Below are 44,182 nucleotides of genomic sequence, written 5' to 3'. Positions count from 1 at the left end.
TTTCCGATTCCGTAAACGAGCTAAAAGTCAAACGTTTTGTTTTAAATTACTAATAATTGTCATTTCTAACGGTTCTGCTCAATGAATGCCAACGTGTTTGTATATGGTTTGTTGCGTGTTTTAAGCAACTAATTTAGTAAATAATTACCAACCAAGAAAGTCCGCGAGGACTTTCGTAAGTAGACAATAAGCTAGCAATGAATTATATACGGTGTTGCCCACAGTTTTTTATTCGTAATGTTCTTTATATGCTTTCTTAAATGATAGTAAAGCTTTTGGGAAGCTACTTTGTATTTTTTTTCTAGCTTTTCCAAAATCAGGGTTTAGAAGGATTTTCTTATCCTCATTTTTCGGGTCTTTTATATATCTATGTTCTAGCTTATTTCTTTGTTCATATAAATTATTTAATAAACTACCTGCTACGTGAGCAGAATATTCACTTGTATTAATTTGTATGTACATTGAACGTTCAACTCCGTGGTCGTTGTGTTTAATTGGGTTTATATTTAAAACGTTTTGAATATAATGTAAAACTAGTTGGTCTGTATATTTTAATGCAGTAACTAACCAAGAAAGTACAGAGCGATTGCTTTTCATTTCAGAAAGTCGTGGGAATACATTGATACAGGCTTCTGCTTCTTCACTAGCTGATTTATATACACCTTGTGATAATACGGATTTGAAATCAAAATCTATTTCCTTTTTTATGACGTCTTCGAAAAAACGAATGAAATAATCATCTGAAGATTTTTCTTCAATAATTTTTTCTTGAATCATTTCTACCATAATCATACGTTGAGCATAATTATAATCTTCATTAGCCATATTCATTTGAGATAATTCCTCAAGTTCTTTAAGATAACTCATTATAGGAACCAGTTTTTTAAAGTATCAATTGGTATTTTCAATTGGCTTCTATTTATTGAATTGAGAATTGAGTTTTTTACATAAACATTTTTCTCTTCTTTTATCAATTCCGCAACTGATTGGAAAAATCTAGTATTTGTTTTAATAGTTTCTAATAAAATTTTAAAATAACCTAATCTAACAAGTGGACTATCAGTTTTTGGTATGGATTGTAATAAGCGTTGCTGTTCATCTAGGTTTAAATATGATGCTTCTTTAAAAATTGATAAAATTTGATATTGTATCCATTCATAGTCGTCAAATTCATTAAAGACTATAAAAATATCATCGTAATTATGCGATAAGTTCTCATACAACTGTAAATTCCAAACGAAATTATTGGTTTTCCAATTGAAAGCTCTAATTCCAAAAAGCCAAATATCAATCATTGACTCATTTGGTTTGTATTCTATTTCGTCTAGTAGTATTTTAACTATAATTCTCCATTTTTGGGAAAAAGTCAAAAACTCCCTCATTTCGGATGTTTCAATCAACCAAAAATCTTTCTTTACATTCTTACTATAGAATTGTTTAAGTTTTTCCTCAAAATCTTCCAATGCATTTATATAAAGAGGAATATATTCTGCAGGATTTATTTCTCCAAATTCATTATCTTTTTCTCCAAATTGAGTGCTATTTTGTTCTAATATTTCTTGACTAATTTCTGCTTTTTCTTCATTTTCTATACTAATACCATAATCATCTAAAAACTTTTCTTTTCCTGAATTGTGTTCGTCAATTGGTTCAATTAATGTTTTTTCTGAATTTAAGCATAATGATTTGGATTTTAGATGACGGTCAATTGCAACTAAGCATTGAATTAATTCTTTTCTTGATTTACCATAAATACGAATATCATCCATAAAACGATAATAGTGAAGCCCATTTTTAATTGCAAGTCTATCTAAGCTATCTAATACGATATTAGCTATTAGAAAAGAACCTGCAGGTCCTTGAGGAATACCAACTCCAAAAGTTGCTGAGTCTCTAGTTCCAGACCAAATATTTAAACATTTAGAAAAAATCTCTAATATTTTTTCATCAATATTTCTGTTTTTTAATTCTAGTAAAATTGTTGAATGGGGAATTGTATCAAAAAACCCAGTTATATCTGTTTCTAGAATATGAGTTACTTTACCTGTTTCTACTGTTTCATTTATGCTATTAATAAATCTATTATAAGGTTCTACATAAAATTCAAAAAAATAGAAATTATCAGGTTCCTCATCCAATAGGTTAACACCTTTTGATACATTTTCATTTAGTACACTACCAAATACACAATTATTAGTCTCTGCTAAACTTGAATATTCTAATTCTGCAATGTGGTTTGAAATTGCTTGATAAACAAGAGCATCTTCGATATTTAAAACAGTTTTTGTTCTTTGAGTTCCACTTTTCTTCGGTTCGAAATATTTAAAAGGTCTTTTCGGTTGATATTTATCCGATAATAGAAGTTGGCTTAATGAGGATAACATTCTATCAGTGTTATTATTGAAAACACCAATTCCAAAGTAGTCTTTTGCATCAGCACCGACACTTGAAATAACCCTTTCCCACGATAATTTTAATGAAGATTCACTAAAACAATTTTCATATGTACTTTTTTTCATTTTTTGTTCAATTGTTCTTTTAAATTGTGGGCAACGTGTTATATAAAAACAAATATAACAGTTTATATATTATAATTTCGGGATAACAAAACTTCTGTATTGTTTTTATGGGATTTTGTTATTGACTGAATTATAGTATCTAAAGGACTACTAATTTGCATTAAATCTTTATGAGCAACGTGTGTGTAAATCATAGTCGTCTCTGGCTTAGCATGACCTAATAACAGTTGTATATGACGTAAATCTACTCCGTTTTCCATTAAATGCGTAGCATAACTATGGCGTAATACATGTGGTGTCACTTGCTTTTTAATACCAGCGGAACTACAACTTTTCTTTAAAAACTGACGTACGCTAGTTGCAGAGTATGGCCCTCCGTCACGCCCTTCAATGATAAAAATATTTGGCTTGTAGGTGTTTAAATAATTAAATATTAAAGGTTTTAAAACTTCGCTCATTACAACACTGCGGTCTTTTCGGCCTTTACCTTGATTTACTCGCAATAAATTCCTGTCAAAATCCAAAGAACTGATTTTTAAATCTAATAATTCTCCAATTCTTAAGCCACAAGAATATAAAAGTCCAATAATAGCTCTATGCTTTAGATTTTTAGTCACTTGAATAAGATCAAGAATTTCCTCCTTAGATAACACTATTGGCAGTTTTTTACTCTTTTTTGGACGTTTTAAGTCATCGGGTTCCATTGAAGGCAAATTACAATAATCAATAAAATATTTTAAAGCACTAACACATTGCCTATGACTACTAATACTAAAATTCTCACCTGCCAATACAATTTCAAAAAAATAATCGATATCCTTTTTCTTAATGTCTTGTATATCTTTTGGCTTATAGAAATTCATTAACCGTAATACAAAATAGCCGTAAGAACGAACCGTACTTTCACTTAGCCGCTTGCCTTTAAGAAAACCAGCATAATCCTTTAATAACTCTTTATACGTTGGCGGAAGAGCCTTAAACATTTCTATCATGTTCAGACTTGGTTTAATTTTTATTAAAGGTTGATACGTATTTCGAATAGGTTTTTTAAACTGACTGTAATCAACAAAATAGCTTTTGCTTCTAAAATAATTGAATAACGTATGTATGGTATTTTTCGAATATAGAACATAATACGTCTTGTGAGTCTGTGACCACGCAACTCCTTCAACCGCCTTAATAATTGCTTTTGTTATTTCTTTATCATCAAAACCAATGGCTATTTGATTGTCATTATTATGATGCAATTTAGATAATGTAATCTTCATGATATTAGTCGTTTACGGTGTTGTTGTGAAGATGTAAATTACGCTAAAATCATGATTTATTTGGGTTATAAACAAAGAAGCTACAAATTGTAGCTATATGTTAAACAAAAAAAAGAGGGCAGAAGCCCTCTCGTTATTGTTATAATCAAAAATTGTTACTCAGCACTTTCTTCCATAGTATGATACACATTCTGAACGTCATCATCTTCTTCCAACTTTTCTAAAAGCTTTTCAACATCTTCCGCTTGTTCTGCTGTTATCTTTTTTGTGACTTGTGGAATACGTTCAAAACCAGAGGAAATAATTTCAATATTGTTTTCCTCTAAGTAAGCCTGAATTTTACCAAAACTCTCAAATGGCGCATAGACCATAACACTAGTATGTTCAACACCGTTTTCATCTTCATCCGTGTCTTCAAAAATTTCGTCAACCCCAGAATCAATCAACTCTAATTCTAACTCTTCTAATTCTAAATCATCTCCTTTAATTTTAAAATTACAGGTATGATCAAACATAAAAACGACAGATCCAGAAGTCCCTAAACTCCCATCCGTTTTATTAAAATAAGAACGCACATTAGCCACCGTACGCGTGTTGTTATCTGTGGCAGTTTCTATAAGAACAGCAATACCGTGTTGCGCATAACCTTCAAAAAGAACTTCTTTAAAATCACCTAAACTCTTGTCTGAAGCTCGCTTTATGGCACGTTCTACATTGTCTTTAGGCATATTTACAGCCTTGGCATTTTGTATAACAGCTCTTAAACGCGAATTACTATCAGGATCTGAACCACCTTCTTTTACGGCCATTACAATATCTTTACCAATACGTGTAAAGGCTTTGCTCATGGCAGACCAACGTTTCATTTTCCTTGCTTTTCTAAACTCAAAAGCTCTTCCCATCTTAAATATATTTTTAGTTCCTGTAAAGCAGAAAACTGTTAACAATTATGTTTTAATGTCGAATTAATAAAATAACACTGTAATTATAAGTAGTGAAATTTTTATCATAGCAAATCTAAGAAATTATTGAAATTGTTCGAATAGGAATGAAGCTAAATGTAAAAAAATATAAGATTCATGATTAAAACGGTCTAAAACATGACATATGACGCCTAATTAGAATAATGTCTATTAAAAACTTCATTTTATATAATAAAGTTAGATCAAAGGTATTTAACCACTGTAAAATTTTTAAATTCAACCATCAACCATCAACCATCAACCATCAACCATCAACCATCAACCATCAACCATCAACCATCAACCATCAACCATCAACAACTATTCCTCAACCTCTACAATAGCCTCAATCGCTTCTGCTAATTTAAAATCTTTAAGCGTAACGCCATCTTCATCATGCGTGGATAAAGTGATTTTTAAAACATTATATGTATTAGACCAGTTAGGATGGTGATTTTGTGCTTCACACTCAAAAGCAATTCGGCTCATTGCACTAAAACAATCTTTAAAATTGTCGAACTCAAACTCTGCATGAATCGCATTGTCGTAATAATCCCAATCTGGTAAATGCAATAACTTCTTTTCTATGGTAGTTTCATCTAATTTCATAATATCGATTTTATAAGTTTAAATGTAATAAATTGATAAACCGTTTCAAGTAATTTTAATGAGATTATTTTAACTTTTCACACTTCACACTTCACACTTCACACTTCACACTTCACACTTCACACTTCACACTTCACACTTCACACTTCACACTTTACACTTCACACTTCACACTTTACACTGAACACTTCACACTGACCACTCAATACTGACCACTGAACACTAACCACTCACTTCCCAAGTTCCTCTAATATTTCCTGACTCGTAATCTGAAGATGTTTAGGCAATTTATTAAACTTCGGAAGCACGGCTAAATACCGATCTTCATTTGTAGTATAAACCTGCTTTAAGACTACTTTTTTGTCTGTTAGAGTACCAATAATGTCTTTGGTGTATTCATCATGATGCACTAAATCTGTACTTCCTAAATGAAAAACGCCATATTTATTTCTGTTAATGATATAATGAATTTGTTGTGTTAGCTTTTTATCGAGCATCACATTCATAATTAAATTCGGAAATACTTCAACAGATTCATTTTCTAAAATCACTTGTCTTAATTCCTCTATTCTTGGTGAAGTCGCTCCAAATATCATAGGAATCCTAATAACAGCAACTTGTTTTTCAGGAAGACGTAAGATTAAATTTTCAATTTTTATTTTAAAATGCCCATAAATGCTATGACTTAGTGTTTTATCTAATTCATAACTCGGGAATTTACTGTAAGCGTCAAATACATTTGCAGAGGATAGAAAAATAATTTTAGAACCAGAGCTTAGGGCGTATTCAGCAATGTGTTGGTGTGCAATGGTCTGCGCATTAAAATTTCCACGAAGCGCAGAAATAATAATGGTAGGTTTAGTTGCCTCTAAAACCTCATAAACATCGTCTTCTTCCAAATTATAATGAAAGAATTGTTTATTTGCTTCAAACGCTTTTGTCGGTGTTCTATACGTTCCGAAGGTCTTAAAATAAGGTCCTAACTCCTTATAAATGGCATTACCAATGTAACCGCTAACTCCAAGTATTAAAATGCGATGCTTTTGAGGATCTAAATGTTTCTTCGTCATTAATCAATCTACACGCTTAGAAATTTAGCCTTTATAAAAAGGGGCTTTTACAACAGTAGCTGGAATGGCTTTTTTACGCACCTGAATAAATATTTTACTATCTACTTTAGAAAATACTGTCGGTACATAACCCATACCAATACCAATCCCTAAACTAGGACTCATAGTACCAGAAGTAACATTACCAATCGTTTTTCCGCTGCTATCTACAATATCATAACCATGACGCGGAATACCACGTTCATCTAATTTAAAGGCGACTAATTTATTTTCCGGGGTATGTTCTTTTTCGGCTTTTAAAGCTTCGCTATTAGTAAAGTCTTTGTTGAATTTACAAACCCAACCTAAACCAGCTTCAATTGGCGAGGTGGTATCGTCAATATCATTACCATATAAACAGTAACCCATTTCTAAACGTAACGTATCTCTTGCTGCTAAACCTATGGGCTTAATTCCAAAATCAGCTCCTGCTTCAAAAACGTTGTCCCAAACTTGTTTTACTTCGGTGTTTTTACAGTAAATCTCAAATCCGCCACTGCCAGTATAACCTGTAGCCGAAATGATCACATTTTCAACACCTGCAAAATCACCAACTACAAAATTGTAGAATTTTATGGCAGATAAATCATGACTCGTTATAGATTGCATCGCTTCAACAGCCTTTGGCCCTTGAATGGCTAATAACGAATAATCTTCGCTTAAATCGCGCATCTCAGCACCAACATCATTTTTAGACGATATCCAGTTCCAATCCTTTTCAATATTACTCGCATTAACAACTAATAAATACGTTTCTTCTTTTAATTTGTAAATGATTAAATCATCTACAACGCCACCATCATCATTTGGTAAACAGCTGTATTGTGCTTTTCCTATTTCTAATTTAGAAGCATCGTTACTCGATACTTTTTGAATCAATTCTAAAGCATGTGGACCTTCAATTAAAAACTCACCCATATGAGAGACATCAAAAACTCCAACCGAAGTCCTAACTGTTTCGTGTTCTATGTTTACACCTTCGTATTGAACCGGCATATTATAGCCAGCAAAAGGAACCATTTTAGCACCAAGTGCTTCGTGAGTAGAGGATAAAGCAGTATCTTTCATCGTGAATTGTTTTAATTTTTAGATGTGCAAAACTACATAATTTTTACGAAGAATTTCATAATTTGATACTAAGGAAATTGCCAATCTTTTAAAGAAATCAGTCTCAATATTTAAGGCCTAAATTATATCCTGAATTTTAAAAATCCATAATCCAATCGTCAATAGCTTTATCATCAGCACCGTGTAATACCGAAATATCACCTGTAGATTCAAAAACAACAGCCTTAACTTCTGATAGTTGAATTACATTCGCTTCACGTAATTTGGCCTTTACATCAGATTCAGTCACTTTACATTTCGTTAAATTATCTTTAAGTAGTTCACCATTTTTCATTAATAAGGTAGGTTTGTTGTCGACTAAATTTCTTATGGGTTCCCAACGTCTTGCCGCTGCAACTATCATCTGTAAACTGTAGATAAGCACTAAACCAATAATACCATATTGAAGCGAAACAGATTTTGAAACAATAACCGTTGCTAATATGGAACCAATTGAAACCGTCATGGCAAAATCGAAACTAGACATCTTAGAAAAACTGCGTTTGCCACTAATCCGTGTTAAAATCACTAATGCGATGTAAATACCAATAGCGGTTAATACTATCGCAAAAAGTCCGTTTGAAGAAAATTTAAACCAGTCATTCATATCCTTAATATTTTAAAATTATATAATCTTCAAGATGCTATGAATTATAACAATATTTTAACTCAAACAATTATTAGATTACTCTAATTGCATTTTTACCAAATGGGTTAATTCTTTTAGGAATCGCAGTAGTCACTTTGAAGCCAAAATTGGATATTAGTAGAAATTAATTCTAAATACAACAATTATGAAAGCGACCTATAGAAATACGATTGAAGCCTGTCAGAAATGTATAGTGGATTGTAGAATTTGCCTAACCGAAATGGCAGGAAAAGAAAGCATGAACGATTGCCCAAAATGTTGCATAGAATGTGCAGATGCTTGTGATGCTTTACTTAAAATGATGACCTCAGATAGTGCGTACGTTAAGCAATATGCTTTATTATGTGCCGAAATTTGCGAGTACTGTGCAGATCATTGTGAAGAACACAAACACGAACACTGTAAAGAATGTGCTAAATCGTGTAGAGCATGTGCTGAAGCTTGTAGAAAAATAGCAGCATAATCATAGAATCAAAAATTAAAATTACAAAATGGCCATATTAGGAAACATTATAAAAGGAGTGATTGAATTGAAGGATACGTTTATGTCTGAAGTTATTCATGAAGAAGCTCAAGAACAAGTACTTAAGGAACTACTCGAATCAGCCAAGAGTACCCAATTCGGAAAGTTTTATGATTTTGAAACCATACTTGAAGCAGCAAATTTGCATCATAGCTTCTCTAAGCATGTGCCGTATTTTGATTACAATAAAATAAACGAAAAGTGGTGGCACAAATATCACGAAGGAGAAAGTAACGTCACATGGCCAGGAAAGCCATCTTATTTTGCGTTGAGTTCTGGTACCACAGGGAAAACAAGTAAACGCATTCCGGTAACAGATGACATGATTGATGCCATAAGAAATGCTGGAATCAAACAAGTGTTTGCCTTAAAGAATTTTGATTTACCTGCGGATTTTTTCGAAAAGGAAATTATGATGCTCGGTAGCTCTACTGATTTGGAAGAAAATAACGATCACCTCGAAGGTGAAATTAGTGGTATTAGTGCGAGTAATATTCCGGCATGGTTTAGAGGTTATTACAAACCAGGTGAAGAAATATCGCAAATTGAAGATTGGGACGAACGTGTGCAGCGTATTGCAGAACGTGCTAAAGATTGGGATATTGGCGCGTTAAGTGGTATTCCATCGTGGATAGAGTTGATGCTTCAAAAAGTGATAGACTATCACAATCTCAATAACATTCATGAAATTTGGCCCAACCTGCAAGTCTACACCTCTGGAGGAGTTGCTTTTGGTCCGTATGAGAAAAGTTTTAACGCTTTATTAGGAAAGCCAATCACAGTTATCGATACCTATTTAGCGTCCGAAGGTTACATCGCAACCCAAGTACGACCTGAAACCGATGCTATGCAATTGAATACCGATAATGGCATTTATTTTGAATTTGTACCCTTTAAACCCGATTATATCAACGAAGATGGTTCGTTAACAGATGAAGCACCAGCTTTAACTTTAGATCAAGTGGAGTTGAATCAAGATTACGTATTAATTATTAGTACCGTTAGTGGAGCGTGGAGATATCTTATTGGTGATACCATTGAATTCACTAACATTGAACGTGCTGAAATTAAAATTACAGGACGTACAAAATTCTTTTTAAATACCGTAGGTTCGCAATTATCCGTGAATAAAATGGATGCAGCCATGCGCGAATTAGAAGAGCAATTCGATACTACAATTCCTGAGTACACTATTTGCGCTAAACGTGGAGACGATGATGAGTTCTATCACTATTGGTATTTAGGTTCAGACGTAGAAGGTGTTGATAATTCTACTATCGCAAAGGCCTTAGACAAAAGCTTAAAAACAGCTAATAAAAATTATAAAGTGGCTAGAAGTAAGGCGCTTAAAGGTGTAAAAGTAAAAGTAATTTCACCAAATCGTTTTTATGACTGGAACGAAAGAAACAAAAAGAAAGGTGGCCAAGTAAAAATGGAACGTGTTATGGGTGACGAAAAATTTAAGGATTGGGAAGCTTTTGTGACTGAATCTTAAGTGTTTAGCTAAGCACACGCTATTATTCATTTACGTAAGAAAATAAAATTTTAAATTGGTAATTTTGTATCTTTGATAAAAAGCTGATTAAAATGAATTTAGAAGCTCGAAAAATAGAATTTGTACAGGAATTTTTAAAACTTCAAAGTGAAGAGGCTGTTTCACGTCTTGAAAAAATTTTAAGAAAAGAAAAACAGTCAGATAAAGAGCGAAACATTGAGCCGATGACTCAAGATGAATTGGATAACAGAATTGATAAGTCTGAATCTGATTTCATAAACAATCGATTTAAAACCAGTCCTGAGCTTTTAGCTAAATATGAGTAATGGCTTTTAAATTTATTTGGTCTGAATTTGCTGAAATTCAGCTTGATGAAATTTATAAGTTTTATGAAAATAAAGCAGGTTCTAATATTGCTAAAAAACATCTAAAAGGTATAATCAACGAAACAAATAAGTTGATCCATGCAACACAAATAGGACAAGAAGAAGCGTTGCTAAAATATAGAAAAATTCTTTATCGCTATTTAATATATAAAAACTACAAAGTGATTTATTCGTTGGATTTAGAAAACGGACTTATTAAAATAGCTGACGTTTTTGATACACGTCAAAATCCACCAAAAATTCAACGATCAAAATAAAACTTACATCCAATACTTTTCACTCCAAACCATCACGATGTTCTACCAATTCCATAATCTCTTCAGGCGATAAATAATACTTCTTAATCCGATCTTTATACGATTGGGTGATATCCGCATTATTCAGAATAAAATCTTTGGTTTTTAAAATGTAATCTTCCATACCATGTGCAACAGCAAATGAATCTGCGGCACGTTCGGCTTCAACAATATGATTCTGCGAAAACAAATACTTTAGTCCAAACCAAATAAGGTTGAGCTTGCTTCGATTTTGATAATCCATAATATGACCTAATTCATGACCAATCCACCCAATAAAAATAGCATCTGGAATATGACGTGTTAAAAATTCCTTATCTGCAATTTTAAATTTTTCACTAATAAGAATCACGTAATTTCGATTTTTCCTACTCTTAAAGAAACTGCCAAATGTAGGTCTAGCCTGCATAGTCGATTTCTTAATATTTTTCTTAAACCGAAATTCTATTTTGGTGTCCTTCAACTGCGGATAATACGCTAAAGCTTTAGTTACGTTCGTTTTTATATCGGCGGGTATCTTGTGCTGTGCACTCATAGTGTGGTTTAGGCTTAAAATAATGATGATTATGAAATGTTTCATATGCTAGAAAATTAAGGCTTAAAACTGACGTCGTTTATATGATATCATCAAAATATTAACCCATTTGAATTCCTAATAACTAACATCTTGAAATAAGCATTAATTTTTAAATTACTACAAACGGAAGCAATTACAAGCTACTATATGTAGTATTTTTACAGCTAAGATTTTAACTTAAGATTTAGGAGGAAAATATTTGTCTTTTCAACGTACCCAAGAAAAATTAAAAATACTAGCAGATGCTGCAAAGTATGACGTATCGTGTTCGTCTAGTGGAAGTAAACGCGCTAACACCAATAAAGGATTAGGAGATGCTACAGGCATGGGAATTTGTCATTCCTATACGGAAGATGGGCGCTGTGTATCTTTATTAAAAATTCTATTAACTAACCATTGCATTTTTGATTGTGCCTATTGCGTTACCCGAAAAAGTAATGATGTAAAACGTGCGGCTTTTAAAGTGCAAGAAGTGGTAGATTTAACCATTAATTTTTACCGCAGAAATTATATTGAAGGGCTTTTTCTAAGTTCTGGTATTTTTAAAAGTGCCGATTATACCATGGAACGTTTGGTTGCTGTCGCGAAGAAATTACGATTGGAAGAAAATTTTAACGGCTATATTCATCTAAAATCTATTCCTGGAGCGTCGGATGAATTGATGCGTGAAGCCGGACTCTACGCAGATCGGTTAAGTGTGAATATTGAAATCCCGACTGAAGCCGGACTTAAAAAATTAGCACCAGATAAAAAGCGTGAAGATTTTATAAAGCCGATGGTGAAGGTGAAAAATGAAATTATTCAATATAATGCCGAAAAGAAAATCATTAAAAGCACTCCAAAATTTGCGCCTGCTGGTCAGAGCACACAAATGATTATTGGAGCGAGTGGTGAGAATGATTTTCAGATTATGCAAACCTCAAATCACTTTTACAAAAGCTATAATTTAAAACGCGTGTATTATTCGGGTTATGTACCTATTAGTTATGATGATCGTTTACCACAAATTGGCAGTGCTGTACCTATGCTTCGTGAAAATAGATTGTATCAAACTGATTGGCTCATGCGTTTTTACGGTTTTGATGTCAGTGAAATTTTAAACGAACAACATCAAAATTTAGATTTAGATGTAGATCCCAAATTGAGTTGGGCGTTACGAAACCTTCATGAATTTCCTGTTGATGTGAACACAGCGGACCAGCGTATGTTAGCCAGAATTCCTGGATTAGGAATGAAATCGGTGTTTAAAATTATAAATGCTAGACGCTTTAGAAAATTGAATTGGGAACATCTTAAAAAAATAGGAGTCGCGTTAAATAGAGCACAATACTTTATGGTGTGTGATAGCAATCAGTTTGAAAAACGGGATTTAACTTCAGAAAAAATTAAAGGCTTAATCCTTCAGAATTCAACGAGTAAGTATCAGAAAATGTTGAGTAATCAATTAAGCTTATTCGGATAGATGCAAGCCAAAAATCTCATATACGACGGCACTTTTGATGGTTTTCTTACCACAATTTTTTATGTGTTTGAGCACAAATTAAAAACAGTAACCATTCAAAATGAGTTTACCGTACAGCAAGGTTTGTTTTCAGAGAATGAATCAATTCCTACCGATGAAGTTAAGGCGAATCGTGTATGGAAAGGCATCAAATCGAAATTATCTTCTCACGGAAGTTACCAATTGTATTATGCTTTTTTAAGTGAAGAGGTAGGAGTAGAGGACTTACTTTTAGATTATATACAGTATGCGTTTTCGCAACAAAAGAAAGTGGATAAAGATTATTCACATCCTTCCATTTTAAAAATTGCACAAATAGCAAAATCTGTAGGACGAGAAAAGCATCGTATGGAAGCTTTTGTGCGTTTTCGGTTAACTAAAGATGACATCTATTTCGCTAGTATAGAACCCGATTTTAATGTGCTGCCTTTAATTGAAAAGCATTTTAAGAGACGTTATGCCGATCAAAAATGGGTGATTTATGATATAAAACGTGGTTATGGACTATTCTACGATTTGGAAAAAGTTGAACTTATAAATATGGATTTTCCTGAGAATTTCAACTTTACTAAAACCGATGATGCGTTTTTTGCGACTCAAGAATTTGAGTTTCAAAAACTATGGCAAGATTACTTTAAAGCCACAAATATAGCATCTCGAAAAAACATGAAACTTCATATTAGACATGTCCCAAAACGGTATTGGAAGTATTTAAGTGAAAAGCAACCTAATTAGCGTTTAGTCGCTTCACGTAAGCTTTCGCCCAATCCTCAATACGTGGTCCAAAACATTCTAAAATAGCATCCACACCAATCACGCTGCCTTTAGCTAAACGACCTAAAACGGCAATAGGCACATCGTCTTTATCTTTTGGTGTAATGACATATCCATCAGCAGTTGTTTCGATGCCTAATTTTGAATGAATAGGTTGTATCAAATCATTTTGAAGTAAATCTTTAATTAAAGGAGTGTTGACTTCAAGTAATTTTGGAGCGTCCAAAACACTATTAATCATTACAGAACAGGTGATGGTTTTATTATTAGAATTTTTTAAAGCCCAACCTTCAGCTGTCAACTCTATATCAGGATCAGTGACAAAGTCTAGTGTCAATATATCAGCATCAACCAATGCTAAAACTTGTTGCATACTTTCTATTGGTGGTCCGTAAGAATAACGTTTACTACGTTCGTCTAAGGCAATCACTTTTTCAATAACGTCATTATCTACTTTAGCATGCGAAAAAGCTTCGTATAAAGTTGGCTGACAATGACGCCAAACTTGCCCGATGCAATAATCGAGAGAAACAGGAATGGTACCTAAAGCCATTTCAATATAATTCTGAATCAGTTGATACGTTGAACTATTAGAATCTTGAATTAATGGATGGTTATAATGGTTATCATTTAACCAATTTAAGATTATAACCTCTAATTCAGAAGAACTTAAATCATGCGAAATACCGTTCGATTTTAAGTCTAAATAGACACGCGATGTAATTTCAGCAATAGGATGCGTTAAAAAATCTATGGTATCTGTTTCAATGGTTTGGTGTGAAACGGCTTCGATTTCAGATTTAAAACTATCTAATTCTTCTTTCGTAGGTTGGTACCACGAATCAATCCTTTCGTTTAAAGGCTTCGGAACTAATGGTAAGCCGTCTAATGAAAACGGAATTAACTTTAGCTCTTGTGCTGTTGTTTTATAGTAAATGGTTTCAAAAGTGTCATTATTTATCACTTTAAAATTCCCAAAATCATTAATGGTAAGATAACGCATTACGTCAATCATAGCCAAACCAAAACCTCTAATGCCAATATTAATATTTGTGTTGTTTTTTAGAGGCTTTAATTGTGTAATCGGGTAAGTGTTTTCAAAAAGCGTTAAAGAATTATGCGAAACCACATGCGATTGCCATTTTTGTAATTGGTCAGAAAGTGTTGTGGGTTGGTGACCGATGGTTAGCAGTAAATCATCATAGTGTCTAGCATTGTCTTTAGTTGAAATTTCGAGTTTTTTATTTTTTAAATTGATGTTTCTAACTTCCGCTTTAATAAATTTAAAAGTATCTAATTCCTCTAGGATATTTTCAATGGATTTATAACGGGCATTAAGATAATTTCCGAGTTTATTTCGCGCCGGAAACGTATCAGGTTCATTACTATTTTGAGAGAATTGACACCACTCATGATAAGACGGGAATTCATCAATGATAACATTACTGTAGTCTATTTGAGGTCGCTTTTCTATTCCTATTAATGCACGTTCTGTTATATTAATCCAATTGGAATCGGGTTGCGATTTATCCCAAACATTTCCGGTGCCAGGACTGCTAGTCGCATCAAAAACATGAATGCCAATTTGTGCATCCGCTTTACTCAATTCAATGAGAAGGTTTTCTAAAGCGTATAAGCCGCGTGGTCCCATGCCTATGATTGCGAGTTGTTTCATATCAAATTAAACGAATAAAAAAACCACCTCGTTAAAGGTGGTTTTAGATATATAATTTTAAAAATTTTAGAATTGGTATCTTACACCTAATGCAATGTCAAAATCTAAATCATCGTTGACATCTCCAAAACCAATTTCAGGTCTAAAGTCTAAAGATAATAATAAAGGAAAATCAAAACTGTATTCGATACCAACATCACCAGCGATGAAAGCAAAAGTATCGTTATAATCTTTTTCATTATTATAGTTATCAAAACTATAAGAACCAAGTCCACCACCGGCACCTGCGTACCAATTAAATCCACCTTCTATGTTCCAAACCCATTGGTAAATACCTGCTAATTTAAATCCATCATAATTATTTCCACTTCTCCAACCTAAATCTACTTCTAATCTGTTGTTGCCACCAAGCGCACGTTGATATGAAACCTCTGTTCCAAAACCATCGCTATCACCTAATCGTAGTCCAATTGCATTTTCTGCAATGTCTTGTGCGTTAGATAAACTTACAAATCCTATGGCGAATACACCTAATAAAAATAATTTCTTCATAATAATATTGAGTTTTAAATTCTTAGTTTTAGCAATTAATTACGTGCTAATTTTCTATAACGTCAAAATTAGAACTTAATTGGATGATTTGCTTCGTTTTTAAGATAAAATTATAACTCATTACAATAGATTATTAACCCTTATGCAAAACGAAATAGTTAAGGAATTAAAAGCCTTAAGGACAACATTAGAAGGTGATTTGCACAGTGATGACTTAATGCGAAAACTATATGCTACGGACGCATCAGTTTATAGAAAATTACCTTTAGCAGTGGCGTTGCCAAAGAACAATAATGATATTAAATTATTGATTGATTTTGCAAAAACACACCATACGTCCTTAATTCCAAGAACTGCGGGAACATCTTTAGCCGGACAATGCGTAGGTGAAGGGATTGTGGTAGATGTTTCTAAATATTTTACACGAATTTTAGATATAAATGAATCTGATAAAACGGTAACTGTTCAACCAGGAGTGGTACGTGATGAACTGAATAATTATTTAAAACCTTTTGGTTTATTTTTTGGACCAAACACGTCTACGTCTAACCGTTGCATGATAGGTGGTATGGTTGGAAACAACTCATCTGGAACCACATCTATTCAATATGGAGTAACTCGTGATAAGGTTTTAAAGATGAAAACCATTTTAAGCGATGGCAGTGAGGCTGAATTTTCAAGTATAAATCCAGATGAATTTCAACAAAAATTAAAACTAAATTCGCTTGAAGGCTCTATTTATAACACTATTTATAAGGAATTAAAACCTGAGTCGATTCAGAAACAAATTCAAGATCATTTTCCAAAACCTGAAATACACAGAAGAAACACAGGTTATGCGATTGATGAATTAATTAAATCTGATGTTTTTTTCACTTTGGATATTGATGCTAACACAAGTGAAAACTTGGTCGCTGAGCGTAGTCGAAGTGCCAATTTTAATATGTGTCAGCTTTTAGCAGGAAGCGAAGGCACCTTAGCATTTACAACAGAAATTACCTTACAGTTAGATAAACTACCACCCAGTGAAAGTGCGATTATCGCTTTGCATTTTGAAAGTGTTGCCAAATGTTTAAAATCCGTTGAAATCGTGATGCAGCACAATCTGCATACCTGTGAAATGATGGATGATACCATTTTAAACCTCACAAAACATAATAAAACGCAACAAGATAATAGACAGTTTATAGAAGGGAATCCTGCTGCTATTTTAATGTGTGAATTAAAAGCAGAAACTCCAGAGCAATTAGAACTCGCTATTGATAGATTCATTACTGCTGTAAATACACTCAATTTATCATATGCAGCTCCGATTTTAAGAGCTGAAGCTATTGATAAAGCAGTGGAATTGCGAAAAGCAGGTTTAGGTTTATTAGGAAATATAATTGGCGATAAAAAAGCAGTAGCTTGTATTGAAGATACCGCTGTAGCTTTGGAAGATTTAGATGCTTATATTTCAGAGTTCACTGCATTAATGACATCGTATAAACAAAATGCGGTCTATTATGCACATGCTGGAGCAGGGGAGTTGCATTTGCGTCCAATATTAGATTTAAAGCAATCTGAAGATGTGGTTTTATTCAGGAAAATCACCACTGATGTTGCACAACTAGTAAAGAAATACAACGGCTCAATGTCCGGTGAACATGGTGATGGTATTGTGCGTGCAGAATTTATTCCTATGATGATTGGCGAAGCGAATTATCAAATTCTAAAACGGATTAAGTCGGCTTTTGATCCTCAAAATATTTTTAATCCCGGAAAGATTGTTGACGCTTATCCTATGGATAAAAGTTTTAGATATGAAGTTGACAGAGAAGAACCTCAAATTGAAACCTTACTTGATTTTTCTGCGTCTGAAGGTATTTTACGTGAAGCTGAAAAATGTAATGGTTCTGGTGATTGTAGAAAATTACCCGAATTTGGTGGCACCATGTGTCCGAGTTATAGAGCCACTAGAAACGAAAAAGATACCACGAGAGGACGCGCAAATACACTTCGAGAAATTTTAACCAATTCTGAAAAAGTAAATCGATTTGATCATAAAGAATTGAAGGATGTTTTCGATTTATGTCTCAGCTGTAAAGCATGCGCAAGTGAATGTCCGAGTAGTGTCGATGTAGCGAGTTTAAAAGCCGAATTTCAGTACCAATATCAGAAGGTCAATGGTGTGCCTTTTAGAACGAAACTATTCGCTTATAATAATAAAATAAATGGTTTCGCAAGTCGTGTTCCGAAGCTGACCAATTTTATGTTTTCTAATGGATTTACAAGTTCAATTATAAAATCTGTTGGAGGTATTGCAAAAAAACGCAGCTTACCTTTGATATCAAGTAAAAGTTTACATAAGGAATTTCAAAACCTTAAAAATAAAATAGTTACAAATAATTATATTAAAGAAGTGATTTTATTTAATGACGAATTTACAAATCATTTAGATACCGAAATAGGTGTCGATGCCATTGAGTTGTTGAGTCGTTTAAATTATAAAGTGACTATCATTTCGCATTCAGAATCAGGACGCTCAATGCTATCAAAAGGGGTACTTGAAGATGCAAAAAAAGTAGCCAATGAAAACGTATCAAAATTCAAAAATATAATATCAGAAACCACTCCTTTAATAGGTATTGAACCGTCTGCAATTTTAACTTTTAAAGATGAATATATCCGATTAGCAGATGACAAAGACGGTGCAAAATCTATTGCTGAGCACACGTTTTTAATCGAAGAATTTATTCAACAAGAAGTTCAACTAGGACATATCACTTCAGAACAATTTACAAAAGAAGTGAAAATCATAAAGTTTCATGGGCATTGTCATCAAAAGGCATTATCGAATCAGATATCGAGTTTTGATGTTTTAAATTTACCAGAGAATTACAGTGTCACTATTATTCCGAGTGGTTGTTGTGGAATGGCTGGTAGTTTTGGTTACGAAAAGGAACATTATGAGATCAGTATGACAATTGGGGAGCAAACCTTATTTCCTTCGGTTAGAAAGGCATCCAAAGAAACTATTATTTCTGCAAACGGAACAAGTTGTAGACATCAGATTAAAGACGGCACAGGGCGCGTAGCTAGGCATCCTATTAGTATATTGAAAGAAGCATTGCTCTAGTTTTTATCTTTGCTTTTTTTCTTTTTCTTAGATTTAGGTTGTTCTACAATGGTTATCGCCGCAATTAAATCTTTAAGTTCCATGTCCTTAATATCTTCGTCTGCACAAAACGCAGATAATTTATCTTCGTTGTAATTGTAGATTTTCCAACGTTTAAATTGATACTCTAATGCTGTGAAGTTCTCAACCCAATCCCCAGAATTCAAATAGGTTGTTTTGCCATGTTTATTTTTTTTAATCAGCATTTTTGGTTGATGAATGTGACCGCAAATCACGTAATCATAACCATTTTCTATCGCTAAATCGGTAGCGACTTCTTCAAAATCATTAATGTATTTTACAGCTCCTTTAACGCTGTTTTTTATACGCTTAGATAACGAATAACGTTCTTTACCCATCTTATCCGAAAACCAATTGGTCAATTGATTGATGAGAATAAGAAAATCATAACCCCAACCACCAAGTTTAGCTAACCATTTAGCATTTTGAATAGAAATATCAAAAACATCACCATGGAAAAACCAAGCACGTTTACCATCTAATTCTAAAACTAATTTATTGACAATAGAAACATTTCCAATTTCAGTATTTGCAAATTTTCGCAACATTTCGTCATGATTACCAGTGATATAAATGACTTCTGTACCGTTGGCAGCAAAATCCATTATTTTTTTTATAACACTAAGGTGCGACTTCGGAAAGTAGCGTTTTTTGAATTGCCAAATATCGACAATGTCTCCATTAAGAATTAATTTTTTGGGTTCAATGCTATTCAAATAAGTCAATAACTGCTTAGCATGGCAACCATAAGTGCCAAGATGCACATCCGAAATGACCGCTATTTCTATTTTTCGTCTTATTTTCACAATATTTTAAATCTGTATTACAAAGAACTTTAATATTTTAAAGATTCAGGTTATGCTATAATTAACTAACTATTAGTAAAGTGTTATCATTATATTACCTTAATATTATTAGATATTTAGAGTAATTATACAAGTGATTAGAAGCAAAATACTGTATGGCATTTTCGTTTTCATAATTTTACAATTACATTAGCGTAAAATAAATTGCAATGGCAGGAAATTCCTTCGGAAAATTATTCAAACTTACAACTTACGGTGAATCTCACGGTAAAGCAATTGGCGGCATTATAGATGGCTGTCCATCAGGTATAAAGCTCGATTTTGAAGCGATTCAAGAAGAGTTAAATCGTAGAAAACCAGGGCAATCTAAAATAGTTACACAACGTAAAGAACCAGATACGGTTGAATTTCATTCTGGTATTTTTGAAGGTGTGACTACAGGAACACCAATTGGGTTTGTAATTCATAACACCAATCAGAAATCTAAAGATTACTCGCATATAAAAGATGTGTATCGTCCGAGCCATGCAGATTACACCTATGATAAAAAATATGGGGTAAGAGATTATAGAGGTGGAGGACGCAGTTCTGCACGCGAAACAGCATCTCGCGTTGTTGCAGGAGCGATAGCGAAAAAAATGCTTAGCAACATTAAAATAAACGCATTTACTTCTTCTGTAGGTGAAATATTTATAGATAAACCTTATCAGGACTTAGATTTTAATAAAATTGAATCTAATGTCATTCGTTGCCCTGATGAAGCCACAGCAGAAAAAATGATTTCTAAAATTGAAGAGATCAAAAAACAAGGAGATACCATTGGAGGGACCATAACTTGTGTCATTCAAAATGTGCCCGTTGGCTTAGGTGAACCTGTTTTTGATAAATTGCATGCGGAATTAGGAAAAGCCATGTTATCTATTAATGCTGTAAAAGGTTTTGAGTACGGTAGTGGATTTTGTGGAGCCAAAATGAAAGGTAGCGAACACAACGATTTGTTTAATGTAAACGGCACTACAAAAACCAATTTATCTGGAGGTATACAAGGTGGAATTTCTAACGGCATGGATATTTATTTTAGGGTTGCTTTTAAACCTGTTGCCACAGTGATTCAAAAACAAGATGCTTTAAATAGTTCTGGTGAAATTGTAGAAATGCAAGGTAAAGGCAGACACGATCCTTGTGTAGTACCAAGAGCCGTGCCTATTGTAGAGGCTATGGCGGCCTTGGTTATTGCAGATAATGTACTCCTGAGAAGACAAGAGTCTCGAGATTGGTAAGAAGGTTTTGAAAACCTTTGCGATCTGGAATGAGTTCGAAATATAATTAAGTTTAATTAAAAAGATTCCTGCTTTCGCAGGGAGTAAAGATGAAAAAACTAGCACTACATTGGAAAATTATAATAGGAATGGTTCTGGGTATCATTTGGGCTTTACTATCAAGCACAATGGGCTGGAGTCAATTTACTATAGATTGGATAGATCCTTTCGGGACTATATTTATCAATTTATTAAAGCTAATTGCTGTTCCTCTAGTATTATTTTCTATTATAAGCGGTGTTGCTAATATTGGTGATCCAAAGAGTTTAGGTAGAATGGGCGGTAAGACCTTAGGGATTTACTTACTCACAACAATAATGGCAATTTCATTAGGTTTAGTATTAGTCAATGTCATTAAACCAGGAGAGCTTATTGATGAACAAAGCCGAATTGATAACCGTATCAGTTATGAAATTTGGGCAGCAAGTGAAGGTCATGTCATTAAAGATGGTATCAACTATCTTCAAGATCCAGAATTTTTTGAACGTGCACAGGAGATTTCAGAATTATCTAAGAGCGAATTAAAAGAAGCTGCCGTTACTGATAAAATGGAAACGGTTAAAAGCCGAAAAGAAACCACCCCTTTACAGCCACTAGTAGATATTGTTCCTAGTAATTTTTTCCATTCGCTATCTAATAATGGGCTGATGCTTCAAATTATATTTTTTGCTATTTTTTTTGGTGTTTGTTTATTGTTTGTACCAACTGATAAGTCACAACCCGTACTAAATTTAGTGAATGGTGTTAATGAAGTTTTTTTAAAAATGGTTGATATTGTTATGCAAGGAGCTCCGTTTTTTGTCTTTGCATTGTTAGCGGGAGTGGTGAGTAAAATGGCAGGTGATGATATTGGTAAAGTCGTGGAGATTTTTAAAGGATTGAGCTGGTACTCAATGACCGTTTTAGCTGGCTTGCTTCTAATGATATTTGTAATTTATCCTTTGATTTTGAAGCTTTTTGTAAAGCAAATACCTTATAAAGGCTTTTTTAAATCGATGAGTCCCGCGCAGACTTTGGCATTTTCAACATCGAGTAGTGCGGCTACACTTCCTGTAACGATGGAGTGTGTTGAAGAAAACTTAGGTGTAGATAAAAAAATAAGCAGTTTTGTACTTCCTATCGGAGCAACCGTTAATATGGATGGTACAAGTATGTATCAAGCTGTAGCGGTTATATTTTTAGCGCAAATGCATATGATAGATTTAACAATAGGACAACAAATAACTGTAGTATTAACTGCAACTTTGGCATCTATTGGTTCGGCAGCTGTACCAAGTGCTGGTTTAGTAATGTTGATTATAGTATTGAGTTCTGTAGGATTAAACCCGGCGTGGATTGCTATTATTTTTCCGGTAGATAGGATATTAGATATGTTTAGAACTGTAGTTAATGTTACAGGTGATGCAACGGTATGTTCGATTATTGCAGATGGTGAAAACATGTTAGATTATCAAGGTGAAAAAAATCCAACGGAGACTTTTGATTTAGATTCTTAAGTTTCAGTATATTGAAATATGATAAATTATTTTAACTTTATACAATTCAAATTAACAAAGAAATAATGAAATGCAATTTAACATGTCGTGTTCAATTCCATAGATTAAATGTATAATCAGTTGGAAATAAAAAAATTAAATTCAGATTTAGTTTCGGTTGAATGGCTTCATAAAAGCAGTGATGCCATTAATTTAATAGTGCTAGATGCCACAATTAACAAGGTGATTAGTCCTGATTCAACACGAATACCCAAGGCTAGGTTTTTTGATATTAAACAAAAATTTAGTGATGTATCAGCCCCTTTCCCAAGTACCTTACCTTCAAAAGAACAATTTCAAACAGAAGCGCAATTATTAGGAATCAATAATGATTCTGTAATTGTGGTTTATGATGATAAAGGCATTTATTCAAGTGCAAGAGTATGGTGGTTATTTAAAGTTTTTGGTTTTAAAAACGTCGCAGTTTTAGATGGCGGCTTACCACAATGGCAACAAGATGGTTTTCAAGTTGAAAATTATACAGATACAGTGTATGATTTGGGTGATTTTGTAGCAGAATTCCATGCCCGTTTAATGACCGACTTTAATGGCGTTAATGAATTCCGCAATGAGAAGGACACTTTAGTTGTTGATGCGCGTTCTGAAGATCGTTTTCTGTGTAAGGTAGACGAACCCAAAGAAGGGTTGCGACGTGGCAGCATTCCGAATTCGAAAAATTTACCATATACCGTACTATTTAATGGTTATAAAATGAAGTCAAAAGACGTACTTCAAACAATCTTTGATGATTTAGTAGAACATGAAACGCAAATGGTATTTAGTTGTGGCTCTGGTATTACAGCTTGTATTTTAGCATTAGGAGCAACACTATGTAATTATAATAATTTAATTGTCTATGATGGTTCATGGACAGAATATGGAAGCCTAACACCTTAATTCAATGAACACAATCGACTGGACACGAGATGAACTCGTAGCCTACATTCTGCTTTTTGCTGCAAATTCTGATTTTAAAGAAAAAACCGAGGAAAGAAACATGATTCTTTCTAAAGTAGATAAGCAAACATTTCAAGATATTCATGATGAGTTTAATCGTGATAACGATTACCAAGGCATCAAGAAAATTACGACGAGTTTAGAGCAGCATAGTTATACTAAAGACGATATAGATATTCTACTCGAAGACATAAAAGTCTTATTTCTAATTGATGACGATTTTGATATTACAGAACAGAATATGTATCGTTTTTTAGAGCGCCTATTTAAGCTGTAAAAAAAGCCTCAAAACGAAAATAGTAATTCTATCAAAATTAGTGACACTTATAGAAAGTTAGACAAGCTTTCTACAAGAATTAAACTCGTTCCTAACTAACAGAAGTTAGGGTTTAATTGAAACTATTTTGTTTTGAGGCTATGTTAAGTTATAAGTTAACGCGTTTACCTTTCGGAAATTTTACCGTGTAGGAAATTTTAACATTTTCTGTGGCACTAGATTTTAAATTTAGTGTCCATTTTAAAATTCCTTTGTCTTCATCGTAGTTAGAGTTTCCTGTTTCTATGTCATCGATTTTTATGGTTTTATCTTGACTTTTAGGAATGCGATCTAACAGTGTTAATTGAATATCAGAGGTTTTGTTGTTTTTAATTTCAATTTCAAAAGCTTTTTGAATCACTCTGTTGTTACCGATAAATGTAGTTTTCTTAAAATCATTTCGCTGTTTGCGTTTTACAATAATGTTTGGATCTACTCCAAGTGAAATTGTTAAACTATCTGTGGTTGCACTCGGATTAATATTGGTTTTACCTGAATAACTACCTTCAAAATAAACATTAGCTTCTGCAGGTAATAAATTGTACTGTTCCCAATTTCCGATTTTAGCCGTTAAAAATACGTTTTCATTTAAAACAGGCGGGAAAATAATTGTAAGTGGCAGGCACACTAAATTGATCGATTTCAATGACCGAAATATCTCCATCGGAAGGAATATTGTGTTTTTTATTAATCTCGAATCTTGTATTGGTGATACCTGATTCTACAGTAATTCCTAAATCGTTTACTTTTCTCTGCGAGCTGTTCTGAGTATGAATCACAATGACTCCGTTAGAACCGCGATTACCATAAATAGCAGTAGCATTTGAGTCTTTTAAAACCTCGATGGAGGCGACACTGTTTGGGTCTATTTTACTTGCTGCATTAGAATCAACAAGAACACCATCAACAATGTACAATAGGTTGTTTTTACTTTTAAGAGTACTAGCTCCTCTAATTGTTATACCTGACGCTTTTCCATAAAGATTACTTACAATTTCTTCAGATTTAATAGTTGTTACAGCTTTGGAAAATGACCTATTTGAACTAGTGCCATAACCAACCACAACAACTTCATCTAAAGTATTAATATCATCATCTAAAGTTACATTCATAATACTAGAATGAATAGGTAACTCTTCCGTTTTCATGCCGACATAAGAATAACGAAGTGCATTTCCAGATGTTGTTTTTAAAGCATACCGACCATCAAAATCGGTCTGTACACCATGAGTTGTTCCTTTTTCAATAACACTAACTCCAGGTAATGGTAGACCATCAGAAGATGATGTTACGACTCCAGACACATTTTTAACCAATGGATTGTATTTGTAATTATAAGTTCTGGTGGCACGTTGCGATTGGTAATTACTGTATGCACTGATGAAATTTAAATACTTGGGATTTACTATTGGTTTTTCGTTATTGGTGTTTGGATCACTTGTTGAGAGCACCAAATTAACATCTGTCCAATCACAACCAGAATTTTGAAACACATGTGCTTTGTATTCCAAAGTTATAGGACTATTGATTTTTTCGGCTTTTAAATCGTAAACAGGAAACCAACCCGCGTTTTTAATATTGTATTTAAGTTTCAAGTCTAAGGACGTAGCGATGTCGCTATTTAGCTTTAATTTAATCTCGCCTGTTTGTACTTTTTCATCGACATTGAGTTCTGCAAGTTGCTTGTTAATGTCTGCCTGCAGATCGGTATGTACTTCTATTGCTTTGTGAGATTTGTTTGTAGCAATTTTCAACTCTGTAATTCGAGTTCTGTAATAGGTCGCAAATGTTTTTAGTTTTTCTAAACTTACAACTTCAGTTTCATTTCCTAATTTTTTATTGCTCTGAATAAGACTTAATTCTTCATTATAACCAGCAATTAAATCATACTGATTCTGAATTTTATCATCTAATGTTTTTAATTCATTTTGTAATGCAGAAATAGAATCACTTTGCTTTTGCTTAGATAAATAGTTAATGCCATAATTAATGGATAGGATGGAAGCGTCTTTTAAACCTGAAATTTGAATACTACTTTCTTCAATATGTGGAGACAAACCGTTAAATGTAATTTCGGATTTTCCAGAGTTGATTTTTATTGAAGATTCACGGTTAATTTCGGCTCCATCTAAATAGACAGTAACCATTTTAATTTTACTAGGTTGCTGAAAGGCATTGGTTAATTGTGTTCCGAGTAGAAAAAGAAAAATAAGAAGTGTTTTTAAGGGTTTTGGTTGGGTTGTCATAATGTTAGAGTATTAATGTTTATCCAAAATTATGACACTACTAGCCATATTATAATTCAAAATGAGTAACCCATATGGTATAGGAAGTAAACGCGTCTTATCAATTAGTAAGAGAAGTATTACTAAAATGTCATTGGTGGATATAATTGACACTTTTAAGACCAAAATCAATTATATATAGTCTTATATCGAGTTTTTTATGTGTAAACTAGAGATTGTACATACATTTGCAGTAACAAAATAATGTGCTATTAATCAACCTATTATTACCCTCAATATCGAGTTGAGATAAGTTTTTGTTTACATTAGTTTTAAGTAAGTTGTTAATTTAAAAAAGCCTTTTCATTGGTTGTGAAAAGGCTTTTTTTATGCTATAAATTTAGATTTTAACTCCGGAGTTGGAATCATACAAGATTCTTTTTTTCCATACCATTTATAACGATTCTTAGCGATATAATTGTAAACCCAATTTCTAATAAAGGTAGGTACAATTAAGAATATAGACAATATACATGTTGGAAAACCTAAGTCTTTAGCCACCAATAATGCTGCTGTAGATTTATAAGTTAAACGATCCTTTTTAGGATTATACAGTAAAATAGAATCTGTGTTGACTGTATTTATATTGAATTTTTTAATGATTTCTTCTCCGACGTCACTTTGCAATGGTGCAAATACGAATTTATCTTTTTTATCCCGTTTAATAACATACAAAACACTAGAGTTGCACAGATTGCATACTCCATCAAAGAGAATTAATTGTTTGTTATTAGGAATGTCTATCATTTTTTTACGGCCTCAACGAGTTCCAATTGATCTAAACTAACATTAGTAGTAAACATGCCATAATTTACGATGGCTTTGTTTTTTTCAATGGTATCAATACTACCAACAGCTCTACCATCTTGCATGCGTACTCTGTCACCAATTCTTAAAATAGCCTTTGGCTTTTCTATTGGTTTGGCTTTCTTTTTAGCTTCTTTTTTCTTCTTACGGATGACTTCAACTTTCTTTTCTGCCTCTTGTTTTACTTGAGTTTCTTTATGTTTTTCCGCACGTTTTTGTTTCGCAGAAACTTTTTTTCGTTTAGAGTTTTCAATCTGAACTAGCCTAAACAATTCAGCCATCAACTCTCGTTTTTTCTGATCTTCAAAGTACTTTTCGGAAATGTCATTAACTTTCTGGCCTAAGTAAATTAAGCGTTGGTTAGAATCATACAATTCTTGAAAGCTCTCTAATTTCTTCTGAACTTTTGCGTTGACTTCTTCTAATTTATCAGCTTCAGAAATCTTCTTTTTTTCGTTTTCTTTAAGCGAACGTTCGGTGCGTTCTAATTTGCTTCGTTCTTTTTGAAGCTTTGCAATGGTCGCATCAAAACGTACTTTGCCACGTTCAATCTTTTTCTTTGATCTGTTTATTAAGCTAAAAGGAATTCCGTTTTTCTGTGCCACCTCAAACGTAAATGAACTTCCTGCTTGCCCTACAACCAACTTATACATTGGTTCTAAGGTTTTTTCATTAAAAAGCATATTAGCATTTTTAATGTGTGGTAATTCGTTGGCTAACAATTTTAAATTGGAATAATGTGTCGTTATAATTCCGAATGCTTCACGTTCATAAAAGACTTCTAAAAATGTTTCTGCTAAAGCTCCACCTAATTCTGGATCACTTCCTGTTCCAAATTCATCAATTAAGAAAAGCGTTTTATTATTACACTTCTTCAGAAAATAATTCATCTGTTTTAGGCGATAACTATAAGTACTCAGATGATTTTCTATAGATTGATTATCTCCAATATCACTAAGGATGCGATCAAATAAACACACATGACTACGCTCGTGCACAGGAATCAACATACCACTTTGCAGCATAACTTGAAGCAATCCCACTGTTTTTAAAGTGATACTTTTTCCACCTGCATTTGGACCAGAAATGACAATAATTCGACTGTCTTTTTCTAAACCAATAGATTGTGGAAACGTTTTCTCCCCTTTTTCTTTATTGTTTAAATAGAGTAGAGGGTGATAGGCATCTCGCAAATTCATACTACGCTCTTCAGAAAATTCAGGAAGAATCGCATTCATACTCTGTGCATATTTTGCTTTTGCCGAAATCATATCAAGACTGATCAGAAATTCTTGATAATCTCTAAGAAGTGGTAAAAACACACGAATAAAATCCGTTAGTTCTTTAAGGATTTTAATAACCTCCTCCTTCTCTTCATATTCTAAATTGTTGAGCTCTCTGGTGTGTTGTAATGTGGTTTCGGGTTCAATGTAAACAATACTTCCGGTTTTACTACCTCCCATTATTGCCCCTTTCACTTTTCTGCGATACATAGCTTTTACAGCAAGCACACGTTTATTATCTACAACAGATTCTCTTATGTCATCTAAATAATCAAGATTGTGATAGGTGTGTAATGCTGAAGAAAAACTACTATTAATTTTACCTTTGAGCAGATTAATAGATTTTCGTAAGTTGGAAAGTAGAGGTGAAGCATCGTCTTTTATATCACCAAAACGGTCTACAACAGCATCTACTTGCTCAATAATAGTCGTATTTACCTGAATATGTTGACCAAATTGTTGAAGTTTGGGATAATACTCTTTAAATTTTTCTAAAAACTTTAAAATCGAATTAACGGTCAACGACATGCTGACTATTTTCTGCAAGCCAGCCACTTCGAGGTAGGTGTTTTCTATCTTAAGTAATTTTAATTCTTTGGCAATGGTGTCGAATCCGTGGTTTGGTATTCTGTTGTCATTTTCAAAGGACGATAAATATTCATTAACGTAAACAAGTTCGGTCATCAACACGTCTTTATTCTCAAAAGGAAGGATGGCCAAAACCGCTTCTTTACCCAAAGCTGTAAGTGTATGTGCGCTAATTTGATTTAAAACCGTAAAGAACTCAAGGTCGTTTAAGGTTTTTTCATGAATGTTTATCATGTAGTATTGTACGTTTTTAGAATTGCAAATTTAGGACATTATGTAATACTATAAGTATGAAGATACCGCTAATACGATTAAGGTGACAATAATTAATACTATAAACAATGGCATTATAAATTTTAGCCATTTACTAAAGTTAATCTTAGCAACAGCAAGCGATGCTAAAATTAATCCTGTAGGATTTACAAGATAAAATAAACCTAAACCGTATTGGTATGTATTAACCACAACTTCACGACCTACACCAACAGTATCAGCCAAAGGAGCCATAATTGGCATAGTTAAAACGGCCATTCCTGAAGAACTCGGAATAAAAAATGATAATCCAGAATAAATGATGGTCATAACACTCGCAAAAACTCCTTTATTCATTCCGGTGGTAATATCGCTAGCGTAATACAATAACGTATCGCTTATTAAACCGTCTGTCATTAACACAGTAACACCTCTTGCGATTCCGATAATAAGTGCAACGCCTAAAAGATCACCAGCTCCTTTTACAAAGGTGTCTATAAAATCTGTTTCACTAATTTGAATAATGAATCCAATAATTATAGCGCTAATTAAGAATACAGTCGTCATTTCTACAAACCACCAATCTAAAATTGAAACACCGATAATCATCAGAATGAAACTACTCGTAAAAACAAACAAAGCCAATTTTAATCTCCAATTAAAATTAACATGAGATACATCTTTTAAAGTAAACAATTGTGCAATTTGCTCTCTTTGGTCGTAAATAAGCGATTTACTTGGGTCGTTTTTAACACGCTTAGCGTACCGCATTATATAAGCAATGGTAATCGTTAAACATAAAAAGAGCATGAAGATACGACCGTATAAACCGGTTGTCCAGTTAATACCAGCGGCATCACTAGCAATAATTGTAGAAAAAGGATTGATAGTAGAGCACATGGTGCCAATTGCAGAACCTAAAAAAATACTAGCAACACCAACAAGAGCATCATATTTTGCCGCTAAAAAAACGGGAATTAAAATAGGGAAGAAGGCAATAGTTTCTTCTGCAAAACCAAATGTTGTTCCTCCTATGGCAACCAAAGAAGTTACCAGTATAATTAGTAAGGGTTCTCTTCCTTTTAAAACAATAGCTAGTTGTGCAATAGCGGCGTCAAAAGCGCCTGATTTGTTTAAAACACCTATTAAACCACCAATAATTAATACAAGGAAAATAATATCTGCTGCTTCAATGATACCTTTAATTGGAGAGGTTACAAAATCAAAAAAACTTTGTGGTTTAGGCTCTAGTTTATTGTAAGTCCCAGGAATATTAATAGGTTTATAAATGTCTCCGTTAGTAAACTTTTCTATAGGAATTTTAATATTCAAATCATCTAAAGACACCTGGGTTGCTGTTAAGCTTATTTCCTTATCTAGACTTAAACGTGTAAATTTGTTTGTTGACTCATTATAACTTAAAGTATCATATTTTCCCGCAGGAACAAACCACGTTAAAAGTGTTACTAATCCTGCAATTATAAATAATATGGTCTGTGCAGAAGGGAATTTTAGATTTTTCATTCTGAGTTATTTAGTAGTGAATTTAGATCTTAATAGGATATAATCTGTTTTAATATATGAATGTAAATATAGACCAAAGCTGGAAAACTCATCTTAATCCAGAATTTGAAAAACCTTATTTTAAAGATTTAATGGCCTTTATAGAGCACGAATATAAGACGCATACTTGTTTTCCTAAAGCATCTGATGTTTTTAATGCTTTTAACCATTGTACTTTTAATGATGTTAAGGTTGTAATTATTGGTCAAGATCCATATCATGATGTTGGTCAAGCAAATGGCTTGTCTTTTTCTGTTAATGACGGTATAAAACATCCGCCTTCATTAGTAAATATATTTAAAGAACTAGAACAAGATCTTGGGATTTCGTATCCTACAAGTGGTAATTTAATGTCTTGGGCAGATCAAGGAGTCCTACTTTTAAATGCAACGTTAACGGTTAGAGCACATGAAGCAGGAAGTCATCAAAAGAAAGGTTGGGAGCAATTTACAGATGCAGTAATAAAAACAATTAGTGCAGAGAAAACAAATGTTGTCTTTCTGCTTTGGGGAGGATTTGCTAAAAAGAAAAAGAAACTAATCGACACGTCTAAACATATTGTTTTAGAAAGTGGACATCCATCTCCGTTAAGCGCTAATAGAGGCTATTGGTTTGGGAATAAACATTTCAGTAAAACTAACTACCAGTTGGAGCAAGTTGGCGCGTCTGTAATTGATTGGAAACTAAAGTAGGCGATTTCTCAGTTTTAATAGGGTGGGGTAACCTATTGTCTACTTTTTTAGAAGTTTTGTTGCAACTAAAGATTAATAATAAAAAGTTAATAGCAACTAAGAAGGATAAAATTAGTATAATGTTTACGATCATATTTATCTATTTGGGTTATCAACAATATGGATGTAGAGGAAAACAAATGTAATTAAATTTTTGAAATATTGAAAATTATAGACCAAAACACTTTAACTTTTAATAATTATCTATCTAAATATTATGCTTTTAAAACGTCTTAAATGTTAAAAATTCAGATTTTATTCTTAAGCTTAATACTTAAGAGTAACGTTAAATTTCATGTATCAATTTAGAATAATCTACTTTCTCTGAAATAATTTTTAAATCATAAAGTTGCTCTTGTACATTATCTAGAGTCTCTTTGTCCATAACGGTTTGTGACCATTCTGTTAGTGATAACCATTCTTGAACATCTTCTAATTCTTGTCCGTAACGATTAGCAATGGTTTTGTCTATACTTGGTATAGATTTAAACTCGGAAGTTGTTCCGTTAATGATATTTAAAATCATTTTTAAATCTTCCGGATTATTGTCAATAAATTCTTGTCTAACGGCAATTACAAAGCATGGCCATGGTGATGGACAATTGTCAATACGCCTAAAGACTCCTTCATCTACAATTGGTTTAGTGGTAAATTTTTCCCACATAAAATAATCAGCTTGGCCTTCTGTTAAACCTTTTATGGCACCATCTAGGTTTTTAATGACTTCAAAATTTAAGTCATCTTCTATATCCCAATTATTATTTTTGGCGTTTATATAGGCCATAAGGTGTGATCCTGACCCATATCTGCTTATGGCAGCTCTACTTCCTTTTATATCATCAATAGTTTTGAATTGCGAATCTGCAGCAACATGAATTCCCCAAATTAGAGGAGTTTCAACAAAAGTTTGAACAATTTTAGAAGGATTTCCTTCTATAATATCTTTAACAATTCCTTCGGTTAATATAACAGCCATATCAATTTCTCCAGAACGTAATGCTTTTGTCATAGCGCCAGTGCCACCATAATAATCATGCCATCTTAAATTGATATTTTGGTCCTTGTACTCACCATCTTTAAGTGTTAAATACCATGCTAAATTAAAGTGTTCTGGTACTCCACCAATGTTTACTTTTTTCATTTTTATACTGAGTCCCTTAAAAAGAAAGGGGTTAATTAAATATTTACAATTCGCTCTAAGGCATACATAATTAATCTATCTACAACTTTTTTAGGGTCTTTACTAAAATCACCATTGGCTCTATTTGCAATAATAGCATTTAGCGATAGTGCCTCATGTCCTAATAATTTGGAAAGTCCATAAATAACAGAGGTTTCCATTTCAAAATTTGTGATTCTAAAATCCTTATAACTAAAGTTATCTAATTTAGTATTAAGGTTAGCGTCTTGTAACGGTAAACGTAATACACGGCCTTGAGGTCCATAAAAGCCACCAGCTGTACCTGTCATGCCCTTGTGGATCTGATCACCTTCAAAATACTTTTCTAAAAACTTACTATTATCAATTACAATTGGTCGCGCTTTATTTGAGTCCCAATTGGTATGTTTAATAAATTCATCTTCTACTTCAGGATTACTGATACCTTCAATTTGATAGAAATGTAGCATACCGTTAATGTCTAAGGCATGTGTACTGATCAAAAAAGCATCCACCGGAATATCATTCTGTAAAGATCCCGAAGTCCCGATTCTAATGATATTTAGGCTTGTTAGTTCTTCTTTTACCTCTCTAGTTTCTAAATTTATATTAACTAAAGCATCTAGTTCATTTAAAACAATATCAATATTATCCGGACCAATTCCTGTTGAGATAACCGTTAATCTTTTATCTTGATAATATCCTGTTTGTGTTTTAAATTCTCGCTTTTGAGTGCTGAACTCAATACTGTCAAAATGTGCTGTGATTTTTTCTACACGATCTTGGTCGCCTACAAATATGATTGTATCTGAAATATTTTCGGGTTTTAAATTTAAATGGTAAACACTACCATCTGGATTTAAAATAAGTTCTGAGTCTTTAATTGCCATTAAATATGGTTTTTATAAGTTTATTTTGCTTTATGTTAAATTGAAAACCTAACCGATTCACACCTCCGTAAACCATATTGTTATTTATTTCTTTAGCAAAGTTATTTTGTCCTAAAAGCGCTTTATGTCCTTTTCTATTGAGTGTGATTCCTTCTTCATCTTCGGTAAAAAATAAATCTAATTTATCGATGATACGTGCTAATTGTATGTCGCCAAACCCATAATAACCTTGATAATTAAGACTGTAGCCTAAAAGATGATTTTTAGATTTTATAAAATTATCCTTTACAATAGTTAGAATATTTGCTTCTATAACGCTAAGCCCGCTTTTTTGATAAGGAAAACGCTCTAAATGTGCTTTTAAGCAATTACTCATATATTTAAAACTAGAGTTTTTAACAATATAAGGTTTTAGAATATTATGGTCTTTACCACAGTAGGTTCTCCACAAGGCGATGGCGATATCAATATCTTCTTTGGTTAACAGTATCCTTTCTTTATAATGTGATTTTAGTTGCTTAGGATTAAGTTCGTTTAAAGCTTTTAAACGTTTCTCTCCTTCAACACGTCCACTACATATTAAATAAAGCGGTTTATTCACATTCTTTTGATGCAACAGATTAATAACCCCTAATAAATTGATATGACAAAATAAATCATACTCAAACCAAAGGTTAATTTCGGTGTACTTATCAGTGTCATCTAATTTAGATAATTCTGTAAGAATTTCTCTAGTATTAACTTCAATTTCGTAAAATTCTTTTAGAAAATCAACTCGAAGTTTTAAAAAAGCTCTCGAGTTTATAGCAGGAATAGTTGGCCCCTCGCAAAGCATCTCTTGCCAGGTTAAGATATCTTCTTTAAAATCTAAGTCTCTTAAATAATCCGTGAGGTTATTACCATTGGTAATATGTAAACAATTTTTACTCATAAGTATTAACCTCCTACACGTTTAACATTAAAGCCTTTATCTTTTAAAATAGACATTATTTTATCGCGATAATCTCCTTGAATAATTATTTTATCATCCTTAAAACTACCACCAACACTAAGTTTTGTTTTTAGCTCTTTTGCTAATTTTTTAAAATCTTCAGTGGCTCCTGTATAGCCTTCAAGAATGGTGATAGGCTTCCCTTTTCGCTTTTCATATTTGCAAATTATGGGGTCATCTTGAAGCCATAAATTTTCCTTCGCCGAATCAGAATCATCCGTATGTTCTGGTTCATGATCTGGAAAGAGATTTTTTAATTGGTCTTGTAAATCCATTTGTTCAGTCTTAAGTTCTCAGTATTCAGTATTCAGTTCTCAGTAGTTACTTGTAAACTGAAACTGCATACTGCCAACTACTTTTTAATAAGGCCTAGCTCAATTAAACGTTCGTTTAAAAATTCGCCAGCCGTAATATTCTCAAATTGTTTTGGATTATCTTCATCGATACAGCTCTCTAAAACATCTAATTTCATTTCGCTTACAGGATGCATAAAAAATGGCATAGAGTAGCGCGATGTTCCCCAAAGTTCTCTTGGTGGGTTTATAACACGGTGAATTGTAGATTTTAATTTATTATTAGAATGACGCGATAACATATCACCAACATTTATCATTAATTCGTCTGGTTCTGCAATAGCATCAATCCATTCACCATCGTTACGCTGCACTTGTAAGCCTCTACCTTGCGCTCCCATTAACAACGTAATAAGATTAATATCTCCATGAGCAGCAGCTCTTACTGCATTTTCAGGCTCCTGTGTAATTGGTGGATAATGAATTGGTCTTAATATAGAATTTCCATTGTGTATGTAATTGTCAAAATACGTTTCTTCTAAATTTAGATAAAGTGCTAGAGCACGCAACACATACTTTGCTGTTTTTTCGAGCATTTGGTAGGTTTGCTTGCCAACTTTATTAAAATCTTCTAATTCTTTTACTTCAACGTTTTCAGGGTATTCTTTTCTGCGTTCCTCATCATCTTCAACATATTGTCCAAAATGCCAGAACTCTTTTAAATCTCCTTCCTTTTTACCTTTAGCACTTTCTTTACCAAAAGACACATAGCCACGTTGACCTCCAATACCTGGAATCTCATAACTCTCTTTGACATCTATAGGCAAATCGAAAAAATTCTTGACTTCACCATATAAGTTATCTACTAAGGTGTCATCTAAAAAATGCCCTTTTAAAGCTACGAAACCTATGTCTTCATAAGCTTTTCCTATATCATTTATAAATTTTTGTTTTCGTTTAGGATCTTCAGAAATGAAATCTTTTAAATCTACACTAGGTATTCTATCCATGGGATTTATGTTTAAATTTTTGTCAATATACAAATGTAACGATAATAGTGCTAAAAATTGAGTCTGAATTATTGACAATTTGAAGTGTTTAATGGTTTATTGAAGCAATTTTATTTACATTTGAAACATAAGAGAAATAACATTTTATGCCAACAATTACAAAAAGTAACATAGCCTACGACAAACGAAGTTTAAATAACCAAACGTTATTAAAACTCTACTATAACATGCTAAAACCACGACTAATAGAAGAGAAAATGCTCATTCTTTTACGTCAAGGTAAAATATCGAAGTGGTTTTCGGGAATAGGCCAAGAGGCGATCTCCGTTGGTGTAACAATGGCTTTAAAATCAAGTGAATATATTCTACCGATGCACAGAAATCTTGGTGTTTTTACATCGCGAGAAATTCCGTTGCATCGTTTATTTTGCCAATGGCAAGGAAAAGCAAGTGGATTTACAAAAGGTAGAGATCGTTCATTTCATTTTGGGACTCAAGAGTTTAATATTGTAGGTATGATATCTCACTTAGGACCTCAATTAGGAGTTGCAGACGGCATTGCCTTGGGGAACCTTTTAAAGAAAAACGGCAATTTAACAGCTGTTTTTACAGGCGAAGGAGGTACTAGCGAAGGTGATTTTCACGAGGCACTAAACGTTGCTTCTGTTTGGAGTTTACCGGTTATTTTTTGTATTGAAAATAATGGCTACGGACTTTCTACACCAACCAACGAGCAATATAATTGCAAGCATTTAGCAGATAGAGGTAAAGGTTATGGTATTGAATCCTTTATTTTAGATGGTAATAATGTTATTGAAACCTATACAAAGGTTCAAAAATTAGCCGAAAGCATTAGAAAGAGACCGCGTCCGATTTTAATAGAGTTCAAAACCTTTCGACGTCGTGGACATGAAGAAGCTAGTGGTACTAAATATGTACCAAAAGAATTAATGGACGAGTGGGAAGCTAAAGATCCTATAGAGAATTATAGAAGTTTTTTATTTAGCAAAAAGATTCTCACGCAACAAATGGATGAAGCTTATATAGAAGACATTAAGTCTGAAATAGATCAGGCTTTAGAGTCCGCTTATGCTGAACCAAATATAATTCCGAGTAAAACAACAGAATTAAATGATGTATATAAACCATTTGACTATAAGGAATATACGCCAAGTAAAGAAACTACAGAATTACGTTTTATAGATGCCATTTCAGATAGTTTAAAACAATCCATGCGAAAGCACAAAGATCTTGTTATTATGGGACAAGATATTGCAGAATATGGTGGTGTTTTTAAAATTACGGAAGGTTTTGTAGAAGAGTTTGGAAAAGAACGTGTTAGAAATACTCCTATTTGCGAATCGGCAATAGTTGAAACTGCGATGGGATTATCGATCTCAGGAATTAAATCGGTTGTAGAAATGCAATTTGCAGATTTTGTGACTTCTGGATTTAATCCGGTAGTGAATTATTTAGCAAAATCATATTACAGATGGCAGCAAGAAGCTGACGTTGTTGTGAGAATGCCTTGTGGTGCAGGTGTGGCTGCAGGTCCATTTCACTCGCAAACCAATGAAGCTTGGTTTACTAAAACACCAGGCTTAAAAGTTGTTTATCCGGCGTTTCCATATGATGCTAAAGGCTTATTAGCTACAGCAATTAACGATCCTAACCCTGTGTTATTCTTTGAGCACAAGGCTTTATACAGAAGTATCCGTCAAGAGGTTCCTTCAGATTATTTTACAATTCCATTTGGAAAAGCGGCCTTTTTAAAAGAAGGTGAAGCGGTTACGATTATCACCTATGGGGCCGGAGTACATTGGGCTTTAGAAACTCTAGATAAAAATGCTGATATTTCGGCCGATTTAATTGACTTAAGAACCTTACAGCCTTTAGATAAAGAGGCTATTATAAATTCTGTTAAAAAGACTGGACGCGCGATAATTTTACAAGAAGATTCTTTGTTTGGAGGTATTGCTAGTGACCTTTCTGCACTATTAATGGAGGAGTGCTTTGAACATTTAGATGCCCCTGTAAAACGCGTCGCAAGTATGGAAACTCCGATTCCTTTTATTGGTCAGTTAGAAGATCAATATTTGGCTAAAGGCAAGTTTGAGAATGCTTTATTAGAGTTATTAAACTATTAAGGTTTGCTTTTTGATTATATAAAATTTATACAAAACACAAGAGCCAGCAAATTGCTGGCTCTTGTGTTTTTTAGTTTAATCCACTTTAAGATTGCATGTTCTTAGCCACAGCCTCAACGTCATCTAAAACACGTAATAAATTCCCACTCCAGAGTTGCTCTATTTGTGCTTCTGTGTAACCGCGTTTTACTAATTCTAATGTAACATTAAACGTTTCAGAAGCATCAAACCAACCTTCAATTCCACCACCACCATCAAAATCACTACTAATTCCTACGTGATCAATGCCAATTTTTTCGACTAAATAATCGATATGGTTTACAAAATCATCAACATTTACAGCTTCCGGAAAACCTTCTATTTGGTTCACTTTTTCATTGGTAATGTCCATAACCTTTTTCCTGTTTTCTATAAATTCCATTTGAGTTTGCTCATCTAACTTTTTAAACTCACCCCAGTTGTACCAAGTAATACCTAAAGAATCACTAACGCTTTTTCGGATATCTTCCATAGCTGCATTGCGAGTATCATGTTTTTCAGTATTCAAATAAGACGTAAAAGCAACTGTTTGTACAACGCCGCCGTTTTCTTTTAGCCAGCTTAATTGTTCATCATCTAAATTTCTACTGTGATTACATAACGCTCTTGCCGAAGAATGAGAAGCAATAATTGGAGCTTTACTTAATTCAATCATTTGTTTCATGGATTCTTTTGATGGATGCGAAACGTCAATCATCATTCCTACACGATTCATTTCTGTAATGACTTCCTTACCTAAATCACTTAAGCCATTATGTAACCAAACATCATCACTTTCTCCTGTATTACTGTCACATAGCTGGCTATGTCCATTGTGCGATAATGACATATAACGTGCACCAAGATTATAGAATTTTTCAACATTACTAATATCTAAACCGATAGGATAACCGTTTTCTATTCCGATCATGGCTACTTTTTTACCTTTGGCATTAATACGTCTTACATCGTCAGAAGTTACAGCTAACTCTATATCGTTAGGAGCAATTTCTTCAACTAATTTATGAATGGCTTTAAACTTAGACATCGCATTATCATAAGCCTTTTTATAGCCTACGTCATTTAATGAATCCTGACCTGTATAAACAATGAACCACGCCACATCTAATCCTCCTGATTTCATTTTTGGAAGCGTAATTTGTGTATCTAAATCTTGAGTATAATTAAGTGTGTCTGTAAAGTTTTTTACATTAATATCACAATGTGTATCTAAAGTAATGACACGTTTATGTATTTCTTTAGCTTTTGCTATGAGTTCGTCTTCTTTAGGCGTTTCTGATTTGCAACTTACTGTAAGCGTAAGAATTAATCCAAAATAGAGTATTGATTTTTTATACATGGTTGATTTTGTTTTTTTAAAAATAACTAGAAATTAGTCTTAAAACAAAAAGACTATCATTAAAAAATCATTAAAAACCTTACTTTTATACCTAAAAAATTAGCTACAATGAAATTTAAACTACTTTTTGTATTTGTATTTATAAGCCTTATATCTTTTGGGCAACACATTCCAGATAACATAAAACCACCGAGTTGGAGTCAAAATAATCTCTCTGACTTAGTAGCATTTAATTTGCCTGCTTTCGATTTAAAAAAATTGCAAGAAGAGGATGCTATTAATGACCAAAATAAATCTAAGCCCTGGAGATTTGGGCATGATATTTACGTAGACCATAACTTTAATGATGTTGGTGAGTGGACTACGTTAGAAAACGGAGACCGTATTTGGAGAATGGCATATACTTCTAAAGGAGCGCATTCATTAAATTTTATGTTTGATGTGTTTAAGATTCCTGAAGGTGCAAAACTTTACGTTTACAATGATGAAAAAACGGATTTATTAAGACCTTTTACACACCATAATAACAATACTGAGGAAGTTTTGGGAACCTGGTTAGTTGAAGGTAATGCGGCATATATAGAATACTATCAGCCTGCTAATGTTATTGGCGACGCTAAAATTACGGTAGGTTCAGTAGTACATGGTTACCGTACGGCAAAAGCCTTTGAAAAAAGTTTAGGAGATTCTGGTAATTGTAATTATGATGTGGATTGTGATATTACACCAGCAAGTGATCCTTATGGTTTAAATACAGTAAAAGAGAATATAAAAACGTCAGGCGCTTTAATATTAAGAGGTGGTACAGACTGGTGTTCTGGTACATTAATTAATAATACAAATAATGATGGAACACCATATATTATGACCGCTAATCACTGTGGCGGTAGCGAAAGTACTTGGTCCTTTAGATTTAACTGGAGAAGTCCAAATCCATCTTGCGGAACCACAACTAATAGTACTGACGGCACATATAATCAAACAGTTAGTGGTGCTATTTTAAGAGCAAGTAGCTCAAAATCGGATATGGAATTGGTTGAAGTAATTGATGCTAGTTTCTTTGAAAATAACTACGATTTAGTGTGGGTGGGCTGGAATAGATCTACGACACAAGTACCTGCTGTGAATTTCGGTTTTCATCACCCAAGTGGCGATATTCAAAAAGTGAGTAGAAAAGACGGAGGTGTTTATAGAACGATTAATAATGATGGTACAGATGTTTGGCGAATTGAAGATTGGGATTTAGGCGTTACAGAAGGAGGTTCTTCTGGGTCTGGTTTATTTAACGAGACAGGTCATTTAATTGGCACACTTTACGGTGGTAGTGCGGCATGTAGTGGTACTAATGATAACGGTGGCTATGATGTCTATGGGCGTTTTGATGTTGCTTGGGATTATGGCAGTACCGTGTCATCAAGACTGAGTGATTGGTTGGATCCTTCAAATTCTGGAATTGAAATATTAGATCAATATCCAACGCTACAGACATATGATATTGATGCTAGAGTAAGCGCAGGTTCTGATAATACCGCAGAACTTTGTGGAGAAGATTTTACACCACAAATCACACTAATAAACTCAGGTGTTTTACCTCTAACTTCTGCAACTGTATCCTATTCTATAGATTCTGAGACAAGTACCACAATAAATTGGATAGGAAATTTGCTTAACGGCGAAAGTATGGTAGTGGACACACCAACGTATTCTAATCTAGGACCAGGAAGCCATTCATTTAATATTAATGTCTCTAACCCTAATGGTAGTGCGGATGAAAATACAGCAAACGATAGTTTTACTTATAATTTTAACGTATCACCAGCGTATGCAACAGCAACCGTTGTTTTCGATTTATTAACGGATAATTATGGTAACGAAACTTCTTGGAGTCTTGTAAATAGCTCTGGTACGATAGTGGATAGTAGACCAATTAATACTTACGATGATGACACACCTTACCAAGAAATTATAACGATTCCGAGTTTTAATGAATGTTATACATTTACAATTAGCGACTCGCAGAGTGATGGAATCTGCTGCGGTCCTTTTGGTAATGGTTCATATAGTTTAAAAGATGAAAATGATAGCGACATCATCATTGGAGGTACATTTACTGATAATGAATCTATAACATTTAGTGTTCAAGATCCATTAAGCATTACTACATTTAGTTTAGAAAATTCTATCAATTTATATCCAAATCCTGTTACTGATAATTTAAATATTGAATTAACTCATGTTAATGAAAACGTAAGTTATCAATTATATAATACTTTAGGGCAACAAGTAAGTAGAGGTAGTTTGGTATCTAATCGATCTCATAATCTGAATATGTCAATTTATGAAACTGGAATATATTTTATTAAACTATCTACCAATACAAGTTCAATAACTAAAAAGATTATTAAAAAATAAATTTTAAATTATTGATTATAAAAAAAGTCAGTTTCTTTAATAGGAAACTGACTTTTTTATTAGACCTAAGTTGAACTAATTCAAGTTTAAGCTCTAATGGTTTTTAGGTCATCATCTAAACTGTTAGATGTGTTGACGATTTTGGATAAAACTCTCATAATAATTGATTGATTGATTGATTGATGAAATTTAGTGTTATTACCTGTAACGTCTTTTTAGGTTCCAAGCAAAGCTTTTAGCTTCAGTCGAAGTACTAGATAATTGATTGTTGTTTAAAGTTCTCATAATTGTTGTTTTTTAATTGGTTATACTTAATAGACGATGAAATTATTAATTTGTTACAGTACTATGCATAACATAATTCATTTTAACAAAATTTAATGATTTTCAATGTATCTTTATAGGAATGAAAACTAGATTCTATTTTATGATGATAATCTGTATTAGCTTGCACACTTGCAAAACAAATACAGATTCTACTTGTTATAAAACCACTTTAAAAGTAACTGCTACTGCTTATAACTCTTTAGCATACCAAACGAATTCTAACCCAAGTATTACCGCTTTTGGCGATAGTTTAAAACCTGGATTACGATACATTGCTGTGTCTCGCGATTTATTAGATTCTGGTTTAGTTCACAATACCAAAGTAAAAATTCAAGGATTTGATAGTTTATATATCGTTAAAGATAAAATGAACCGTCGTTATAAAAAGCGCATCGATATTTATATGGGAAACGATGTGAAAAAAGCAAAAAAATGGGGCAAAAAGAAACTCAAGATTGAATACTGTATTCAAGCAAAAGATTCAATTCCTAATTAGTTCGTTTTAGCATAATTTCAGAAACTAGAAAAGGGTAGGCTTTTTGTACGTCTGCTAATCCAGTTTTGGTTAATTGATCTGGTGTTTTATTATAGATTTCTTTGGCATAGCGCGTTCTTAAATCATAATACGCTTTAGTAATTTCATCTTGTACGGAAATAAAGCGTTCATATTTAGTTAAAGAAGCATGTTGTAAAGAAATTACAGCAACTTTGGGATGATCAGATGACTCTTGGGATTGATTGCCTTCACAAAAATCACAACTTCCAATTCCATTATTATCAATAAACGTTTCAACTATTCTTTTAACATCAGACAATTGAACAATAGCATCTTCAATCATAATTTCTTGATTTTCGTTCATTGAAATTCGTAATAAATTTCGTTCGGGAATATTAGCTATACAGTCAGCTGTATCGCAAATAGGTGGTAGTTTTCGTAAAATACCTTTGTCTGCAGAAATAGTTGTAGTCACTAAAAAGAAAATTAGTAACAAAAAAGCAATGTCTGCCATGGATCCTGCATTGACCGATGCAGAATGTCTTCTAAATGATTTCATAATATTTGATTTAAATGTTAATAGTATGTTAATCACAATAACGATACCAATCTTGTGAAATCTTGTTAACAATTCATTCCATAAACCTTTACAATGTTCTATTTTTGCAAAATTAACTAAGTGCTAAAATTATTTTATGTCGTCAGAAAACGGAACCATTCAACAAAATGCTACTGAGAAAAGTCTATATGATTATCAGATCAAAGACCTTAATCGCATTTTTGATGTAATGCGAGATGAATCTGATGATTTTAACCTCCTATATCAGTTACCAACAGGCGGAGGAAAAACAGTTATTTTTTCTGAAATCGTTAGGCGTTACGTTGAGCAGCATCAAAAAAAAGTAATGATTCTTACACATAGAATTGAGCTTTGTAAGCAGACTTCTAACGTATTATCTGGTTTTAATGTTAAGAATAAAGTAATTAATAGTAAGGTTAAAACGCTTCCAGACCAAGATGATTATCAATGTTTTGTAGCGATGGTTGAAACCTTAAATAATCGCTTATCAGACAAAGATTTCGAATTAAAAAATGTGGGCTTAGTTATTATTGATGAAGCACATTACAATTCGTTTAGAAAACTATTTAAGTTTTTCGAAAACTGTTTTATCTTAGGTGTTACAGCAACGCCATTGAGTAGCAATATTAAACTACCAATGAAAGATAATTATAACAAATTAATTGTTGGTGACGATATTTCAACCTTAATAAAAAATGGATTTCTTGCGAATGCGGAAGTTTCTAATTATGATGTTGGACTTACATCTTTAAAGATTGGTATTAATGGTGATTATACGGTGAAATCTTCAGAAGCATTATATACTAATAGTTTAATGCAATCTAAACTGTTGATGGCTTATGAAGAGATGGCGAAGGGCAAAAAAACGCTAATTTTT

At 33.1% G+C, this 44,182-nt stretch carries 40 protein-coding genes (1 of these 40 only partly in view); 16 read left to right on the top strand and 24 right to left on the bottom strand.

The genetic code is table 11. The features are described from left to right. Nucleotides 1-228 precede the first annotated feature (228 nt). The 8 genes from DFQ09_RS07185 to DFQ09_RS07150 all read right to left on the bottom strand — a co-directional run bounded on the left by DFQ09_RS07185 (nt 229) and on the right by DFQ09_RS07150 (nt 8,181). A complete protein-coding gene (locus DFQ09_RS07185) occupies nt 229-867 on the bottom strand; it encodes a hypothetical protein (RefSeq protein ID WP_115808964.1) in 639 nt (212 codons plus the stop codon). Continuing rightward, complete coding sequence (locus DFQ09_RS07180) at nt 867-2,519, bottom strand: RNA-directed DNA polymerase (RefSeq protein WP_115808963.1); 1,653 nt, start codon at nt 2,517-2,519, stop codon at nt 867-869. The genes DFQ09_RS07185 and DFQ09_RS07180 overlap by 1 nt, the downstream gene beginning before the upstream one ends. A 62-nt stretch (nt 2,520-2,581) precedes the next feature. Beyond that, nucleotides 2,582-3,787, bottom strand: coding sequence for a site-specific tyrosine recombinase/integron integrase (gene xerA / locus DFQ09_RS07175; RefSeq protein WP_115808962.1), 1,206 nt, complete (start codon nt 3,785-3,787; stop codon nt 2,582-2,584). A 155-nt stretch (nt 3,788-3,942) separates the two neighbouring features. Continuing rightward, on the bottom strand, nt 3,943-4,689 hold the full coding sequence (locus DFQ09_RS07170; protein WP_115808961.1) for a YebC/PmpR family DNA-binding transcriptional regulator: 747 nt from the start codon (nt 4,687-4,689) through the stop codon (nt 3,943-3,945). Between the two features lie 381 nt (nt 4,690-5,070). Continuing rightward, a complete protein-coding gene (locus DFQ09_RS07165) occupies nt 5,071-5,358 on the bottom strand; it encodes a 4a-hydroxytetrahydrobiopterin dehydratase (RefSeq protein ID WP_218844993.1) in 288 nt (95 codons plus the stop codon). Nucleotides 5,359-5,588: 230 nt separating this feature from the next. Further along, nucleotides 5,589-6,428 carry a sugar nucleotide-binding protein gene (locus DFQ09_RS07160; protein ID WP_115808959.1) on the bottom strand — a complete coding sequence of 280 codons (840 nt, stop codon included), beginning with the start codon at nt 6,426-6,428 and terminating at the stop codon, nt 5,589-5,591. 24 nt (nt 6,429-6,452) lie between these two features. Beyond that, complete coding sequence (gene gcvT / locus DFQ09_RS07155; protein WP_115808958.1) at nt 6,453-7,535, bottom strand: glycine cleavage system aminomethyltransferase GcvT; 1,083 nt, start codon at nt 7,533-7,535, stop codon at nt 6,453-6,455. A 136-nt stretch (nt 7,536-7,671) separates the two neighbouring features. Beyond that, a complete protein-coding gene (locus tag DFQ09_RS07150; RefSeq protein ID WP_115808957.1) occupies nt 7,672-8,181 on the bottom strand; it encodes a DUF421 domain-containing protein in 510 nt (169 codons plus the stop codon). A 187-nt stretch (nt 8,182-8,368) separates the two neighbouring features. Here DFQ09_RS07150 and DFQ09_RS07145 point away from each other — a divergent pair, with 187 nt between their 5' ends. The 4 genes from DFQ09_RS07145 (at nt 8,369) to DFQ09_RS07130 (ending at nt 10,884) form a co-directional block, all read left to right on the top strand. Continuing rightward, nucleotides 8,369-8,686, top strand: coding sequence for a four-helix bundle copper-binding protein (locus DFQ09_RS07145; RefSeq protein ID WP_115808956.1), 318 nt, complete (start codon nt 8,369-8,371; stop codon nt 8,684-8,686). Nucleotides 8,687-8,714: 28 nt separating this feature from the next. Then, entirely contained in the window at nt 8,715-10,241 is a 1,527-nt protein-coding gene (locus tag DFQ09_RS07140) for a GH3 family domain-containing protein (RefSeq protein ID WP_115808955.1), read from the top strand. Between the two features lie 92 nt (nt 10,242-10,333). Then, nucleotides 10,334-10,567 carry a hypothetical protein gene (locus tag DFQ09_RS07135; protein ID WP_115808954.1) on the top strand — a complete coding sequence of 78 codons (234 nt, stop codon included), beginning with the start codon at nt 10,334-10,336 and terminating at the stop codon, nt 10,565-10,567. Beyond that, the gene (locus DFQ09_RS07130) at nt 10,567-10,884 is read left to right on the top strand and encodes a type II toxin-antitoxin system RelE/ParE family toxin (protein WP_115808953.1); all 318 of its coding nucleotides are present in this window, start codon (nt 10,567-10,569) and stop codon (nt 10,882-10,884) included. Before DFQ09_RS07135 ends, DFQ09_RS07130 begins: the two co-directional genes overlap by 1 nt. Nucleotides 10,885-10,903: 19 nt before the next feature. Here DFQ09_RS07130 and DFQ09_RS07125 read toward each other — a convergent pair whose 3' ends face one another. Then, the gene (locus DFQ09_RS07125; protein WP_371312038.1) at nt 10,904-11,503 is read right to left on the bottom strand and encodes a hypothetical protein; all 600 of its coding nucleotides are present in this window, start codon (nt 11,501-11,503) and stop codon (nt 10,904-10,906) included. Nucleotides 11,504-11,699: 196 nt separating this feature from the next. Between DFQ09_RS07125 and DFQ09_RS07120 the strand changes: the two genes are divergently transcribed. Further along, nucleotides 11,700-12,962: a putative DNA modification/repair radical SAM protein gene (locus DFQ09_RS07120; protein ID WP_092467936.1), complete on the top strand. Its 1,263-nt coding sequence runs from the start codon at nt 11,700-11,702 to the stop codon at nt 12,960-12,962. Next, nucleotides 12,963-13,736, top strand: coding sequence for a TIGR03915 family putative DNA repair protein (locus DFQ09_RS07115; protein ID WP_115808951.1), 774 nt, complete (start codon nt 12,963-12,965; stop codon nt 13,734-13,736). On the opposite strand, the gene DFQ09_RS07110 is transcribed toward DFQ09_RS07115, so the two are convergent. Both DFQ09_RS07110 and DFQ09_RS07105 read right to left on the bottom strand, forming a co-directional pair. Next, nucleotides 13,729-15,450 (bottom strand): FAD/NAD(P)-binding protein, encoded by a 1,722-nt coding sequence (locus DFQ09_RS07110; protein WP_115808950.1) that lies wholly within the window; start codon nt 15,448-15,450, stop codon nt 13,729-13,731. The genes DFQ09_RS07115 and DFQ09_RS07110 overlap by 8 nt on opposite strands. 66 nt (nt 15,451-15,516) lie before the next feature. Next, complete coding sequence (locus tag DFQ09_RS07105) at nt 15,517-16,002, bottom strand: hypothetical protein (protein ID WP_115808949.1); 486 nt, start codon at nt 16,000-16,002, stop codon at nt 15,517-15,519. 142 nt (nt 16,003-16,144) lie between these two features. On the opposite strand from DFQ09_RS07105, the gene DFQ09_RS07100 reads away from it, so the two are divergent. Further along, nucleotides 16,145-19,120 carry an FAD-binding and (Fe-S)-binding domain-containing protein gene (locus tag DFQ09_RS07100; protein WP_115808948.1) on the top strand — a complete coding sequence of 992 codons (2,976 nt, stop codon included), beginning with the start codon at nt 16,145-16,147 and terminating at the stop codon, nt 19,118-19,120. Here the strand turns inward: DFQ09_RS07100 and DFQ09_RS07095 are convergent. Beyond that, entirely contained in the window at nt 19,117-19,986 is an 870-nt protein-coding gene (locus DFQ09_RS07095) for a UDP-2,3-diacylglucosamine diphosphatase (protein WP_115808947.1), read from the bottom strand. The two genes, DFQ09_RS07100 and DFQ09_RS07095, sit on opposite strands and share 4 nt — an antisense overlap. Before the next feature lie 209 nt (nt 19,987-20,195). Between DFQ09_RS07095 and aroC the strand changes: the two genes are divergently transcribed. The 4 genes from aroC (at nt 20,196) to DFQ09_RS07075 (ending at nt 24,074) form a co-directional block, all read left to right on the top strand. Next, complete coding sequence (aroC, locus tag DFQ09_RS07090) at nt 20,196-21,266, top strand: chorismate synthase (RefSeq protein WP_115808946.1); 1,071 nt, start codon at nt 20,196-20,198, stop codon at nt 21,264-21,266. Between the two features lie 89 nt (nt 21,267-21,355). Continuing rightward, the gene (locus tag DFQ09_RS07085; RefSeq protein WP_115808945.1) at nt 21,356-22,801 is read left to right on the top strand and encodes a dicarboxylate/amino acid:cation symporter; all 1,446 of its coding nucleotides are present in this window, start codon (nt 21,356-21,358) and stop codon (nt 22,799-22,801) included. A gap of 120 nt (nt 22,802-22,921) precedes the next feature. Continuing rightward, nucleotides 22,922-23,737 (top strand): sulfurtransferase, encoded by an 816-nt coding sequence (locus DFQ09_RS07080; RefSeq protein ID WP_245940321.1) that lies wholly within the window; start codon nt 22,922-22,924, stop codon nt 23,735-23,737. Nucleotides 23,738-23,741: 4 nt separating this feature from the next. Further along, nucleotides 23,742-24,074 carry a hypothetical protein gene (locus tag DFQ09_RS07075; protein ID WP_115808943.1) on the top strand — a complete coding sequence of 111 codons (333 nt, stop codon included), beginning with the start codon at nt 23,742-23,744 and terminating at the stop codon, nt 24,072-24,074. A gap of 148 nt (nt 24,075-24,222) precedes the next feature. On the opposite strand, the gene DFQ09_RS07070 is transcribed toward DFQ09_RS07075, so the two are convergent. The 5 genes from DFQ09_RS07070 to DFQ09_RS07050 all read right to left on the bottom strand — a co-directional run bounded on the left by DFQ09_RS07070 (nt 24,223) and on the right by DFQ09_RS07050 (nt 30,852). After that, a complete protein-coding gene (locus DFQ09_RS07070; RefSeq protein ID WP_181897154.1) occupies nt 24,223-24,741 on the bottom strand; it encodes a DUF4139 domain-containing protein in 519 nt (172 codons plus the stop codon). Then, nucleotides 24,698-26,359, bottom strand: a complete 1,662-nt coding sequence (locus DFQ09_RS07065; RefSeq protein WP_115808941.1) for a mucoidy inhibitor MuiA family protein — start codon at nt 26,357-26,359, stop codon at nt 24,698-24,700. Before DFQ09_RS07065 ends, DFQ09_RS07070 begins: the two co-directional genes overlap by 44 nt. Before the next feature lie 366 nt (nt 26,360-26,725). After that, nucleotides 26,726-27,145 (bottom strand): thiol-disulfide oxidoreductase DCC family protein, encoded by a 420-nt coding sequence (locus DFQ09_RS07060; RefSeq protein ID WP_115808940.1) that lies wholly within the window; start codon nt 27,143-27,145, stop codon nt 26,726-26,728. Continuing rightward, on the bottom strand, nt 27,142-29,310 hold the full coding sequence (locus DFQ09_RS07055; protein WP_115808939.1) for an endonuclease MutS2: 2,169 nt from the start codon (nt 29,308-29,310) through the stop codon (nt 27,142-27,144). The genes DFQ09_RS07060 and DFQ09_RS07055 overlap by 4 nt, the downstream gene beginning before the upstream one ends. Before the next feature lie 48 nt (nt 29,311-29,358). Continuing rightward, entirely contained in the window at nt 29,359-30,852 is a 1,494-nt protein-coding gene (locus DFQ09_RS07050) for a YfcC family protein (RefSeq protein ID WP_115808938.1), read from the bottom strand. 56 nt (nt 30,853-30,908) lie between these two features. Between DFQ09_RS07050 and DFQ09_RS07045 the strand changes: the two genes are divergently transcribed. Beyond that, on the top strand, nt 30,909-31,583 hold the full coding sequence (locus DFQ09_RS07045; RefSeq protein ID WP_115808937.1) for a uracil-DNA glycosylase: 675 nt from the start codon (nt 30,909-30,911) through the stop codon (nt 31,581-31,583). A gap of 325 nt (nt 31,584-31,908) precedes the next feature. Here the strand turns inward: DFQ09_RS07045 and DFQ09_RS07035 are convergent, their stop codons facing one another. The 5 genes from DFQ09_RS07035 to DFQ09_RS07015 form a co-directional block, all read right to left on the bottom strand. Next, nucleotides 31,909-32,763 carry a substrate-binding domain-containing protein gene (locus tag DFQ09_RS07035; RefSeq protein WP_115808935.1) on the bottom strand — a complete coding sequence of 285 codons (855 nt, stop codon included), beginning with the start codon at nt 32,761-32,763 and terminating at the stop codon, nt 31,909-31,911. A 35-nt stretch (nt 32,764-32,798) separates the two neighbouring features. Further along, on the bottom strand, nt 32,799-33,671 hold the full coding sequence (locus DFQ09_RS07030; RefSeq protein ID WP_115808934.1) for a nucleoside phosphorylase: 873 nt from the start codon (nt 33,669-33,671) through the stop codon (nt 32,799-32,801). Then, nucleotides 33,661-34,602 carry a DUF1835 domain-containing protein gene (locus DFQ09_RS07025; RefSeq protein ID WP_115808933.1) on the bottom strand — a complete coding sequence of 314 codons (942 nt, stop codon included), beginning with the start codon at nt 34,600-34,602 and terminating at the stop codon, nt 33,661-33,663. The genes DFQ09_RS07030 and DFQ09_RS07025 overlap by 11 nt, the downstream gene beginning before the upstream one ends. A 5-nt stretch (nt 34,603-34,607) precedes the next feature. Further along, entirely contained in the window at nt 34,608-34,937 is a 330-nt protein-coding gene (locus DFQ09_RS07020; RefSeq protein ID WP_115808932.1) for a translation initiation factor, read from the bottom strand. Nucleotides 34,938-35,014: 77 nt separating this feature from the next. Beyond that, on the bottom strand, nt 35,015-35,965 hold the full coding sequence (locus tag DFQ09_RS07015) for an isopenicillin N synthase family dioxygenase (protein ID WP_115808931.1): 951 nt from the start codon (nt 35,963-35,965) through the stop codon (nt 35,015-35,017). 146 nt (nt 35,966-36,111) lie between these two features. On the opposite strand from DFQ09_RS07015, the gene DFQ09_RS07010 reads away from it, so the two are divergent. Further along, nucleotides 36,112-38,112, top strand: coding sequence for an alpha-ketoacid dehydrogenase subunit alpha/beta (locus DFQ09_RS07010; RefSeq protein WP_115808930.1), 2,001 nt, complete (start codon nt 36,112-36,114; stop codon nt 38,110-38,112). An 85-nt stretch (nt 38,113-38,197) separates the two neighbouring features. Here the strand turns inward: DFQ09_RS07010 and DFQ09_RS07005 are convergent, their stop codons facing one another. Further along, nucleotides 38,198-39,490 (bottom strand): dipeptidase, encoded by a 1,293-nt coding sequence (locus tag DFQ09_RS07005; protein ID WP_115808929.1) that lies wholly within the window; start codon nt 39,488-39,490, stop codon nt 38,198-38,200. A gap of 108 nt (nt 39,491-39,598) precedes the next feature. Between DFQ09_RS07005 and DFQ09_RS07000 the strand changes: the two genes are divergently transcribed. Together DFQ09_RS07000 and DFQ09_RS06995 are read left to right on the top strand one after the other, a co-directional pair. Further along, nucleotides 39,599-41,902, top strand: a complete 2,304-nt coding sequence (locus DFQ09_RS07000) for a T9SS type A sorting domain-containing protein (RefSeq protein WP_115808928.1) — start codon at nt 39,599-39,601, stop codon at nt 41,900-41,902. Nucleotides 41,903-42,329: 427 nt separating this feature from the next. Continuing rightward, the gene (locus DFQ09_RS06995; RefSeq protein WP_245940320.1) at nt 42,330-42,725 is read left to right on the top strand and encodes a 3D domain-containing protein; all 396 of its coding nucleotides are present in this window, start codon (nt 42,330-42,332) and stop codon (nt 42,723-42,725) included. Here DFQ09_RS06995 and DFQ09_RS06990 read toward each other — a convergent pair. After that, the gene (locus DFQ09_RS06990) at nt 42,718-43,284 is read right to left on the bottom strand and encodes an ExbD/TolR family protein (RefSeq protein ID WP_115808990.1); all 567 of its coding nucleotides are present in this window, start codon (nt 43,282-43,284) and stop codon (nt 42,718-42,720) included. The genes DFQ09_RS06995 and DFQ09_RS06990 overlap by 8 nt on opposite strands. 136 nt (nt 43,285-43,420) lie before the next feature. Between DFQ09_RS06990 and DFQ09_RS06985 the strand changes: the two genes are divergently transcribed. After that, on the top strand, nt 43,421-44,182 hold the 5' portion of the coding sequence (locus DFQ09_RS06985) for a DEAD/DEAH box helicase (RefSeq protein ID WP_115808926.1). It continues 753 nt past the right edge of the window; the window shows 762 of its 1,515 coding nt (coding positions 1-762); it begins with the start codon at nt 43,421-43,423; the stop codon falls past the right edge of the window.

The sequence above is a fragment of the Winogradskyella pacifica genome (assembly GCF_003386275.1).
Lineage (GTDB): Bacteria > Bacteroidota > Bacteroidia > Flavobacteriales > Flavobacteriaceae > Winogradskyella > Winogradskyella pacifica.
Note: the sequence above shows the minus strand (reverse complement) of the source record. Positions and strands in the feature narration are given on the sequence as shown.

Excerpts from the sequence above, each read along its gene's own strand:
- DFQ09_RS07185 (WP_115808964.1), bottom strand. The coding sequence starts at position 867 with ATGAGTTATCTTAAAGAACTTGAGGAATTATCTCAAATGAATATGGCT.
- DFQ09_RS07180 (WP_115808963.1), bottom strand. The coding sequence starts at position 2,519 with ATGAAAAAAAGTACATATGAAAATTGTTTTAGTGAATCTTCATTAAAA.
- xerA (WP_115808962.1), bottom strand. The coding sequence starts at position 3,787 with ATGAAGATTACATTATCTAAATTGCATCATAATAATGACAATCAAATA.
- DFQ09_RS07170 (WP_115808961.1), bottom strand. The coding sequence starts at position 4,689 with ATGGGAAGAGCTTTTGAGTTTAGAAAAGCAAGGAAAATGAAACGTTGG.
- DFQ09_RS07165 (WP_218844993.1), bottom strand. The coding sequence starts at position 5,358 with ATGAAATTAGATGAAACTACCATAGAAAAGAAGTTATTGCATTTACCA.
- DFQ09_RS07160 (WP_115808959.1), bottom strand. The coding sequence starts at position 6,428 with ATGACGAAGAAACATTTAGATCCTCAAAAGCATCGCATTTTAATACTT.
- gcvT (WP_115808958.1), bottom strand. The coding sequence starts at position 7,535 with ATGAAAGATACTGCTTTATCCTCTACTCACGAAGCACTTGGTGCTAAA.
- DFQ09_RS07150 (WP_115808957.1), bottom strand. The coding sequence starts at position 8,181 with ATGAATGACTGGTTTAAATTTTCTTCAAACGGACTTTTTGCGATAGTA.
- DFQ09_RS07145 (WP_115808956.1), top strand. The coding sequence starts at position 8,369 with ATGAAAGCGACCTATAGAAATACGATTGAAGCCTGTCAGAAATGTATA.
- DFQ09_RS07140 (WP_115808955.1), top strand. The coding sequence starts at position 8,715 with ATGGCCATATTAGGAAACATTATAAAAGGAGTGATTGAATTGAAGGAT.
- DFQ09_RS07135 (WP_115808954.1), top strand. The coding sequence starts at position 10,334 with ATGAATTTAGAAGCTCGAAAAATAGAATTTGTACAGGAATTTTTAAAA.
- DFQ09_RS07130 (WP_115808953.1), top strand. The coding sequence starts at position 10,567 with ATGGCTTTTAAATTTATTTGGTCTGAATTTGCTGAAATTCAGCTTGAT.
- DFQ09_RS07125 (WP_371312038.1), bottom strand. The coding sequence starts at position 11,503 with ATGAAACATTTCATAATCATCATTATTTTAAGCCTAAACCACACTATG.
- DFQ09_RS07115 (WP_115808951.1), top strand. The coding sequence starts at position 12,963 with ATGCAAGCCAAAAATCTCATATACGACGGCACTTTTGATGGTTTTCTT.
- DFQ09_RS07110 (WP_115808950.1), bottom strand. The coding sequence starts at position 15,450 with ATGAAACAACTCGCAATCATAGGCATGGGACCACGCGGCTTATACGCT.
- DFQ09_RS07105 (WP_115808949.1), bottom strand. The coding sequence starts at position 16,002 with ATGAAGAAATTATTTTTATTAGGTGTATTCGCCATAGGATTTGTAAGT.
- DFQ09_RS07100 (WP_115808948.1), top strand. The coding sequence starts at position 16,145 with ATGCAAAACGAAATAGTTAAGGAATTAAAAGCCTTAAGGACAACATTA.
- aroC (WP_115808946.1), top strand. The coding sequence starts at position 20,196 with ATGGCAGGAAATTCCTTCGGAAAATTATTCAAACTTACAACTTACGGT.
- DFQ09_RS07085 (WP_115808945.1), top strand. The coding sequence starts at position 21,356 with ATGAAAAAACTAGCACTACATTGGAAAATTATAATAGGAATGGTTCTG.
- DFQ09_RS07075 (WP_115808943.1), top strand. The coding sequence starts at position 23,742 with ATGAACACAATCGACTGGACACGAGATGAACTCGTAGCCTACATTCTG.
- DFQ09_RS07065 (WP_115808941.1), bottom strand. The coding sequence starts at position 26,359 with ATGACAACCCAACCAAAACCCTTAAAAACACTTCTTATTTTTCTTTTT.
- DFQ09_RS07060 (WP_115808940.1), bottom strand. The coding sequence starts at position 27,145 with ATGATAGACATTCCTAATAACAAACAATTAATTCTCTTTGATGGAGTA.
- DFQ09_RS07055 (WP_115808939.1), bottom strand. The coding sequence starts at position 29,310 with ATGATAAACATTCATGAAAAAACCTTAAACGACCTTGAGTTCTTTACG.
- DFQ09_RS07050 (WP_115808938.1), bottom strand. The coding sequence starts at position 30,852 with ATGAAAAATCTAAAATTCCCTTCTGCACAGACCATATTATTTATAATT.
- DFQ09_RS07045 (WP_115808937.1), top strand. The coding sequence starts at position 30,909 with ATGAATGTAAATATAGACCAAAGCTGGAAAACTCATCTTAATCCAGAA.
- DFQ09_RS07035 (WP_115808935.1), bottom strand. The coding sequence starts at position 32,763 with ATGAAAAAAGTAAACATTGGTGGAGTACCAGAACACTTTAATTTAGCA.
- DFQ09_RS07030 (WP_115808934.1), bottom strand. The coding sequence starts at position 33,671 with ATGGCAATTAAAGACTCAGAACTTATTTTAAATCCAGATGGTAGTGTT.
- DFQ09_RS07025 (WP_115808933.1), bottom strand. The coding sequence starts at position 34,602 with ATGAGTAAAAATTGTTTACATATTACCAATGGTAATAACCTCACGGAT.
- DFQ09_RS07020 (WP_115808932.1), bottom strand. The coding sequence starts at position 34,937 with ATGGATTTACAAGACCAATTAAAAAATCTCTTTCCAGATCATGAACCA.
- DFQ09_RS07015 (WP_115808931.1), bottom strand. The coding sequence starts at position 35,965 with ATGGATAGAATACCTAGTGTAGATTTAAAAGATTTCATTTCTGAAGAT.
- DFQ09_RS07010 (WP_115808930.1), top strand. The coding sequence starts at position 36,112 with ATGCCAACAATTACAAAAAGTAACATAGCCTACGACAAACGAAGTTTA.
- DFQ09_RS07005 (WP_115808929.1), bottom strand. The coding sequence starts at position 39,490 with ATGTATAAAAAATCAATACTCTATTTTGGATTAATTCTTACGCTTACA.
- DFQ09_RS07000 (WP_115808928.1), top strand. The coding sequence starts at position 39,599 with ATGAAATTTAAACTACTTTTTGTATTTGTATTTATAAGCCTTATATCT.
- DFQ09_RS06995 (WP_245940320.1), top strand. The coding sequence starts at position 42,330 with ATGATGATAATCTGTATTAGCTTGCACACTTGCAAAACAAATACAGAT.
- DFQ09_RS06990 (WP_115808990.1), bottom strand. The coding sequence starts at position 43,284 with ATGAAATCATTTAGAAGACATTCTGCATCGGTCAATGCAGGATCCATG.